This window comes from Kitasatospora sp. NPDC057936 (assembly GCF_042887525.1).
Lineage (GTDB): Bacteria > Actinomycetota > Actinomycetes > Streptomycetales > Streptomycetaceae > Kitasatospora.
Window position 1 is genome coordinate 1 of record NZ_JBHVPD010000027.1, and the last position, 55,180, is coordinate 55,180.

Annotated in this window: 53 protein-coding genes and 2 pseudogenes; 22 read left to right on the plus strand and 33 right to left on the minus strand. The window is 72.7% G+C overall.

The window, feature by feature from the left end; translation table 11 throughout:
- Positions 1-95: pseudogene (locus ACFVU9_RS16755) on the plus strand (ABC transporter ATP-binding protein); the annotation flags it as partial.
- 58 nt (positions 96-153) lie between these two features.
- Positions 154-2,712, plus strand: a complete 2,559-nt coding sequence (locus ACFVU9_RS16760; RefSeq protein ID WP_387593942.1) for an ABC transporter permease — start codon at positions 154-156, stop codon at positions 2,710-2,712.
- Between the two features lie 323 nt (positions 2,713-3,035).
- Here the strand turns inward: ACFVU9_RS16760 and efeU are convergent, their stop codons facing one another.
- The 4 genes from efeU to ACFVU9_RS16780 all read right to left on the minus strand — a co-directional run bounded on the left by efeU (position 3,036) and on the right by ACFVU9_RS16780 (position 7,546).
- Positions 3,036-3,863 carry an iron uptake transporter permease EfeU gene (gene efeU / locus ACFVU9_RS16765; RefSeq protein WP_380447321.1) on the minus strand — a complete coding sequence of 276 codons (828 nt, stop codon included), beginning with the start codon at positions 3,861-3,863 and terminating at the stop codon, positions 3,036-3,038.
- A gap of 34 nt (positions 3,864-3,897) precedes the next feature.
- On the minus strand, positions 3,898-5,181 hold the full coding sequence (efeB, locus tag ACFVU9_RS16770; protein WP_387594038.1) for an iron uptake transporter deferrochelatase/peroxidase subunit: 1,284 nt from the start codon (positions 5,179-5,181) through the stop codon (positions 3,898-3,900).
- 229 nt (positions 5,182-5,410) lie between these two features.
- Complete coding sequence (efeO, locus tag ACFVU9_RS16775) at positions 5,411-6,559, minus strand: iron uptake system protein EfeO (RefSeq protein WP_387593944.1); 1,149 nt, start codon at positions 6,557-6,559, stop codon at positions 5,411-5,413.
- A 177-nt stretch (positions 6,560-6,736) separates the two neighbouring features.
- Entirely contained in the window at positions 6,737-7,546 is an 810-nt protein-coding gene (locus tag ACFVU9_RS16780) for an ABC transporter ATP-binding protein (protein ID WP_387593946.1), read from the minus strand.
- A gap of 271 nt (positions 7,547-7,817) precedes the next feature.
- On the opposite strand from ACFVU9_RS16780, the gene ACFVU9_RS16785 reads away from it, so the two are divergent.
- Positions 7,818-9,419, plus strand: coding sequence for a M4 family metallopeptidase (locus ACFVU9_RS16785; protein WP_387593948.1), 1,602 nt, complete (start codon positions 7,818-7,820; stop codon positions 9,417-9,419).
- Between the two features lie 10 nt (positions 9,420-9,429).
- Here the strand turns inward: ACFVU9_RS16785 and ACFVU9_RS16790 are convergent, their stop codons facing one another.
- The 4 genes from ACFVU9_RS16790 to ACFVU9_RS16805 form a co-directional block, all read right to left on the minus strand.
- Positions 9,430-10,473, minus strand: a complete 1,044-nt coding sequence (locus tag ACFVU9_RS16790) for a hypothetical protein (RefSeq protein ID WP_387593950.1) — start codon at positions 10,471-10,473, stop codon at positions 9,430-9,432.
- A 163-nt stretch (positions 10,474-10,636) separates the two neighbouring features.
- Positions 10,637-11,923 (minus strand): RNA-guided endonuclease InsQ/TnpB family protein, encoded by a 1,287-nt coding sequence (locus ACFVU9_RS16795; RefSeq protein ID WP_387593952.1) that lies wholly within the window; start codon positions 11,921-11,923, stop codon positions 10,637-10,639.
- Between the two features lie 120 nt (positions 11,924-12,043).
- Positions 12,044-13,510 carry a glycerophosphodiester phosphodiesterase gene (locus ACFVU9_RS16800; protein ID WP_387593953.1) on the minus strand — a complete coding sequence of 489 codons (1,467 nt, stop codon included), beginning with the start codon at positions 13,508-13,510 and terminating at the stop codon, positions 12,044-12,046.
- A gap of 306 nt (positions 13,511-13,816) precedes the next feature.
- On the minus strand, positions 13,817-14,809 hold the full coding sequence (locus tag ACFVU9_RS16805; RefSeq protein ID WP_387593954.1) for a DUF5937 family protein: 993 nt from the start codon (positions 14,807-14,809) through the stop codon (positions 13,817-13,819).
- Positions 14,810-14,894: 85 nt separating this feature from the next.
- Here ACFVU9_RS16805 and ACFVU9_RS16810 point away from each other — a divergent pair, with 85 nt between their 5' ends.
- From ACFVU9_RS16810 to ACFVU9_RS16835, 6 genes are all read left to right on the plus strand, one after another.
- The gene (locus ACFVU9_RS16810) at positions 14,895-15,830 is read left to right on the plus strand and encodes an oxidoreductase (RefSeq protein ID WP_380447301.1); all 936 of its coding nucleotides are present in this window, start codon (positions 14,895-14,897) and stop codon (positions 15,828-15,830) included.
- A 720-nt stretch (positions 15,831-16,550) separates the two neighbouring features.
- Positions 16,551-17,168, plus strand: a complete 618-nt coding sequence (locus ACFVU9_RS16815; RefSeq protein ID WP_387593956.1) for a histidine phosphatase family protein — start codon at positions 16,551-16,553, stop codon at positions 17,166-17,168.
- Between the two features lie 60 nt (positions 17,169-17,228).
- A complete protein-coding gene (locus ACFVU9_RS16820) occupies positions 17,229-17,807 on the plus strand; it encodes a TetR/AcrR family transcriptional regulator (RefSeq protein WP_380447297.1) in 579 nt (192 codons plus the stop codon).
- An 88-nt stretch (positions 17,808-17,895) separates the two neighbouring features.
- Entirely contained in the window at positions 17,896-18,978 is a 1,083-nt protein-coding gene (locus ACFVU9_RS16825; RefSeq protein WP_387593958.1) for an SDR family oxidoreductase, read from the plus strand.
- 36 nt (positions 18,979-19,014) lie between these two features.
- Complete coding sequence (locus tag ACFVU9_RS16830) at positions 19,015-19,680, plus strand: HD domain-containing protein (RefSeq protein ID WP_387593960.1); 666 nt, start codon at positions 19,015-19,017, stop codon at positions 19,678-19,680.
- Between the two features lie 120 nt (positions 19,681-19,800).
- Positions 19,801-20,262 (plus strand): hypothetical protein, encoded by a 462-nt coding sequence (locus ACFVU9_RS16835; protein ID WP_380447291.1) that lies wholly within the window; start codon positions 19,801-19,803, stop codon positions 20,260-20,262.
- 110 nt (positions 20,263-20,372) lie between these two features.
- Here the strand turns inward: ACFVU9_RS16835 and ACFVU9_RS16840 are convergent, their stop codons facing one another.
- The 3 genes from ACFVU9_RS16840 to ACFVU9_RS16850 form a co-directional block, all read right to left on the minus strand.
- Positions 20,373-20,972, minus strand: coding sequence for a class I SAM-dependent methyltransferase (locus tag ACFVU9_RS16840; RefSeq protein WP_387593962.1), 600 nt, complete (start codon positions 20,970-20,972; stop codon positions 20,373-20,375).
- Positions 20,969-21,463 carry a hypothetical protein gene (locus ACFVU9_RS16845; RefSeq protein WP_380444117.1) on the minus strand — a complete coding sequence of 165 codons (495 nt, stop codon included), beginning with the start codon at positions 21,461-21,463 and terminating at the stop codon, positions 20,969-20,971. The genes ACFVU9_RS16840 and ACFVU9_RS16845 overlap by 4 nt, the downstream gene beginning before the upstream one ends.
- An 82-nt stretch (positions 21,464-21,545) precedes the next feature.
- Complete coding sequence (locus ACFVU9_RS16850; protein ID WP_380444115.1) at positions 21,546-21,776, minus strand: hypothetical protein; 231 nt, start codon at positions 21,774-21,776, stop codon at positions 21,546-21,548.
- A gap of 151 nt (positions 21,777-21,927) precedes the next feature.
- On the opposite strand from ACFVU9_RS16850, the gene ACFVU9_RS16855 reads away from it, so the two are divergent.
- Complete coding sequence (locus ACFVU9_RS16855) at positions 21,928-22,581, plus strand: hypothetical protein (RefSeq protein ID WP_380502640.1); 654 nt, start codon at positions 21,928-21,930, stop codon at positions 22,579-22,581.
- A 236-nt stretch (positions 22,582-22,817) separates the two neighbouring features.
- Here ACFVU9_RS16855 and ACFVU9_RS16860 read toward each other — a convergent pair whose 3' ends face one another.
- The 3 genes from ACFVU9_RS16860 to ACFVU9_RS16870 all read right to left on the minus strand — a co-directional run bounded on the left by ACFVU9_RS16860 (position 22,818) and on the right by ACFVU9_RS16870 (position 27,652).
- Positions 22,818-24,974, minus strand: a complete 2,157-nt coding sequence (locus tag ACFVU9_RS16860) for an acyltransferase family protein (RefSeq protein WP_380502643.1) — start codon at positions 24,972-24,974, stop codon at positions 22,818-22,820.
- 136 nt (positions 24,975-25,110) lie between these two features.
- Positions 25,111-26,865 (minus strand): glycosyltransferase family 2 protein, encoded by a 1,755-nt coding sequence (locus tag ACFVU9_RS16865; RefSeq protein ID WP_380502645.1) that lies wholly within the window; start codon positions 26,863-26,865, stop codon positions 25,111-25,113.
- A 250-nt stretch (positions 26,866-27,115) separates the two neighbouring features.
- Positions 27,116-27,652: a GNAT family N-acetyltransferase gene (locus ACFVU9_RS16870; RefSeq protein ID WP_380444107.1), complete on the minus strand. Its 537-nt coding sequence runs from the start codon at positions 27,650-27,652 to the stop codon at positions 27,116-27,118.
- A 318-nt stretch (positions 27,653-27,970) separates the two neighbouring features.
- On the opposite strand from ACFVU9_RS16870, the gene ACFVU9_RS16875 reads away from it, so the two are divergent.
- Positions 27,971-28,849: a lysozyme gene (locus tag ACFVU9_RS16875; RefSeq protein ID WP_380502648.1), complete on the plus strand. Its 879-nt coding sequence runs from the start codon at positions 27,971-27,973 to the stop codon at positions 28,847-28,849.
- Positions 28,850-28,899: 50 nt separating this feature from the next.
- Here ACFVU9_RS16875 and ACFVU9_RS16880 read toward each other — a convergent pair whose 3' ends face one another.
- Both ACFVU9_RS16880 and ACFVU9_RS16885 read right to left on the minus strand, forming a co-directional pair.
- Entirely contained in the window at positions 28,900-29,265 is a 366-nt protein-coding gene (locus tag ACFVU9_RS16880; protein ID WP_380444103.1) for a hypothetical protein, read from the minus strand.
- A gap of 118 nt (positions 29,266-29,383) precedes the next feature.
- Positions 29,384-30,013, minus strand: a complete 630-nt coding sequence (locus ACFVU9_RS16885; protein ID WP_380502651.1) for a maleylpyruvate isomerase N-terminal domain-containing protein — start codon at positions 30,011-30,013, stop codon at positions 29,384-29,386.
- Between the two features lie 206 nt (positions 30,014-30,219).
- Here ACFVU9_RS16885 and ACFVU9_RS16890 point away from each other — a divergent pair, with 206 nt between their 5' ends.
- The 4 genes from ACFVU9_RS16890 to ACFVU9_RS16905 all read left to right on the plus strand — a co-directional run bounded on the left by ACFVU9_RS16890 (position 30,220) and on the right by ACFVU9_RS16905 (position 33,227).
- Entirely contained in the window at positions 30,220-30,876 is a 657-nt protein-coding gene (locus ACFVU9_RS16890) for a LysE family transporter (protein WP_387593967.1), read from the plus strand.
- A gap of 100 nt (positions 30,877-30,976) precedes the next feature.
- Positions 30,977-31,753: a TetR/AcrR family transcriptional regulator gene (locus ACFVU9_RS16895; RefSeq protein ID WP_380444097.1), complete on the plus strand. Its 777-nt coding sequence runs from the start codon at positions 30,977-30,979 to the stop codon at positions 31,751-31,753.
- 50 nt (positions 31,754-31,803) lie between these two features.
- Complete coding sequence (locus tag ACFVU9_RS16900; RefSeq protein WP_380502655.1) at positions 31,804-32,133, plus strand: hypothetical protein; 330 nt, start codon at positions 31,804-31,806, stop codon at positions 32,131-32,133.
- A 17-nt stretch (positions 32,134-32,150) separates the two neighbouring features.
- A complete protein-coding gene (locus tag ACFVU9_RS16905; RefSeq protein WP_380502658.1) occupies positions 32,151-33,227 on the plus strand; it encodes a M14 family metallopeptidase in 1,077 nt (358 codons plus the stop codon).
- Positions 33,228-33,327: 100 nt separating this feature from the next.
- Here ACFVU9_RS16905 and ACFVU9_RS16910 read toward each other — a convergent pair whose 3' ends face one another.
- The 4 genes from ACFVU9_RS16910 to ACFVU9_RS16925 all read right to left on the minus strand — a co-directional run bounded on the left by ACFVU9_RS16910 (position 33,328) and on the right by ACFVU9_RS16925 (position 36,810).
- Positions 33,328-34,737, minus strand: coding sequence for a hypothetical protein (locus ACFVU9_RS16910; RefSeq protein WP_380494856.1), 1,410 nt, complete (start codon positions 34,735-34,737; stop codon positions 33,328-33,330).
- A gap of 6 nt (positions 34,738-34,743) precedes the next feature.
- Positions 34,744-35,523, minus strand: a complete 780-nt coding sequence (locus ACFVU9_RS16915) for a hypothetical protein (protein ID WP_387593970.1) — start codon at positions 35,521-35,523, stop codon at positions 34,744-34,746.
- Between the two features lie 24 nt (positions 35,524-35,547).
- A complete protein-coding gene (locus ACFVU9_RS16920) occupies positions 35,548-35,856 on the minus strand; it encodes an ABC transporter permease (protein ID WP_380494860.1) in 309 nt (102 codons plus the stop codon).
- A gap of 324 nt (positions 35,857-36,180) precedes the next feature.
- Positions 36,181-36,810, minus strand: coding sequence for a TetR/AcrR family transcriptional regulator (locus ACFVU9_RS16925; RefSeq protein ID WP_380494862.1), 630 nt, complete (start codon positions 36,808-36,810; stop codon positions 36,181-36,183).
- 206 nt (positions 36,811-37,016) lie between these two features.
- On the opposite strand from ACFVU9_RS16925, the gene ACFVU9_RS16930 reads away from it, so the two are divergent.
- Genes ACFVU9_RS16930 through ACFVU9_RS16940 form a run of 3 tightly spaced genes read left to right on the plus strand, consistent with a single transcriptional unit; the run spans position 37,017 to position 39,552 of the window.
- Positions 37,017-37,775: an SDR family oxidoreductase gene (locus ACFVU9_RS16930; protein ID WP_387593972.1), complete on the plus strand. Its 759-nt coding sequence runs from the start codon at positions 37,017-37,019 to the stop codon at positions 37,773-37,775.
- A complete protein-coding gene (locus tag ACFVU9_RS16935; RefSeq protein WP_380502664.1) occupies positions 37,772-38,584 on the plus strand; it encodes an SDR family NAD(P)-dependent oxidoreductase in 813 nt (270 codons plus the stop codon). Before ACFVU9_RS16930 ends, ACFVU9_RS16935 begins: the two co-directional genes overlap by 4 nt.
- Entirely contained in the window at positions 38,581-39,552 is a 972-nt protein-coding gene (locus ACFVU9_RS16940) for an NADPH:quinone oxidoreductase family protein (RefSeq protein WP_387593975.1), read from the plus strand. Before ACFVU9_RS16935 ends, ACFVU9_RS16940 begins: the two co-directional genes overlap by 4 nt.
- Here ACFVU9_RS16940 and ACFVU9_RS16945 read toward each other — a convergent pair.
- From ACFVU9_RS16945 to ACFVU9_RS16995, 11 genes and pseudogenes are all read right to left on the minus strand, one after another.
- On the minus strand, positions 39,549-39,698 hold the full coding sequence (locus tag ACFVU9_RS16945; protein WP_387593977.1) for a hypothetical protein: 150 nt from the start codon (positions 39,696-39,698) through the stop codon (positions 39,549-39,551). The genes ACFVU9_RS16940 and ACFVU9_RS16945 overlap by 4 nt on opposite strands.
- 21 nt (positions 39,699-39,719) lie before the next feature.
- Entirely contained in the window at positions 39,720-40,040 is a 321-nt protein-coding gene (locus tag ACFVU9_RS16950) for a DUF1905 domain-containing protein (RefSeq protein ID WP_380502669.1), read from the minus strand.
- Between the two features lie 128 nt (positions 40,041-40,168).
- Entirely contained in the window at positions 40,169-41,440 is a 1,272-nt protein-coding gene (locus tag ACFVU9_RS16955; RefSeq protein WP_387593979.1) for an alpha/beta hydrolase family protein, read from the minus strand.
- Between the two features lie 124 nt (positions 41,441-41,564).
- Positions 41,565-42,776 (minus strand): acyl-CoA dehydrogenase family protein, encoded by a 1,212-nt coding sequence (locus ACFVU9_RS16960; protein WP_387593981.1) that lies wholly within the window; start codon positions 42,774-42,776, stop codon positions 41,565-41,567.
- The gene (locus ACFVU9_RS16965) at positions 42,776-43,810 is read right to left on the minus strand and encodes a phosphotransferase family protein (protein ID WP_387593983.1); all 1,035 of its coding nucleotides are present in this window, start codon (positions 43,808-43,810) and stop codon (positions 42,776-42,778) included. The genes ACFVU9_RS16960 and ACFVU9_RS16965 overlap by 1 nt, the downstream gene beginning before the upstream one ends.
- A gap of 183 nt (positions 43,811-43,993) precedes the next feature.
- Positions 43,994-44,098, minus strand: a pseudogene (locus tag ACFVU9_RS16970) (DUF397 domain-containing protein); the annotation flags it as partial.
- Positions 44,099-44,136: 38 nt separating this feature from the next.
- On the minus strand, positions 44,137-44,934 hold the full coding sequence (locus tag ACFVU9_RS16975) for a hypothetical protein (RefSeq protein ID WP_387593985.1): 798 nt from the start codon (positions 44,932-44,934) through the stop codon (positions 44,137-44,139).
- 19 nt (positions 44,935-44,953) lie between these two features.
- On the minus strand, positions 44,954-45,850 hold the full coding sequence (locus ACFVU9_RS16980) for an aldo/keto reductase (RefSeq protein ID WP_387593987.1): 897 nt from the start codon (positions 45,848-45,850) through the stop codon (positions 44,954-44,956).
- Positions 45,847-47,034 (minus strand): cupin domain-containing protein, encoded by a 1,188-nt coding sequence (locus ACFVU9_RS16985; RefSeq protein WP_387593989.1) that lies wholly within the window; start codon positions 47,032-47,034, stop codon positions 45,847-45,849. The genes ACFVU9_RS16980 and ACFVU9_RS16985 overlap by 4 nt, the downstream gene beginning before the upstream one ends.
- 13 nt (positions 47,035-47,047) lie before the next feature.
- Positions 47,048-47,188: a hypothetical protein gene (locus ACFVU9_RS16990; protein WP_380494888.1), complete on the minus strand. Its 141-nt coding sequence runs from the start codon at positions 47,186-47,188 to the stop codon at positions 47,048-47,050.
- Positions 47,189-47,368: 180 nt separating this feature from the next.
- Positions 47,369-47,863, minus strand: a complete 495-nt coding sequence (locus ACFVU9_RS16995) for an ATP-binding protein (protein WP_380494890.1) — start codon at positions 47,861-47,863, stop codon at positions 47,369-47,371.
- A 203-nt stretch (positions 47,864-48,066) separates the two neighbouring features.
- Here ACFVU9_RS16995 and ACFVU9_RS17000 point away from each other — a divergent pair, with 203 nt between their 5' ends.
- From ACFVU9_RS17000 to ACFVU9_RS17010, 3 genes are all read left to right on the plus strand, one after another.
- A complete protein-coding gene (locus ACFVU9_RS17000; protein WP_387593991.1) occupies positions 48,067-49,353 on the plus strand; it encodes a helix-turn-helix transcriptional regulator in 1,287 nt (428 codons plus the stop codon).
- Positions 49,350-50,216: a class I SAM-dependent methyltransferase gene (locus ACFVU9_RS17005; RefSeq protein ID WP_387593992.1), complete on the plus strand. Its 867-nt coding sequence runs from the start codon at positions 49,350-49,352 to the stop codon at positions 50,214-50,216. The genes ACFVU9_RS17000 and ACFVU9_RS17005 overlap by 4 nt, the downstream gene beginning before the upstream one ends.
- Positions 50,217-50,347: 131 nt before the next feature.
- Entirely contained in the window at positions 50,348-51,604 is a 1,257-nt protein-coding gene (locus ACFVU9_RS17010; protein ID WP_387593994.1) for a hypothetical protein, read from the plus strand.
- A gap of 66 nt (positions 51,605-51,670) precedes the next feature.
- Here the strand turns inward: ACFVU9_RS17010 and ACFVU9_RS17015 are convergent, their stop codons facing one another.
- Positions 51,671-52,036 (minus strand): hypothetical protein, encoded by a 366-nt coding sequence (locus ACFVU9_RS17015; RefSeq protein WP_387593996.1) that lies wholly within the window; start codon positions 52,034-52,036, stop codon positions 51,671-51,673.
- A 72-nt stretch (positions 52,037-52,108) separates the two neighbouring features.
- On the opposite strand from ACFVU9_RS17015, the gene sigJ reads away from it, so the two are divergent.
- Positions 52,109-52,990, plus strand: a complete 882-nt coding sequence (gene sigJ, locus ACFVU9_RS17020) for an RNA polymerase sigma factor SigJ (protein WP_387593998.1) — start codon at positions 52,109-52,111, stop codon at positions 52,988-52,990.
- A 3-nt stretch (positions 52,991-52,993) separates the two neighbouring features.
- Here the strand turns inward: sigJ and ACFVU9_RS17025 are convergent, their stop codons facing one another.
- On the minus strand, positions 52,994-55,018 hold the full coding sequence (locus ACFVU9_RS17025; protein WP_387594000.1) for a transglycosylase domain-containing protein: 2,025 nt from the start codon (positions 55,016-55,018) through the stop codon (positions 52,994-52,996).
- Between the last annotated feature and the right edge of the window lie 162 nt (positions 55,019-55,180).

Sequence of the window (55,180 nt, forward strand, 5' to 3'; positions counted from 1 at the left end):
CCGACGGCCGCATCGTCGACGAACTCCACAACCCCACCGCCGACACCGTCCTGGACCGCATGCGCCGCTTCGACGCCAAGGGCCGCACCAGCTGAGGCCGCACGAACACCGCTGCGCCGACGCCCCCTAACCCACCAGGACTGACTCTCCCCCATGTACCGCACCGCACTGCGCAACGTGCTGGCCCACAAGGCCCGCCTGCTGATGACGGTCCTCGCCGTCATGCTGGGCACCGCCTTCGTCGCCGGCACGCTCGTCTTCACCGACACCCTCGGCAACGCCCTCAGGTCGCAGAACGCCAAGAGCTACACCGACATCGCCGTCACCGTCTCCGACCGGGGCGCCGTCGGCCGCGGCTACGACCACGGCGGCAAGTCCGCCACGAACGCGCCGCTCACCGAGGAGACCCGCAAGGCCGTCGCGGCCCTGCCCGGCACCGCCGACGCCCGCGGCATCGTCAGCGGCTTCGCCGGCATCGCCGACAAGAAGGGCGCGCTGGTCGGCGACGGCTTCTCGACCACCGGCACCAACTTCGTGCCCGGCGCCGACGGCACCGACCCGCGCTACCCGCTGGTCGAGGGCCGCGGCCCGAAGAACGCCACCGAGATCGCCCTCGACGCCAAGACCGCCGAGAAGGGCGGCTACCAGGTCGGCGACACCGTCCGGGTGGCCGTCAACGGGCCGGTCATGGAGCTGAAGCTCACCGGCACCCTGCACACCAACGACCCGCGCGTCGTCTCCGGCGGCTCGCTCGCCGCCTTCGACACCGCCACCGCCCAGCAGCTCTACCTGAGCCCGGGCCACTTCGCCGAGCTCGACGTGAAGGCCAAGCCGGGCACGGACGACGACGCGCTGCTCGCCGCCGTCCGGCAGGCCCTGCCGCAGGGCGGCGAATTCGAGGCCAAGACCGGCCGCGCGCTCGCCGACGAGCAGGACAAGATGATCGAAGCCGGCACCAAGGGCATGAGCAAGGCGCTGCTGGTCTTCGCCGGCATCGCGCTGTTCGTCGGCATCTTCATCATCGCCAACACCTTCACCATGCTGATCGCCCAGCGCACCAAGGAGCTCGCGCTGCTCCGCGCGATCGGCGCCGGCCGCCGGCAGGTCACCCGCTCCGTCCTGATCGAGGCGTTCCTGGTCGGCCTGACCGCCTCGGTGGCCGGTCTGGCCGCCGGTGTCGGCATCGCGGCCGGGCTGCGCTCGCTGCTCAACGGCCCGATGGAGGCCAACCTGCCGGACGGCCCGCTGGTGGTCGCACCGGGCACGGTGGTCACTGCGATCCTCGTCGGCGTCCTGGTGACCGTGCTGTCGGCCCTGCTGCCCGCCATCCGCGCCGCGCGGATCGCCCCGATCGCGGCGATGAGCTCGGTCGAGCAGCCGGCCACCCAGAAGAGCCTGCTGCTCCGCAACGTGATCGGCCTGGTCCTCACGGGCATCGGCGCGGCCGCCCTGGCGCTCGGTGCCATCGGCAAGACGGTCGGCCTGGTCGGCCTCGGCGCGGCCGTGCTGATGATCGGCGTGTTCGTCCTCACCCCGCTGCTGGCCCGGCCGCTGATCACCCTGTTCGCCCCGCTGCTGCGCGCCGTGTACGGCACGCCGGGCCGGCTCGCCAGGGAGAACGCGGTCCGCAACCCGCGCCGCACCGCCGCCACCGCCTCGGCGCTGACCATCGGCGTCATGCTGATCACCGCGCTGACGGTGGTCGGCGCCTCGGTGAACAAGGCCGTGGACGACGCCACCGCGAGCGACTCCAAGGCCGACTACACGGTCGCCATGGCGAACTACTCGATGCTCTCCCCCGACGTCGTCCCGCAGATCGCCAAGGCGCCCGGCGTCACCGCGGTGAGCGGCACCCGGACCGTTCCGGTGGAGACCGGCACGGACGACAGCGAGTGGCTGACGGCGGTCGACGCGAACACCCTCGACCAGCTGGTCACGGTCAAGGTCAAGGACGGTTCGGCGGACGCCCTCAAGCAGGGCAAGCTGCTGGTGAGTTCGGGCCGCTCGGAGACCGCCGGCCACAAGGTCGGCGACGTCCTCAGCGTCACCTACCCGGACGGCGCCAAGGGCTCGCTCACCGTCGGCGGCGTCATGGAGGCCAACTCCGTGCTGGCCGGGGTCGTCGCCCCCGAGGCCGTCGTCGGCCCGCACGCCCAGCCGGGCACCGGCCCGGACAAGGTCCTGGTCAAGGGTGCCGATGGCGCGGACGCGAAGCTCAAGCAGGCGCTGCGCGACGCGACCGGCGGCAACCCGCTGATCGAGGTCAAGGGCGAGGCGGACGTGAAGAAGGAGAACCGTCGCATGATCACGGACCTCCTGAGCGTCCTCTACGGCCTGCTCGGCATGGCCGTCGTCATCGCGGTGCTCGGCGTGGTCAACACCATGGCGATGTCGGTCTTCGAGCGCCGCCGGGAGATCGGCATGCTGCGGGCGATCGGCCTCGACCGGCGCGGCGTCGGCCGGATGATCCGGCTGGAGTCGCTGCTGATCGCGCTGTTCGGCGGCGTGGTCGGCGTGGTCCTCGGGATCGTGGTCGCCTGGGCGGGCCTCAAGACGCTCGGCGACACGTTCAAGGGCATGTCGACCGTGGTGCCGCCGCTGCAGATCCTCGGCTTCCTGGTCGCGGCCGCCCTGATCGGCCTGCTGGCCGCCCTCTGGCCGGCCCGCCGGGCCGCCCGGACGGACATCCTGGGCGCGATCAAGAGCGAGTAGAAGCCCCCGGCCACGAGGGGCCCCGCACCATCGGTGCGGGGCCCCTCGTCGTTGCACGGCCCGGTGAACCCACACCCTGGTGCGAGGGTTGCGGCGACCCGGTGGTGAACCCGGCCGACGGGACGAGGAGTCGGACGACGTGCCGGACGTTGACGCCGTCCACGTCGGCGATCGGCGGCCCGGTCTCGTCCGGCGGGGTGAGCCGGAGGCCGGACGGTGATGCGGTCCACCCGTCGGCACGAACGTGGCGCCGGCAGCAGAACCGAACCGGCCCCGCACGGCGGCGGATTGCCGTGCGGGGCCGGTCGAGGAGAACGGGCGGGTCAGGCGGCGACGGGCTTGCGGGTCGCCTTCCCGCCGAACAGGCCGAAAAACACGGCCAGCGTCGGGAGGAGGTAGCCGAGCCAGACCACCAGCTGGAGGACCGTCGGGTCCGGCTGGAAGTTGAACACGCCCTTCAGCAGCGTGCCGTACCAGCTGTCCTTCGGGATCGTGCTGCTGATGTCGAAGGCCAGGCTGTGCAGGCCCGGCAGCCAGCCCGCCTCCTGGAGGTCGTGCACGCCGTACGCGAGCACGCCGGCCGCGACGACGACGAGCATCGCGCCGGTCCAGGTGAAGAACTTCGCCAGGTTGATCCGCAGCGCGCCGCGGTAGAACAGCCAGCCCAGCACGACGGCGGTCAGCAGGCCGAGCGCGGCGCCGGCCAGCGGGTTCCACCCGTCGTCGGTGGCCTGCACGGCCGACCAGATGAACAGCGCCGTCTCCAGGCCCTCGCGGCCGACCGCGAGGAAGGCCGTGACGACGAGCGCCGTGGTGCCCATCGCGATCGCCGCGTCCAGCTTGCCGTGCAGCTCGGTCTTCAGGTGCCGGGCGGTGCGCCGCATCCAGAAGACCATCCAGGTCACCAGGCCGACCGAGACGATCGACAGGCTGCCGCCGAGCGCCTCCTGGGCCTCGAAGGTGAGCTGCGAGGAGCCGAACTGGAGCACCGCGCCGAACGCCATGCTGAGCACGACCGCCGAGCCGACGCCGAGCCACACCGGCGGCAGCTTGTCCCGGCGGTCGGTCTTGACCAGGTAGGCGATCAGGATGCAGACGACCAGGCTGGCTTCGAGGCCTTCGCGCAGGCCGATCAGGTAGTTGCCGAACACGGCTGACTCCTCGGGGTGATAGGGGTATGCGGGATCAGCCGAACAGGGCCTGGCCCCACCACTCCCCCGGCTTGCGGACGCCCGCCGGGCAGGCGAAGTGCGCGGAACCGACGTGCTGGATGTACTCGTTGAGCTTGTCGCTCGCCGCGAGGCGCTGCTGGAGCGGCACGAACGCCTTGCGGCTGTCGCGCTGGTAGGCCAGGAAGAACAGGCCCGCGTCCAGGCGGCCGAGGCCGTCGGTGCCGTCGGTGAAGGAGAAGCCGCGGCGCAGGATCATCAGCCCGCTGTTGGCGTCGGGGTGGGCCAGGGCGACGTGCGAGTCGGCCGGCATCGCCTTGAGGTCCGGGTCGTCGTGCTCCCGGGCCTTGCCGTAGGGGGCGCCCTCGCCCTTCGTGCGGCCGAAGACGTCCTCCTGCTCCTTGAGCGAGGTGCGGTCCCACGTCTCGATGTGCATCCGGATCCGCCGGGCGACCAGGTAGGAGCCGCCGGTCATCCAGTCCGGGCCGTCGCCGGGGGCCGCCCACACGTGGTCGGCCAGCCGGGCGGTGTCGGTGCCCGCGATGTTGTGGGTGCCGTCCTTGAAGCCCAGGAGGTTGCGGGGGGTCTGCTGGTCCGGCGTGGTGGAGGAGGTCTTGCCGAAGCCGAGCTGCGACCAGCGGATGCTCACCGTCCCCATCCCGATCCGGGCGAGGTTGCGGATCGCGTGCACGGCGACCTGCGGGTCGTCGGCGCAGGCCTGGACGCAGAGGTCGCCGCCGCTGCGCAGCGGGTCGAGCTTGTCGCCCTTGAAGTTCGGCAGCTCGATCAGGGCCTCGGGGCGCCTGGTCTTGAGGCCGAAGCGGTCGACGCCGTCCTTCTCGAACAGGCTCGGGCCGAAGCCGATCGTCAGAGTGAGCCGGGAGGCGGGCAGGCCGAGGGCCTCGCCGGTGTCGTCCGGCGGCGCCTCGGGCAGGCCGCTGGCGGCGCCGGTGCCGACCTCGCGGCCGCCGGTCATGGCCGCGGCGGCCTTCGTCCACTCCTTGAGCAGCTTGACCAGCGAATCGCGGGTGGCCTTCTCGGAGACGTCGAACGCGGCGAAGTGCAGCCGGTCCTGGACGGGGGTGGCGATGCCGGCCTGGTGGTCGCCGTAGAAGGGCACCTCGGCGCCCGGGGCCGCGGCGGGCGCCGGTGCGGGGTCGTCCTGCCGGGTGGCGGCGGCGACCGAACCGACGGCGGCGGCGCCGAGCGCGACGCCCGCCCCGGCCCAGCCGATGACGGCGCGGCGGCTGACCGCGCTGCGGGGGTCGGCGTCGGCAGCGGCCGTGTCCGTGCGGTCCATCGGGTTCTCGGCGTCCATCGGCGGGCGGGCCCTTCTCTGTGCTGCTGGGTCCCACGGCTGCCGTCACGACCGGACGGGGCCGCCACGGCGGCCGTGGGGTGTGGTGAATACGGGCTGGGGGTCGGCGACTTGACGACCACCGGATGGTCGGCGGCTCGCCGACCACCGCGTGGCCGGTCGGTCGACGGCCACCGCGCGGCCGGTCACGCGCCGGCCACGGCGCGGTCGGCTACTTGACGACCACGGCGGCGGCCAGCTTCGACAGCGGCTCGCCCAGCGAGTTGACGGCGTCGGAGAAGGTCTTGCGCTCGGCCTCGGCAACCTTGTCGTAGGACGTGAACGTGCCGTCGGCCTGCTTGTACTTGGCGAGCAGGGCCTGGATCGAGGCGAACTCGGAGTCCAGGGTCTTCGCGAGGTCGGGGTTCTTCTCGGCGGCGACCGGCTTCAGCAGCTCGTACGCCTTCTGCGCGCCCTCGACGTTGGCGTTGAAGTCCGCCAGGTCGGTGTGGCTGTAGCGGTCCTCCTCGCCGGTGATCTTGTTGGTGGCGACCTCGTCCAGCAGCTCCTTGGCGCCGTTGGCCATGCTGGTCGCGGTGATCTCCGCCTCGGGGATCTTCTTCTGCCAGTCCAACAGGTCGCCCACGAGCTGGTCGGCGAGCTGCTTCTCGTCGTCGCCGATCTTCCCGTCGGCCCAGAGGGACTTCTCCAGGCGGTGCCAGCCGGTCCACGGCTTGCCGGCCTCGACCTTGTCCTCGCGGGTGTCGGTCTTCGGGTCGACGTCGCCGAAGCTCTCGGCGACCGGCTCGGTGCGCTCCCAGCCGGTGCGCGAGGGGGCGTAGAGGGACTTGGCCTTCTCCACGTCGCCCGCCTTGATCGCGGCGGCGAAGGCCTCGACCGCCGGGATGGTGGCGTCGGCCTGCTCCTGCGCGTACCTGCGGTAGGCGTCGACGGCGGCGGCCAGGCGCGGGTCCGCGGAGGCGGTGGCGGCGCCCTCGCCGGTCACCGTGATCTTCTGCCGGATGCCGTCGCCGACCATGCCGGGCTTGCAGGCGATCTCGTACGAGCCGGCCTTGATCTCGGCGTTGATGGTCGCCTTGGTGCCGGGGCCGATGTTCTCGCGCTCGGTGACGATCTTGTCGCCCTCGGCGTAGACGTAGACCTCGGTGGTCTTCGAGCCCTTGTTGCTGATGTCCAGGACGACGTGGCCGGCCGGGAAGGAGGTCTTCGAGACCTCGCACGCGGAGTCAGTGGCGTTGATCTTCACCGCGTCGGCGCCACCGGCCTTGTCGTCCTTCTTGTCCGCGCAGCCGGCCAGCGTCGCGGTCGCGACGGCGAGAGTGAGCAGCGCGGCTGCGGTCGTACGACGACGGGCGGGCATGACGGCTCCAACGGAAAAGGGCATGGGTGTGCCAGGGCGTGGCGAGGCGCCGACCGGGTCGGCGCCTCGTGATTAGCTAAGGCATACCTTACGTAAGATTTCCTTACCGGCGATACCCACCCCCCTGAGTCCGTCGCCTCCGGCCTCCTGAAGAGCGGCGCTTCGTCAGAGCAGCGCTCAGCTCCCCGGGGTGCGGCGGGCCGCGGCGCGGGCGGTCCAGCGGCCCTCGTGGCGGGTGATCCGGATCGGGTGGCCGAAGGTCGCGCTGATCAGTTCGGTCGTCATCACCTCGTCGACCGGCCCGGCCGCCACGCACTCGCCCTCCCGCAGCAGGAGGGCGTGGGTCGTCGTCTCCGGCAGCTCCTCCAGGTGGTGGGTGACCAGCACGCTGGCGAGGTCGGGGTGCTGGTGGCGCAGCAGGTCGAGGCTGTCGAGCAGGAGCTCGCGGGCGGTCAGGTCGAGCCCGGTGGCCGGCTCGTCGAGCAGGAGAAGGCGGGGGCTCGGCATCAGCGCGCGGGCGATCAGCGCCCGGCCGCGCTCGCCCTGGGAGAGCGTCGTCCACGGGGCCCCGGCCATGGCCGTCATGCCGAGGGTCTCGATCAGGAGCTCCGTCCGCTCGACCGCCCCGGGGGCGGGCTTGCGGTGCCACTCCGGCTCGATGGTGTTGGTGGCCCCGGTGAGCACCACCTCCCGCACGGTCAGCGGCGAGCGCAGCGGGTGGCGCGGATTGACGTGCCCGAGGTGGGCGCGCAGTTCGCGGACGTCGACCCGCCCGAGCCGGCGGCCGAGCACGTCCACCTCGCCCCGGGTCGGGTGGGAGACCGCCCCGAGGAGGGCGAGCAGCGTGGACTTCCCGGCGCCGTTGGGGCCGAGCAGCGCCCAGTGCTCGCCGGGCCGGATGGTCAGGGAGATCCCGCGCAGGAGGTGGCGGCCGTCGCGGACGACGTCCACGTCCCGGGTGCGCAGCAGGGGGGCGGGCGATGTCATGCGTGCACGGTACAACCATCCCGAACAGACCGTCATGAACCGTTCACATGCTGGATCTTCACCCCTGGTCAGACCCGGTCTGGATTGATCTGCACAGGACACAACTTGGCAAAGATATGACCATTCCCCTGGCCATTCATGACCGATCACCGTCAATCTCGGTCACAGCTGTTCGCGGGCCGTACTTCGCCCGAGCTTTACCGCGCGTTTCCCCAACCACGCGCGTCCCCTGCCACGCGCGTTTCCCTGTCACCACCCCACTGGAGTCAGAGTGAGCCCCACCTCCTCGTCGGCGTCCCGTCGTGCCCGCATAGCCGGTGCCACCGCCGTCATCGCCGCCCTCGTCGCCGTCACCGTCCCCGCCGGCACCGCCTCCGCCGCGCCCGCCGGACGGGACGCCGCGGTCGCCCAGGCCCGCGCCAACGTGGCCCGCAACGCCGGGGTGTTCGGGTTCGGCGACGGCCAGGACCTCGTGCTCAAGGACGTCGTCCTGGACGCCGACGGCTCGTCACACGTCCGCTTCGACCGCACCTACCAGGGCCTGCCCGTCGTCGGCGGCGACCTCGTCGTCCACCAGGACGCCCGCGGCCGCCTCAAGGACTCCACCCGCGCCGCCGCCCACGACCCCGCCGTGGCGTCCACCTCCCCGGCCGTGGCCCCGCAGGCCACCGCCGGCAAGGCGATCGCCTCCGCCCCGGGCGTCCACGACGCCGTCGGCACGCCCGAACTGGTCGTCTGGGCCGCCGACGGCACGCCCCGCCTCGCCTGGCGCACCACCGTCGCCGGCACCGGCGAGCACGGCCAGCCCGCCGGCCGGGTCGTCGTCACCGACGCCACCACCGGCGACGAGATCGAGGCCTACGACAAGGAGCACCAGGCCTCCGGCACCGGCCACTCCGAGTACACCGGCGACGTCACCGTCGACACCACCCCGGCCGCCGGCGGCGGCTACACCCTGGCGGACCCCGTGCGCGGCCACGTCACCAAGGACGCCGGCAACGCCTCCGCCGACGCCATCACCGCGGCCTCCGGCACGCCGTTCACCAGCAGCACGAACGTGTGGGGCGACGGCAAGAAGTTCTCCACCGACCGCTCCACCGCGGCCGTCGACGCCCACGCCAACACCGCCTGGACGTACGACTACTACAAGAAGACCTTCGGCCGGAACGGCATCAAGAACGACGGCAAGGGCGCCACCGTCTTCGTCCACGTCGGCACCAACTGGGACAACGCCCAGTGGTCCGACGACTGCTTCTGCATGATGACCGGCGACGGCAACGGCACCAGCGACCCCGAGCAGGTCGACCTCGACACCATGGGCCACGAGATGACCCACGGCGTCACCAGCGCCACCGCCAACCTCCGCTACAGCGGGGAATCCGGCGGCCTCAACGAGTCCACCAGCGACATCTTCGGCACCATGGTCGAGTGGTTCGCCAACAACAAGGTCGACACCCCCGACTACCTGTTCAGCGACCAGTCCACCCCGCCGTGGCTGCGCCGCTTCGACAAGCCCTCGCTGGACGGCAAGTCGGCGGACTGCTGGAGCGCCACCGTCGGCAAGCTCAACGTCCACTACTCCTCCGGCGTCGGCAACCACTGGTTCTACCTGGCCAGTGAGGGCAGCGGCAGCAAGACCATCAACGGCGTCGCGTACAACAGCCCCACCTGCAACGGCTCCAAGGTGACCGGCGTCGGCAACCAGAAGATCGCCAAGATCTGGTACCGCGCGCTGACCGTCTACATGACGTCCACCACCAACTACAAGGGCGCGCGCACCGCCTCGCTCAACGCCGCGAGCGACCTGTACGGGCTCAACAGCGCCGAGTACAAGGCCGTCGCGGCGGCGTGGAGCGCGGTCAAGGTCAACTGACGGCCGCCGCTCAGGCGGTGAACCCGACGTGGACGTGGTCGTGGTGGGTGTCGTCGGTGAAGAACTGGTTGCCGGCCCCCGGGATCGCGATCGGCCCGCCCACGTTGTACGAACCGGCGGCGGCCGCGGCCCGCATGAAGGACTCGATCAGCTGCCGCGGCGTCGCCGGGTCCACCACCGGGTGCCCGTCGATCCGCCAGACGTCGAAGGCCCGGCCCAGCGGATGGTCGCTGGGCCGGGTCGTGCCGAAGACGTCCAGCGGGTGGCCGGTGCGCACGACGCTCACCGACAGCGCGTAGGTGCCGGCCAGGCCCAGCATCGCGTTCATCACGCTGTCGTGGACGCTCCCGCTGCGCAGATCGGCGAGCGCCTCCGGCGGCAGCTCGATCCGCGGCTGCGCCAGCACCTTCGCCAGCGCCGCGGGCGGCGGCTCGGCGGGCGGGCCCGGCACGCCCGGGTGCAGGTCGGTGACGGTCCAGCGCGGCTCGGCACGGCTCAGGCGGACGTCCACCGTGACGCCGCCCTCGGCGGCCGAGCCGTCCGGCTGCCGGGTCCACTGGCGGCAGACGACGAGCACGCTCGCCGAGTCGGCCAGGATCCCGCCGTACTGGGCGTCGATCACCTCCAGGCTCGCCTCCGGCGCGGCGGGGGCGAGCGGCCCGGCCGCGTCCGCGAGGGCCGGTGGCAGCCCGAGCGCCGCCACCCGGGCCCGCGCCGCCTCCGCCCCCTGCCCGCCGGGCGGCCACGCCCCGAGCGCGGCGACCAGCTCGACGGCGCGGCGCTTGACGTCGGGCTGCACCTCGGACGGGCCGGGCTGCCAGAGCGGCGGGTTGGGGAGGGGGGTCTGGCTGGGGCTGGGGCTCGGGCTCGCCGTCGGAGTCGGGCTCGGGCTCGGGCTCGCCGCTGGGGCGGGGCTCGCGGTCGTCGAACTCGGCGCCGCCACCGGTTGCCTGCTCCCGCTCCCGCACCCGGCGGCGCCGAGCAGCAGCGCCGCCGCGCCCGCCCGCAGCACCCCGCGCCGGCCCGCCGTCTGCATGTCGTCCTGGCTGGTCACGCGCCCAGTATGCGGCGGACCGGGCCCGATCCCGTGGAGGGCTCAGCCGAGCCGGCGGATCGGGTCGCCCGCGAGGAAGGCCGCGATGTCCTCGATCGCCTCGCCGTAGTAGCGGCCGTAGTTGGGACGATCCTCGCCCCCGGGAGGAGGCGATTCCCTTCGGCTACCTTTGGGTGGCCGGTAGGGCTTCACGCGTCCGCCTCCGGCGTGGGGCCGGGACTCGCGCCGGTTTGGCGCTGCGCGTGCTGTTGGTGACCGAGCCGCCCGTCCGGCGGGCTCGGGCCTCGATCTCGACCGAGGCGTTGTGGTCGGCGTCGTCCTCCCAGCCGCAATGCACGCAGCGGAACAGTCGGCCGCAGCCGGGGCGACTGGTGGGATCGACCTTCCCACATGCGGGGTTGCCGCAGGTCTGGGAGGTGTGGAACGCCGGAACAGGAATCAGCCGGGAGCCGTACAGCCGGCACTTGTACTCCAGTTGCCGTCTGCGTTCGCCGGGCGCGTTGTCCAAAATCGACCGGTTCAGGCCGGACTTTCGGGCGACGTTCTTCCCGGGGGCGTCCAGAGTGCCCTTGGCGCTCTTGGTCATGTTCTTCACGCGCAGGTCCTCGATACCGACGAAGCCGTGGTTTTGGGCAAGGTCGGTGGTGAGCTTGTGCGTGAAGTCCAGTCGGCGATTGGCCTGCCGGGTCTTGAGCCTGGCGATCTGGGCCATGGTGCGGCGCAGCCGGTTGGAGTACCGGCCTCCATTGTGCCTCTTGGCGTGGGTGAGCTGGCGGGCCTTCTTTCGCTCCAGGCGTGTGAGACGGGCCTGTTCGGCCTTGTTGAGGGTGGGTGGCATGAGGCGGGGCTCGGTCTCGGTGGAGACGAACGCCGAAGCCGCGACCCCGAAGTCCACCCCACATCCTGGCCTGCCGTTCGACGCGTCAGGGATCCGGCCTGTGTGAACGCCGAAGGAGACGTGCCATCCAGTCCCGTCCCGCGACACGGTGGCATTGCGAATCGTGCCGCCCACGGCGCGGGAGAGCCGGAAGCGGACCCATCCGAGCTTCGGGAGCCTGACCTCGGCCCAATGTCGGCTGAGCTTGCGAACCTCGATGTACCGGCCCTTGAACGGAATGCCCATCCGATGCCCGCGCTTCTTCCGCGCGGGGAATCCAGCCGGATGGTCGGGGTTCCAGAAGTTCAGGTAGGCCGCGTCCAGGTTCGCCAGCACCCGCTGACCGCACTCGGACGGCAGATCTGCCATCCAGTCCAGCTCGGAACGGGCGATGGCGAGTTCACGGCACTGTGCGGATCCCATCAGGGTGATCCTGCGCTGCCGCCAAAGGTAGCGGCGCTGTTCCAGGGCCACGTTCCACAGGGCACGGCAGGTGTGCCCCCACCGGGTCAGGACCTCCTCCTGCCCCGCGGTGGGGTACAGCCGGTACCGACGCCCCGTGTCAGCCTTCACGGAGATCACCGTATGCAAAGCGCATTTACGACTGTCAATCAGAAGATCTGAACTGGTAGTAGAAATGCGTTCTGCTACACATTCACGTCGTTCTTGTAACCGATCACGCCTACCTGCTGGTCAACTTCGCCAGGCCGCATTCCAACCGGCCAGCTCCGCCGGGCGGTTGGTGATGATGCCGTCCACCCCGGCCTCCTCCAGCGCCTTCCAGCGGGCCGGCGAGTCGACCGTCCAGACGTTCACGGCGACGCCGGCGGCGTGCAGGTCCTTGACCACTCCGGGGCGCGCGGCGAGGGCGTCGTCCGACGGGTTGTAGGCGGTGAGCCCGAGGTCGCGCGCGGTGGCGACGGGATCGGGGTCGAGCTCGGAGCGCAGCAGGCCGAGGGGCAGCTCGGGCGCGAGCTCGCGGGCGTAGCGCAGGGCGTCCACCTGGAAGCTCTGCACGAAGACCCGGCCGGTCATGCCGTGGTCGCGGACCTCCTTGACGATCCGGGCGACCTCGTCGCGGGTGTGCGGCCCCTTGATCTCCAGGAGCAGGTTGCCGCCGCGGGTGCGCAGGTCCTCCAGCTGGGCGGCGAGCGTCGGCAGCCGGGTGCCCGCGTAGGCCGGGGCGAACCAGGAGCCGGCGTCGAGCGCGTCCAGTTGGGCGGCCGTCAGGTCGCGGACGCGGCCAGTGCCGTTCGTCGTGCGGTCCACGGTGTCGTCGTGCAGGACGTACGGGACGCCGTCCCTGCTCGGCTGGACGTCGTTCTCGATCCACTGGGCGCCGGCCCGGCGGGCGACCTCGTCCGAGACGAGCGTGTTCTCCGGCGCCGCGGACGACCCGCCGCGGTGCGCGAACACCGCCACCGGCGTCCCGGCCGGACGGATCCACGCGTTCGGCGCGAGCGCCGTCACCTTCACCGCCGCGAACGACACCCGCGCGCCGTTCACCAGCAGCGCCTGGCCGCCGTCCGCACTGCGGGCCAGCCGGGTGGTGCGCAGCGCCTCGCGGCCCTCGAAGATCCAGCGGGCGCTGGTGCCGTGCACCTCGACGGCGATCCGCACGTCCCGGCCGGTGGTGGCGGCGGACGGTGCGGCGGCGGTGTCGGTGACGTTCCACGTGTCGCCGGTGGTGCGCCGGGCGAACTCCAGCCCGTTGCCGGCCGTGCTGCCGGAGCGGACGGTGGCGATCGACCACGGCGTCGTACCGGCGGCGGGGACGTCCAGGCCGAGGGCCGTCCAGCGGGTGGCGTCCTGGACGGTCTCGAAGCGGGCGGTGGCCTCCAGCCGGAAGTCGTCCAGGTGGCGGCCGAAGGTGATCCGGCTCTGCCGCGCCCCGTCGGCGGAGCTGCCGACCAGACGGCCGTTCTCGACGCGCCAGTCGCCCTCGACGGGGTTCCACCCGGCGGGGAGGCCGGGGCCGGCGAAGCTCTCGTCGACGACGACGTCGCCGGGGCTGCTCGTGCTTCCCGTGCTGCTCGTCGGCACGGCCGGCGCAGCCGGGGCGGTCAGGGCGACGGTCCCGAGCCCGAGGGCCGCCGCGACCAGCGCGCCGACGAGGCCGGTCCGTCGGCGGCGGGCGGCGGCTTGCCGACGTGGTGTCATGTACAGCACGCTACGCGCGGCCGGCGAATGCGCCCCGAAGAAACGGGGAACCTGCCGTGACGATTGGGCTTTTCGTAGGTTTTTCGCAGGCATTCCACCCGCTCTCCACCCCTGGCGTCGAGCCCCTCGGTTCGCCGGACCGGACGGGTCGGGCACGACTCACCCCCGACGTCGCCCGGGAACCACATCGGGATGCGGCACCCACGACTCGGCGCCGACCTTCGGCCACGCAGCCACCCCGGCCTCGCCCGGGCCTCGCGCCGCCCACCCGGACACCGCTTCGCCACCCACCCGACCACCTCCGCCTCACGTCAGTGGCGCCAGGACCGCCTCCGCCGAGGCCGTGCGGGCGTACAGCACCGAGCGGCCCGCGCGGTGGGCGCTCACCAGGTGGGCGTCGCGGAGGGCCGTCAGGTACTGCGAGACGGCCGCGGGCGACAGGCCCGTACGCCGGGCGAGGTCGGTGGTCGACGCCGGGGCGTCCAGTTCGACGAGCAGGAGCGCGCGGGAACGGCCGAGGACGGCGGCGAGGGCCGCGTTCGGCGCGGCGGGCCGGGCGGCCCACAAGCTGCCGATGCCGCGCGCCGGGTACGCGAGCTGCGGCGGGTCCGGCGGCGCGACCCGCATCAGCGGGCCCGGTCCGGTGAAGGCCGAGGGGATCAGCAGGAGGCCCGCCCCGGACGTCCGGCGGTCCAGCGGCTTCGGGCGGCGCTCCAGCCGGAGCGTGTCCCGCGACCAGCGGACCTCGGCGTGCAGGTCGTTGAGCACCCGCGCCGCACCGTGCTCGGCCACCTGCCGGGCGCGGTGCAGGACGTCCGCGTCCAGCGCGGCGCGGACGCGCGCCCAGTACGGCGCGAGCGCGACCTTCCAGTACGCCTCGAACGCCTCCGTGAGCCGCGCGAGGCCGGCCGGCGGGTCGGCGTACAGGGCGCGCAGCCGGGGGCCGAGGCCGTCGCCGTACTCCCGCAACCGGTCGAGGTCGCGCCGTACCCGCTCGGCCGGCGTGGCCCGGATCGCGGCCAGTTCCTCCGCGAGCGTGGGCGCCGGGCCGGCCGGGGCGGGGTTGACGAAGTCCGGCACGTATCCCGCGGGCGGCACGATCTCGGTGAGCCAGCCGCGCGACGGCCCGACGGCGGCGAGCCGGGGCCGCACCTGCTCGACCCACGGACGGTGCACCGGGTGGGCCCGGCCGGACGCGAGCAGGCGAAGGCTCGGCCCGAGCTCCCACATCGGCGAGACGGCGAAGCGCATGCTCGCCAGATCCCCCACCGTGAACGACAGTTCCGTCTCCACGGCCATGCGCGTCCTCCCGTACCCGTCCATCGGATTCGTACATTCCCGAATCATTGGCGATCAGGCTAGCCCGGATTCGATCATGTCGACCATGACTCCCCACATGACGCCCGACACCTCGCCGACCACCGTGCACGCCTCCGCCGCCGGCACCTGGACCCTCGGCGACCGCGCCGTCCACCGGATCGGCTTCGGCGCCATGCGCCTCCCCCAGACCGGCCCCGCCCTCACCCCGCACGCCGTCCCGCGCGACCGCGACCAGGCCGTCGCCGTCCTGCGCCGCGCCGTCGAACTCGGCGTCAACCACATCGACACCGCCGCCTTCTACTTCTCCCCGCTGCGCTCCGCCAACGAGCTCATCAACCGCGCCCTCGCGCCCTACCCCGACGACCTCGTGATCGCCACCAAGGTCGGCCCCGCCCGCGCCCTCGACGGCACGTGGGCCGAACACGCCCGCACCCCCGAGGCCCTGCGCGCCCAGGTGGAGGAGAACCTCCGCCAGCTCGGCCGCGACCACCTCGACCTGGTGAACCTGCGCGTCCTCGGCACCGACTCCATCGCCGAACGCTTCGGCGCCCTCGCCGAGTTGCGCCGGGCCGGACTCATCCGCCACCTCGGCCTCTCCAACATCCACCCGCACCACCTGGCCGAGGCCCGGGAGATCGCCCCCGTCGTGTGCGTCCAGAACCCGTACGGCATCGGCGCCGCCCCCGCACAGGACGAGGTGCTGCGCCTCTGCACCGAGCAGGGCATCGCCTTCGTCCCGTTCTACGCCATCGCCGGCACCGGCCGCGAGCACGGCACCGGCGCGAGCACCGGCGAGCCGCCGCAGGTGGAGGCCGTGGCGAGGGCCCACGGCGCGAGCACCGCCCAGGTCCGCCTGGCCTGGACCCTCCACCGCGCCCCCAACGTCCTGGCCATCCCCGGCACCGGCGACCTCACCCACCTCACCGAGAACATCGCCGCCGGCACCCTGCACCTGACCCCCGACGACCTCACCCTCCTGAACACCGCCCACCAGGCCTGACACCACCTGAGAAGTCGCCCCACCCGACTTCCCGTGCACACTCTCGGCCCGACAACTCACCCACACGGGAAGTCGAACGAGTCGACTTTCTGCGCACCCCGGCCCCCGGCCCCCGGCGAGCGCCCCGCGTGGAAGGTCGCCCCCGCACCCAACATCAGAAGTCGACCCGCCCGACTTCCTGCGCACCGCCAACAGCTGAACACGCACGGGCGCCTCGCGCAGAAAGTCGACCCGCCCGACTTCCTGCGCACACCTCCGAGCCAACGCCACAGCCGCGCAAGGAATCGGGGGCCACGGTCCCGCACCCGCCACATCCCAGAAGCCGGAAGGACACCGCGCAGGGTCGGCGCGTGCGACTTCCCACGCGCGGAACACCCCACCGTCCAACACCAGAAGTCGGCCCGCTCGACTTCCTACGCACGCGCCTGGCCCAACGCCACATCCGCGCAAGGAGTCGGGTGAGGCGACTTCCTACACGCTCGCAGCAGCCCGGAGTCCGTAAGGACACCGCCGGGGAAGTCGACCCCTCCGACTTCCCCGGCGCACGACCAGCGGATGAACGCCCAGGGGGCGCCTTGCAGAGGAAGTCGGCCTGCCCGACTCCTGCGTGAGGGGATGCGCGCGGCGGCCTGGTGGGTCGCCTCCGCCTCGTGCGGAACCGGGTGGGTGGGGTGGGACGTCGGTTCGGGGGAGTTGATCACTGTGCCCAGGAGGCCCTGCATGGCTGGAAACGCTGCCCGTTACCTCTACCTCGTCCGGCACGGGGAGGCGCTGCCGGACGAGAGCGGGCTCTCGGAGGTCGGGCGGCGTCAGGCTGCGCTGCTCGGGCGGCGGTTGGCGGGGCGGCCGATCTCTGCCGTGCACCACGGACCGCTGGCCCGCGCCGCGCAGACGGCCGGGCTGATCGCCGAGCACCTGCCCGCGGCCACCGCCCGGGCCTGCGACGCGGCGGGCGACTACGTTCCCTACGTCCCCGGGCGGGCGGAGTTGCCCGCCGAGAGTGCCGACCTCTTCCTCCGCTTCGTCGCGCGTTCCGAGCCCCAGGAGTCGGGGCCCGAGCTGGCGCGGCAGGCCGTGGCGGCGTTCACCGGGCCCGTTCCCGGGGACGAGGAGCGGCACGAGCTCGTCGTCACGCACAACTTCCTCATCGCCTGGCTCGTGCGCCATGCCCTCGATGCGCCGCCGTGGCGTTGGCTCGGACTCAACCATGCCCATGCCTCGCTGACCGTCATCCGGTACGCCCCCGGGCGGCCGCCCTCGCCGCTGCTGGTCAACGACCTCGGCCACCTGCCCGAGGATCTTCGCTGGACCGGCTTTCCGGCCGGGTACGGGGTGTGAGCCGCGCGACCCGACGCCCTCCCGTTGGCAAAATATATAGACCGGTCTATTCTCTTCCCCATGGGAGCCAAGGGTGAGGAAACCCGCGCCCGGCTGATCGCCGGCGCGCGGGCGCTGATCGAGGCACAGGGGTACTTCGGCAGCGGCGTCAACCAGATCGTCGCCGAGAGCGGCGCGCCGCGCGGTTCGCTGTACTTCCACTTCCCCGAGGGCAAGGACCAGTTGGTCGCCGCCGCCCTCGTCCAGGCCGGGCGGGAGGTCGAGGACCTGCTCAGGTCGCTCGCCGCCGAGGGCGTCGACGCCGGCGCGCTCACCCGGCGCCTGACCGAGGTCTTCGCCGACCGCCTGGAACGCTCCGGCTATGCCAAGGGCTGCCCGATCGCCACCGTCGCACTGGAGGTCGCGGGCACCAACGAGCCGCTGCGCGCGGTCTGTTCGGCGGTGTACGAGAGCTGGCAGCGGGTCCTCGCCGAGCGGCTGGAGGCCGGTCGGTTCGGACCCGCCGAGGCCTGGACCGCCGCCGGGCAGGCGCTCGCCCTGATGGAGGGCGCGGTGCTGCTCGCGTCGGTCCGGCGCAGCCGGGAACCGCTCGACCACGCCCAGCACGCCGTGCAGTACCTCATCGGCGCCAAGGGCTGATTCCGCGGGCCTCGCCGCTCGTGAGCTCCCGTGCTCCCGCATGCCCAGAAAATATACAGACCGGTCTACAGAGAATGGACGTCCCGCCGTGCCACTCCCCACCACCTTCGTCCTCGGCGCCACCGGCTTCATCGGGCGCTGGCTGGTCCTCGAACTCCTCACCCGCGGCGAACCCGTCGCCGTCGCCGTCCGCGGCGGCACCGGCAGCCCGCGCGACACCGCCCTCCGCTCGTGGCTGCGCGCCCACGGCACCGTCGACACCACCCTCACCACCGTCGCCGCCGACCTCACGGACCCCGGCCTCGGCCTCTCCCCCGAGGACGACGCCCGCCTCGCCGCGATCCGCGACGTCCACAACCTCGCCGCCCGCTACGAGTTCGGCCTCACCCGCGCCGAGGCCCAGCCCGCCAACGTCGACGGTGCCCTGCACGCGCTCCGGTGGTCCGCGACCCGCCCCCACCTGCGCCGCCACGTCCACCTCTCCGGCTACCGCGTCGGTCGCGACCCCCGGCCCCGGTACCCGCTCACGCCCCGCGAGACCGCCGCCCTCTACTCCCGGCTCGGCGCCTACGAAGCCTCGAAGCAACTCGGCGACGCAGCAGTGCGCGTCACGGCCGACCGGCTGGGCATCCCCGTCACGACCGTCAACCCGAGCAGCGCCATCGGGCACTCGGCCACCGGCGAGGCCGGGCAGTACCTCGGGCTCGCCCACCTCGTCCGGCAGCTCCACCGCGGCCGCCTCCCCCTGCTCCCCGGGACGCGACGGACCTTCGTCCCGGTGGTCACGGTCGACCACCTGGCCCGCTTCCTCGCCGCCGTCCCCGCCCACGACCGGGCGCCCGCGCCGGCCCACACCGTCCTCGACCCCGAGACCCCGGCCCTCCCGGACCTCATCGCCCTCCTCGCCGCCCACCTCGGCGTCCGCCCACCGCGCGGCCTCATCCCCGTCCCCGTGGTCCGCGCCCTCCCCCGGGCCCTCACCGGCGCGGACCCCGAGACCCTCACCTTCCTCTCCGAGGACCGCTACGACACCACGTCCGCCGACGAGTTGGCCGCCGCCACCGGCCTCGCCCACCCACCCGTCCGGGCCGCCCTCCGCACCTGGGCCACCCGCCTGGTGACCGACGGCTTCGGAGCCGACCCCGGAGCCGACCCCGGAGCCGCCGAGTAGAGCACCCACAGCCGGACAACCGGGTACGGTCGCCCCGTGAGCGCCGAATACAGCGAACTGGGCCTGCCTCCGACGGATCTCGCGCACGCCGCACTGCGCCGCGCGAAGACCCTGCTCCCGGCGGCGATCTTCAACCACAGCCTGCGCACCTACCTCTACGGACGCCTCCTCGGCGAGCGGCGCGGCCTGCGGCCGGACCGCGACTACGACGACGAACTCCTCTTCCTGGGCAGCGTCCTGCACGACTGCGGGCTCAGCGACGAGGGCGACGGCGACCAGCGGTTCGAGCTGGACGGCGCCGACCTGGCCGTCCGCTTCCTGGCGGAGCAGGGCGTGCCGCCGGACCGGACGGACGTCGTGTGGGACGCGGTCGCGCTGCACCTGGACCGTGAGGTCGCCCTGCGGAAGCGGCCGGAGATCGCGCTGGTCGCGCTCGGGGCGGGCTTCGACCTGGGCGGCGGGCCGGCCGCCCTTCCGGACGGCTACGCGGACCACGTCCACCAGGCGCTGCCCCGGCTGCGCGCGGCGGCGGTCCTCCACGACCGCATCGTCGGCCAGGCGCTGGAGAAGCCGCACAAGGCGCCGCCCTTCACGATGGCCGGCGAGCTCGTGCGCCAGGCGACGGGACGGACCTGGCCGGCATGGGAGCAGCTTGCGCGATCGTCGGGCTGGAACGACTACGACGAAACCGCCCCTGCGTAGGAAGTCTGCGTAGGAAGTCGGACCCGCCGACTTCCTACGCAGAGCCTCGCGAGGTTGTCCCGGCGGCCGTTCTTCACGAAGTGCCAGCGGGCCTGACAGCCGATCGCCAAGCTGTACACCGTGAATGGAGCTACCAGCAGCACAGTCCTCGCCCTGATCGGTGTCCTCCTGGGGACCACCGGGACGCTCGTGGGGCAGCACCTGGCGACACGCGCCGAAGCGCGACGGGACCGACAACACCGCACGGACGCGGAGCGGGCCGAACGCAAGGAGGCGATCCTGGGCTTCCTCGCCGCGGCGCAGCAGGTCGAGTTGGTGCTGGATCGCCGGAGCCTCGGCCTGCCGGCTTCGGAGGACCCCGAGGACCAGAAGCTGCACGACCTGTGGCTGACCAAGAAGGCCGTCGAGCTGGTCTGCTCGCACACGGCGAGTCAGGCCGCACACGAGTACACCACGGCCCTCCACGAACACCTGCGGAACAGCGTGTCGCCCGAACGGCCCGCCAAGCGCGATTGCCGGCACGCATTCGTGGAATCGGCCCGAGCGGAGCTGGGGGGCGGGCCGTCGGGAATTCTCCGCTGACGCCCGCACCGACCGGGAACACGGCGCCCGGAGGCACCGGATGCACTGCGGGTAGGCGTGGTACGGGCGTCAGGGTTTCGGGGCGTCAGAACTCCGGGGGTGTCAAGGCGTCAGCCCGCCGCCTCGAAGGCCAGGATCGTCCACCCCACCCCCGGGCGACCGTGCAGATCGGTGCGGCTGATGCGGTGGATGGGGTGCAGGCCGTTGGCGGCGGCCTGGGCGACCGTCTCCTCCGGCGGGACGTCGAACATCCGACGGCCGGGCGGTACCAGGCCGTGGCGCAGCGACAGGATCATCCGGCCGCCGGGGGCGACCAGGCGGGCCAGTGAGGCCATCGCGGGCGGGCGTTCGGCGGGGGCGAGGTGCATCCAGACGGCCGTCAGGAGGACGAGGCCGAAGCGTTCCGCGCCGAGCGAGGGCAGCTCCGGGAGGGCGTCGGAGATCCATCTGACGCCGGAGTCCCGGTGCAAGTCCTCGCCGATGTACCGGAGTTCGGGTGTCGGTTCGGCGGCGACCACCGAGTGGCCGAGGGCGGCGAGGGCCGCCGCGTCGCGCCCGGTGCCGGCGCCGACGTCGAGGACGGCGGCGGGCGGCGCAGGGAAGAGGTGGAGCATCTCGCGGTGCACCTCGGCGAAGGTGACGCTCTCGTACTGGAGGGCCAGCGCCTGCGCCTCGGCGCCGTAACCCGCCGTGCCGGACGGCCCGTTCACAACGCCCCCCGCATGATCACCGCATCGCCGGCCGCCGCCGCGTCCGCGAAGAAGTCCCGCAGCTCCCGCAGGTCGGCGACGACCTCGGCGGCGAGGGTCTCGGACCACGGGGTCGCGAAGCCGAGCGCGACGACGGTCCGCGCGAGCACCGGGTCCTGCTGGCGGACCAGCTCGCCGAGGGCCGAGCCCCGCAGGAACACCGAGGCGGCGGCGACCTGTTCGGGGCGCAGCACGAGCACGTCGGGCTCCCCCGCCGGGCGCGGTGCGCCGCCGTGGAGGGGCAGGCGGGCCGCCGGGTCGGGGTGCAGGCCGTTCTCGGTGAGGGCGAGCGCCATCAGCCGCGCGGTGCGCCGTACGGCCAGGGCGAGCCCGGCGGCCGTCAGCTCGGCGAAGCCCGCGTCGTACCGGGAGGGGACGAGCGCGCCGAGTTCGGTCGGCGAGCTGGTGTCCACGGCCTGCCCGGGCAGGCGCCGCCAGAAGTGGTCGCTCACCCGAACAGCCTAGCGCCGCCGGATCATGCCGGGCGGGAGGGCACGGGCGCGAGGGCTCCGGACGCGAGGGCTCCGGACGCGGTCAGGCCTCCCCCGCGTGCCAGGCGGGCCACTCCCACGGGCGGTCGGCCCAGTGGACGCGCGCGGGGTCGTGGGGGTCGACGTCGGGGAACAGCTGGTGGATCCGGGGCTCGAACTCCTCGGGGGCCAGCGGCTCCCAGCCGTGGCCCTCGAAGTGGACCAGCCGGTAGCGGCTGTCGGTGCGGAACTCCGCGACATCGACCAGGTGGCCGGACGTGCTGTTGGTCTCCATGCCCCCAATATGTGGCGCGATGGCAATCCGCGCCCGTCCGGAACCCTCTTCCGGGTCATGTCCGGGTTTCGGCGCGCCCGTTGGGCCCGGTGGCTCGTTGAGCACGAAGCACACCACGAACCGGGGGTACCGGACGCAGGAGGACATCGACATGACAGGGCAGCCCAGCGGCGGGCAGTGGCAGTGGCCGCAGCAGGCCTGGCAGCCACCGCCGGTTCCCGCCCCGCCGCCGACCGGGCCCGCCTACACGTCCGTCCCCCCGCCACCGCCCGACGTGCCACCACCGGCGGCGCCCGCCCCGAAGCGCTCGCGGAGGACGTGGGCGGCCGCGGCGCTGGGGACGGTGGCGCTGATGGCGGCCGTCCTGGCGATGTGCGGGCCGGGGGCGGGCGACGAGGTGTCCGTGGTGGCCGTGCCGCAGGCGGCCTCGCCGTCCCCGTCCGTCCCGGCGGCGCCGCACCTGCTGCCGGTCCCGCCGCGCCCGGTGACGCCGGCGCCGTCCCCGCTGCCGGCGCCGACCCCCGCGGGCGGCGAGTCGGCGAACGCGGGCAGCGTCGCACCCATGGCGGAGGAGGAGCCGACGGCGACGGAACACGCCTCGGGCCCGCACCCGAAGTCGAGCCGCGCCCCGCACACGACGCCCCACCCGACCTCCGCCCCGGCGGCGTCCTCCGCCGGACGGGCCGGCCCGCCGGGGAAACCCCCGGCCCTGGGCCCGGGCTCCCTCTGCGACCAGGCCGAACGCATCGGCCGCTGGTCCGCCGACTCGGAACAGGCCCGCCTCTGCCGGAGCATCTACGGCTAGCCGGCCGGTTCGAAGGGGGTCGGTGGTGTGCGGCGGGGAGGCCCGAAGCCACGAGGTGATGCGGGGCTTGGCCCGTCTCGCGGCCGTATTCCCAGGTGGGGACTCGACGGCCCGTCCGGTCGGCCGGTGGTGCACCCGGCGGTCCCGTTCGGCGACGATCGCCCCCGGGCCGGCCCCGCCTGCGCCCTGCCCGGGCGGGGCCGGCTCACCCCTCGACGCACGTCGCGCCCTGGCCGTCAGGCCGGGCCCAGCAGTGCCCTGTCCAGCCGCGGTGCCAGCACACGCGCCAGCGTGTCGGTGATGTGGCCGGTGTCGCGGTACAGGACCACGCCCTCAAGGACCGCCGGGCAGTCGGGGCCGCTGCCCGGGCAGAGGAGCGGGCTGACGTCCACCACGCGGACGCCGTACCGCGCCGCCAGGCCGCCGTCGAGCATCGGGTCGGGCTCGAAGGCGGTCGCCCGGGGGAAGAAGCAGGCGTCGGAGCGGCCGTCGGAGGCGGCGAGGCAGGTGGGGACGTCCTTGCCGGCCATCGGGGTGTCGCCGAGGTAGGCGAGGGGCGCACCGGTGGCGGCGAGGCGGTCGAGGGTGCGGGTCCAGCCTCGGGCGCGTTCGTCCTGGCTGCCGTAGCGGTTGAGGCCGGCCATGAGGATCAGGCGTGGCCTGGGTCCGGCGGCGAGCCGGGTGAGGGTGTTCTCGCGCCAGCGGTCGCACTCGTCGAACGTCCGGCCGAGGACGTCGTTGCGCACCGTGAGGGTGGCCAGCGGGCAGCCGGGTTTGACGAGGACCTCCAGGGCCCAGTGCCGTTGTTCGGCGATGGCGATGCCGGCCGAGATCCACTGTCCGGCGTGCGAGTCGCCGAGCAGGACGACGCGGTCGGGGCTGTTCTCGTCGCCGAACAGGCAGCGCGGGCTGGTGTCGGCGTTGAGCGGGATCTCGCAGCCCTTGCCGGGCGGGAAGTCGGCCCGGGCGCGCGCGAGCGACGGCGTGAGCCCGGTGACGCGCGTGCCGGGGGCGAGGAGGCCGGGCCCGTCGACGGCGCCGGCCGGGGCGACGGCCGGCGTGTCGGCGGTGCCGAGGGCGCGGACGGTGCCGCCGCCGAGGGTGAGGCCGGCGATCAGCGGGATGACGAGCGCGCTGGCGCCGACGGCGAGGCCTCGGCGCGGGGCCGGGCTGCTGCCGTACCGCAGGGGCTGTTCGACGAGCCGCAGGGTGAGCCAGGCGGGCAGGGCGGCGGCTGCGACGAGGGCGAGCTGGACGGGCCAGGACAGCGTGCCGTACCGGGCCTGGGCGATGGTCAGCACCGGCCAGTGCCACAGGTACCACGCGTACGAGAGGCGCCCGGCGGCGCGCAGCGGGCGGGTGCCGAGGAGCCGTCCGGCGTCCGGCGCACCGCCCGGGCCGGCGAGGAGGACGGCGGCGGTGCCGAGGACGGGCAGGAGTGCGGCGGTGCCGGGGAAGGGCGTGGTGTGGTCGTACAGGAGGACCGGCGCGACGACCGCCGCGAGGCCGCCCCACCCGACGATCCGCCGTGCCCACCCACCGCGGCCGAGCACCCCGCCGAGCAGCGCCGCCAGCGCCCCCGCCGTGAACTCCCAGAGCCGGCCGACGGTGGAGAAGTACGCGAGCGGCGCCGACGTCTGCGTCCACTGGATGCACAGCACCAGCGAGGCGGCACCGACGCCCGCCGTCACGAGGAGGGTGGCGGCGGTGCGGCGGCGGCCGTGGAGGTGGCGGGCGAGGCCGAGCAGCAGGACGCCCCACAAGAGGTAGAACTGGTTCTCGACGCCGAGCGACCAGAAGTGCTGGAGCGGGCTCGGGTCGCGCCCGGCGGCGAGGTAGTCGGTCTGCTGCCCGACGAACCGCCAGTTGGCGTACTGCCCGGCGGCGGCGATCAGGTCACGGGCGAGGTCGGTGCCGCGCAGCGGGTCGAGCAGGACGCCGCCCGCGACGGCGGTGGCGACGAGCACGACGGCGGCGGCGGGCAGGATGCGGCGGGCGCGGCGGGCGAGGAAGTCGACGAGGCCGGGCGGACGGCCGGACGAACCGCCGGACGAACTGCCGGTCAGCAGGCCGGTGATGAGGAATCCGGAGATGACGAAGAAGACGTCGACGCCGACGTAGCCGCCGGTGAGGCCGGGCACGGCGGCGTGGTAGGCGAGGACGGACAGGACGGCGACGCCGCGCAGGCCCTCGACGTCGGGACGGAAGGCGGCACGCTTGCGCGGCGCGCCGGCATCGGGAACGGGAACGGCTGCGGGAACGGGAACGGCTGCGGGAACGACGGGCCGCTCGACCCGGACGACGCCGGGGAGCAGGGACGCAGAGTCGGAGGCGGTGTCGGAGTCGGATGAGGTCGGCGGTTCGGCGCTCGCCGGTGGTACGGCCGTCGGCACGGCGGGGCTCCTTGCTGGGCAGGCAGCGGGGATCGGGGGCCGCCTGGCCGATGGGGCGGCCGGGCGGCGGGTCCGCGCCGGTGGGGCGACGCGCAAGGAAGGGAAGAGCTCGTAGGACTCGTAAGGGGGGCGCGGGTCAGAAGACCAGCGGGTCGGCCCAGCCGGACGCCAGCAGGCCGCAGAGCAGCAGCACGGCGGTGACGGCGACGGCCTCGGCCCGGCCGAAGCCCGGGTCGGTGCGGCGCCGCGCGGGCGGGGCGACGTCGGCGACGGCGGCTCCGTTGCCGCCGCGCAGCAGGGGACACAGGGCCCTGATGAGCGGGACGATCGTGTACGCGGTGAGCGCGAGGAGCGCGGTGAGCGCCCAGTACGGCCGCCAGCCGTGTTCGGCGACGGCGCGGCCGAGTCCGGCGGCGCCCGCGAGGACGACGAGCCCGAGCCAGCCGACGCCGATCCGGGCGACGGTCCGGGCGAGCGAGCCGCCGCGCGACACGGCGCCGGTGGGCACCCAGTCGGCGCTGCGGCGGCGCAGCGCGTGCGCGATGGCGACCACGTGGCAGAGCCCGCCGAGGAGTTGGACGCGGGTGACCTCGAAGCGCCAGCGGGTGCGGGACATCGCGGGCAGCAGGACGAGGGCGACCCAGATCGGCGGCAGGAAGGGCAGGACCTGCCAGGGCCGGATGTCGTCCGGGGCGAAGAACAGCATGATCAGGGCGGGCAGCGGAACGGCGAAGACGTTCACCGCGCTCGTCACGTAGCCGAGGATGCCGTTCCAGAAGCAGAGCCGGGCGGAGCGGGGCAGCGGTCCCCGGCGGAAGTCCGGGTCGCGGACGAGGGCCAGGGAGCCGAGGCACCAGCGGTACTGCTGGCTGATGAAGGCGGGCAGGCCGGTGGGCGACATGCCCTTGGCGACCAGGGCCGGCACGTACCGGGTGGTCCACCCGGCGCGGGCGAGCGAGAGGCCGGTGTAGAGGTCCTCGCTGTGGTCGGTCTCGGCGAAGCCGCCGACGCGCATCAGCGCGGCGCGGCGGTAGAGGGCGTTGGTGCCGCAGCAGACGGTGCCGTCCTGCGCGTCCCGGGAGGGCTGGATCCAGCGGTAGAAGATCTCCTGGGTGGCTCCGGCGGCGCGTTCGAGCCAGGACATGTCGGCGTCCGTGTCGAAGCACTGCGGGCTCTGCACGATGCCGACCTCGGGGGTGTCGAGGTAGGGCACCAGGTGGTGCAGGAAGTCGGGGCGCGGGCAGAAGTCGGCGTCGAGGACGGCGATGATCTCGCCGTCGCCCTCGGCGAGGCCGTGGTTGAGGTTGCCGGCCTTCTTGAATCGGCCGCGGTCGGGCCGGGCGCGGTAGCGGAAGCCGTAGGACTCGGCGAGTTCGCGCACCTCGGGGCGGGCGGCGTCGTCGAGGACGAGGACGGTGAGTTCGCCGGGCCAGTGGACGGCGGCGGTGTGCCGGTAGGCGTTGTCGAGGACGGCCAGCGGCTCTCCGGCGGTGGGCAGCAGCAGGTCGACGCCGGGGTGCCGGGCGGGCCGCCAGGCGCGGATCAGCAGGTCGTGCGAGTCGCGCGTGTAGCGGCGGGCGCGCTGGCCGTCGGTGAGCGAGAGCAGCCAGGTGGCCGCGTTGAGGACGGTGAGGAGCAGGAAGGGCCAGAGCAGCGGCCGGCTCAGGGCGAACAGACCGAGGGTGGCGGTGGCTCCGGCGTAGGAGAGCGTCGCGCACAGCGGCACCCAGCGGCGTTGCGGGCCGAAGTACCAGTAGAGCTCGTCGTCGCCGGGCGGGGCGGGCAGTCGGTGGTCATCAGGGCGGTCGGGGTCGTCGGGCCGGCCCGGATCGGGTGTCCGGCGCGGGCCGGTGTCGGGTGCGGGCATGGCGGTGCCATGGAGTACGGGCATGCGGAATTGGCCCCCTGGGAGTGGGACGGAACGTCGGCCGTTCGAGCCCAGGGTCTCACATTGGCCTAGACCAATCATGAACGAGGTATGACATCTCCGCATCGGTGCTGGTCAGCGACTTTGACGGCACATCAGCTCGGGACCGCCCTCCAGGGATCATGGATCCGGACACGAGAAGACGCCCCCGGCCGTGCCTCGTGGGCAACGTCCGGGGGCGTCGGGACCGCGACCGCTCCCGTCGTGGAAAGGGTCAGATCTCCTTCGTCAGCGTCTCGAAGCGCAGGTCCTCGCGGCGCGGGATGCCGAAGCGCTCGTCGCCGTACGGGAACGGCGTGTAGACGCCGGTCCGGCGGTAGCCGCGGCGCTCGTACCAGGCGATGAGGTCGGCGCGCTGCTCGATCACCTTCATCTCCAGCACCGTGACGCCCCACTCCTCCCCCGCGAGCCGCTCCGCCTCGGCCAGCACGGACCGGCCGAGGCCGCCGCCCTGGAGGCCGGGGCGCACCGAGAACATGCCGAAGTAGGCGTGGCCGGCGTGGCGTTCCAGCTGGCAGCAGGCGAGGAGTTCGCCGTCCCGCTCGGCGACCAGGACGACGCCGTCGGGGTCGCCGACCGCCTCGGCGACGGCGTCGGCGTCGGTGCGCTGCCCGTCCAGGAGATCGGCCTCGGTGGTCCAGCCGGTGCGGCTGGAGTCGCCGCGGTAGGCGGACTCGACGAGGGCGACGAGTGCGGGCACGTCGGCGGCGGTCGCCGGACGGAAGACGGGCGGGTGAGCGGTCTCGGTCATGGGGGCGGTCCTTCCGCTTGCTCTGGTCTGTCGCGATCGGCCCAGGTGGGGCGGCCTTGCGGGCATCGTGTCACAGCCGTGGAGACCCCTGAGCGGCAGGCCCGGGGCGAACCGCGGACGACAAACGGGAGGCGCACGGGCAACGGGCGGACGACCGGGGCGCGCGGTGTCACCCCGCCACACGGGGCGGCGGTTCAGGATGTGGCCCCGGCGTCTGGTCTTCCTGGCGGGTGCATGGCTACTCTGCTCCCCGGCCGGGCCAACTCCCCGCCACACCGGCCCCATTGGGCCGCCACGCACCGGACCAGAGGAGTGTTCATGTCCAGCACTTCCCGCTCCGCCCGCACCACCAGATCCACCGCGACCCGCCGCCGCACCACGCTCGCCGCGCTGGCCGCGACCGTCGCGCTCGTCGCGGGCGCCGCCGCCCCGGCGTACGCGGACGCTCCCGCGCCCGCCGCCGCACCCGCCGCCCGCGGCGACCACCCCGAGCTCGACTTCGCCGGCTCCACGGTCGCCGCGCACGAGGGCGGCGACGCCGACCCGGCCGCGATCCGCTCGCTCGCCGTCACCCAGACCGCCGGGATGGACGTCTCCGGCTGGCAGGGCAGCGTCGACTGGGCCACGGCCGCCGCCAACGGCGCCACCTTCGCCTACGTCAAGGCGACCGAGGGCACCACGTACCGGAACCCGTCCTTCGCGCAGCAGTACAACGGCTCCTACGACGCCGGGCTGATCCGCGGCGCCTACCACTTCGCGCTGCCGGACCGCTCCTCCGGCGCCACCCAGGCCGACTTCCTGGTGGACCACGGCGGTGGCTGGTCCGCCGACGGCGTCACGCTGCCGCCCGCGCTCGACATCGAGTACAACCCGTACGGCGCGACCTGCTACGGGCTGAGCCAGGGCGCCATGGTCGCCTGGATCCACTCCTTCAGCGACACCGTCCTCGCCCGCACCGGCCGCTACCCGACGATCTACACCACGACCAACTGGTGGTCCCAGTGCACCGGAAACAACGGTGACTTCGGCGCCACCAACCCGCTCTGGATAGCCCGCTACTCCAGTTCGCCCGGCACCCTGCCGAACGGCTGGGGCTACCAGACCATCTGGCAGTACGCCTCCTCCGGCACCTTCCCCGGCGACCAGGACCTCTTCAACGGCGCCTACGACCGCCTCCAGGCGCTCGCCGCCGGCTGACGCGCGAAGGGAGCCCCCGGCAGATGCCCGGGGGCTCCCCTGCGTCGCGCTCAGCGCGGGTCGACGAGGTCCTGGGCGAAGACCGTCCCGAGCGGCTCGGGGCCCACGTACTGCTGGCAGTTGCACTGGCGCGGCTCGAACTGCACCGGCCGGCGCTCGGCGTCCCACGCGGTGGGCGCCTCGACCTCCTCGTGGCAGCGGCCCTGCTTGTCGTGCTTGGCCAGGTGGTGCGTGCAGCCGCAGACCGGCTCCGGCGGGCGCTTGGCCGCCTCCAGCGCGGCCTGCTGGCGGTCGGCCGCGTCCAGCAGCTCCAGCTTGCGCTCGTGCCGCGTCTTCAGCGCCCGGCGGGCGTTGTTGGCGACGTACCCGCCGCCGTACAGCACTGCCGGCACGATCCACCACGCGATGTCGAACATCGGCCCATCCCCCGTCGTCCCCGAATTCCCCCCTTGCGGGGTTCCGGCGCACATCGTACGCCTGACCTGCGGTGGAGGACCCAACGAGGACCCGACGAGGATCCGACGAGGACTCGGGTCAGCGGATCACGGGGAGCACCGCGGCGTCCGAACGGCCCGACGCCGCCTCGATGAACGCGACCGGGTCGGCCACCTCGGCGAGCAGCGCGCGGACCGCGCGCAGGGCCGCGTCGGCGGGCGGCGGGCCGCCGACGGCCGCGATCAGGTCGAGCAGGTGGACGGTCGCCTCCATGAGCGCCACCTCGGCCAGCGCGCCGATTCGCACGGTGCCGAGGAGCGGGTGGGCGGCGACGGTGTCGGGCGGGAGGTCCGCGCAGCCGGCCAGCGCGGCAGGGCCCTCGACCTCGAAGCGGGCGATCAGCCCGGCCGGGTCCGTCCCGGCGGCGGTCTGCTTCGCGGCGTCGGCGACCTGCCCGGCGGCGGTGTGCGCGAGACCGCCCGGCTGGTTGAAGAAGCGCAGGATGTCGGCAGCGGACTCCACCTTCGCCGGGCCGTCGACGATGGCGGAGCGCAGCTGCGTGAACGATTCGGCGCTGGGGGCGACGTGCGCGAACAGGTCCAGGACCGTCCACTCCGGCAGCCGGGTCCGCCGGGCCCACGTCTCGGCGTCCAGCCCCTTGCCGCGTTCCGCCCAGGAGAGCCAGGCCTCAGCCAACAGCTCGGTCGCGGGGGCGATGTGACGGGTCATTAGGTCTCCTCCGGCAGGGGCGCGGACAACGTGCGTCCACCGTAACCGAACGGCCCGGAAAACCGGTTGCCGGATGGGCACTTGAGACCCCACGATCGGGGCATGACCAGGACCTCCGCCCGCCCGCTGCCGCTTGCCCCCGCCGCCCGCCCGGCCCGGGCCCAGCAGCAGCGCCGCCACCGCCGGAGGCCCGACCGCGCCCACGCGTGAGCGCCGAGCTCGTCCCGGGGCTCCTCGCCGGCTACGGCATCGCCGTCCCGGTCGGGGCCGTCGGGGCCTACCTCGTGGCGCTCACCGCCCGCACCGGGCTGCGCACCGGGGCCTGCGCGGCCCTCGGCGTGGCCACGGCCGACGGGCTGTACGCGCTGCTCGCCGCCGTCGGCGGGGCCGGGCTGGCGCCGCTGCTCACGCCGGTCGCCGGGCCGCTGCGGATCGCCTCGGCGCTGGTACTGCTCGCCCTCGCCGTCCGGACGGCCGTCACCGCGCTCCGCGCCGGGTTCCGGACCGGGCAGGCCGTCGAGGCCGCACCGCCCGGACCGGCCCGGGCCTACCTCACGCTGCTCGGCATCACGCTGATGAACCCGCTCACCGTGCTCTACTTCGCCGCACTCGTCCTCGGCCGGCAGGACACGGCTCCGGGCGCGGCTCCGGGCGCGGCTCCGGGCGCGGCCGGGCGGGCGGTTTTCGTCGCCGCCGCGTTCGCGGCCTCCGCCAGCTGGCAGCTCCTGCTCGCCACCGGCGGGGCCCTGCTGGGCCGGGCGCTCACCGGTCCGCGCGCCCGGCTGCTCACAGCACTCGCCTCCGCGGCGGTGATCGGCGGGCTGGCGGTGCACCTCCTCGCCGGTGCGCCCGGTTCACCCTGAATCGGAGCAGTTCATCCGCTTCGGTAGCACATTTACCTTGTATCCTGGATTCGTATCCCTGGACATCCCTCGCCGTCCCCCACCGCGAAGGAGTGCGGACATGGCCGAGCAGGACAGCCCCGGGCCGGACGACACCGGTCAGGTCGGCCCCGCACCCGACAGCCGCGCACACGAGGGCCCCGAGAAGCGGGGACGCCTGAACCGTCCGCTGGTGCTCCGCACGGCCGTCGCGCTCGTCGACCGCGAGGGCCTCGCGGCGCTCACCATGCGGCGCCTGGCCGGGGAGCTCGGCGTCGAGTCCATGGCCCTCTACCGCTACACCCCCGGCAAGGAGGCGCTGCTCGACGGACTGATCGAGGCCTACTTCGCCGAGGTCAACGAGCGACTGCGCAGCTCCGCGCAGTCCCCGGAGCCCGCCTGGCGCGCCGAACTGCGCCGCATCGCGCGGACGTTCGCCGCCGTCGCGCACGCCCACCCCGAGATCCTGCCGCTCGTCGCCACCCGCCCGCTCGCCGTGCCGATGGCCCGCCGGCCCGCGTCCGTGCTCGACCTCACCGAGCACATCCTCGCCGTCCTCGGGCGGGCCGGCTTCGACGACTCCACCGCGCTCACCGTCTACCGCGCCTTCGTCGCCTGGAGCCTCGGCTGCATGCTCGTCGACAAGCGCCAGGTCGTCGACAACGAGGCCGAGCCGGACCCGGCGCTGCGCCTGGGCCTGCACCGGCTGTCCGCCGCCGACTACCCCCGGCTGCGCGCGCTGGTGCCCCGGTTCGCGGACTTCGACGACGAGGCGGAGCTGCTGGCCGGCCTGGACAGCCTGCTCGACCGGATGCCCCCGTCCCCGCTTGACGGGTTCTACGGCGGCGGCGCATCCTGAGGATACGAGGTACACGTCGGACATATCCCCCGCGCCCGAAAGAGGCCGCCATGATGTCCGCCGTTCCCAACGAACCATTCCCCGACGACATCCTCCGCGTCCGCGTCACCGCCAGGGACGCGGACACCCTGCGCGCGCTCCTGCGCGAGGTCCGCCCCGACAGGGGCGGCAGCCCGAGCATCGCCCCCGACGGGAGCGTCGGCATCGACGCGTACGTCCCGGAGGAACTGATTCCCGCCCTCGAACGCGAGGGCGTCACGGTCGTCCGGATCGCGAACGCCAGCGCCAAGGGCCGGGCTGCCCAGGCCGAGGTCGGCACCGGCAACCGGTTCGCCGAAGGCGCCGTGCCGCGCGGCCTGGCCGCCAAGCTCCCCGGCTGACCAGGGAGGAGAGCGTCATGCCGTACCTGAACATCGTCGAGGTCGAGTCCGCGCTGGAGAACCTCGCCACCGCGTACCCGGGCCTCGCCCAACTCGTCGACCTGCCCGAGACCTCCGTCGAGAACCGGACGATCCACGCGCTGAAGATCGGCGCCCCCGCGCCCTTCCCCAAGGACGCCGTCGTCATGCTCGGCGGCGTGCACGCCCGCGAGTGGGGCAGCTGCGAGATCCTCGTGCACCTCGCCGCCGACCTGCTGGAGGCCCACCAGAACGGCACCGGCCTCGGCTACGGCGGCGCGACGTACAGCGCCGCCCAGGTGACCGGGCTGCTCCAGCGCCTGGACCTCGTCCTCCTCCCGCTCGTCAACCCCGACGGCCGGCTCTACAGCCAGACCGTCCAGCCGATGTGGCGCAAGAACCGCAACCCGGCCTACGGCGGCGGGAACCCGGCCCCCGGCTGCACCGGCGTCGACCTCAACCGCAACTACGACTTCCTCTTCGACTTCACCACCGCCTTCTCGCCGGCCGCCGACGTCACCCACATGTCGACCAACCCGTGCGATCCGATGGTCTACGCGGGCCCGCACGCGTTCTCCGAGCCCGAGACCCGCAACGTCCGCTGGCTGCTCGACCAGTACCCGCGCACCGGCTGGCTGATCGACGTGCACAGCTACTCCGAGGACATGCTCTACAACTGGGGTGACGACGACAACCAGTCCGACAACCCCCGGATGAACTTCCAGAACGCGACGTTCGACCACAGGCGGGGCGTCGCGAACGACCTCGACTACGCCGAGTACATCGACAAGGGCGACGTCGACAACGAGGTGCTGCTCGCCGAGCGGTTCTGCCAGGGCGTCGCGAGCGTCCGCGGGATCGTCTACACGCCGAAGACCGGGTTCAACCTGTACCCGACCAGCGGGACCAGCGACGACTACGCGTTCGCGCGGCACTTCGTCGACCCGCAGAAGGGCAGGGTGCTCGGGTTCACCGTCGAGTGGGGAACGGAGTTCCACCCGAAGTGGGCGGACATGGAGAAGATCATCCTCGACGTGGACGCGGGCCTCGTGGCGTTCTGCCTGGCCACCGCGTGAAACCCCCTGAGTGAAATCCCCTGAGCCATCGTGCCCGACAGCGGAGCGCCCGCCACGACCGGTCGTGGCGGGCGCTCCAAGGCGTCTGCAACTCGTCTGCTCAGGCGGCCCGGTGGAAGAAGAACGGGTCGATCGACACCGCCACGCCGGAGGTGCCGTCGACGTCGAGCAGTTGGTGGGTCGTGAAGTCCGCGTTGCGCTGGTACGTCACGCCCACCGGGAAGTTGGCGTTGTCGGGGGTGTTGTTGCCCGAGAACACGCCGTAGAAGTCGGCGCCGACCGTGAGCAGCCGGATGTAGTCGCCGAGGTACGGCAGGCCGACGGCCACGGGCACGTCGGCGGGGGCCTGGTGGAGCACAGTGGTCTCCGGCGTGCTCTTCCAGCCGTCCGCGGTGGTCTCCAGGACCGTCGTCCACTGGTTGTCGGCGAACTTCTGGTAGGCCAGGCCGACCAGGCCGGCGGAGTTGACGGCCAGCGCCGGGTTCTTGACGTCGGTGATGTCCTGGCGCGCCTGCGCCCAGCTCTGGCCACGGTCGGCCGAGTGCCGGACGTGCAGGGTGTTGTCGGTGCCGCCCGCTCCGCCGACCCGGTCGCACCAGGCGATCCAGACGCTGTCCGCGTCCTTCGGGTCGACCGCGATGGTCAGGTCACCGCCGAGGCGTTCCTGCCCCAGGGTCGAGTTGAAGGCCACGAAGCGGCCGGTCGCCACCCGCTGGCCCGGGCTGCTGTCGGTGGCGTCCTTGAGGTCCTGGAACGGATTGGCCCCGGCGCCGGCGCTGTCGTCGCGGGTCACCACGACGTCGAAGGTGACGTCGGAGACGGCCTGGACGGCGGTCGTGGACGTCCAGCTCTCGAACGCCGCGTAGACCGTGCCGTCGGGGTGCAGGGCCAGCCTGACCGGCGGGCCGTCCTGACCGTCCGGGGTGCGCCGTTCGATGCCGGTGGACGCGAAGCCGGCCGGGGCGCGGGCCGTCCGGGCGTCGGCCGAGACGTCCACGGTGGCGGTCTGGGAGGTCGGGGACGGGTGGTTGAAGTTGTTGTTGCCGACGAGGACGCGGTCGTGGTCTGCGCCGGCGCTCGCGACGGTGTCGGCGATGGTCCACGGCTGGTCCACCTGGTCCCGGCTGACGAGGACCTCCATCGGGGCGGTCGACGTGAGGGACGGCGCGCGCAGGATCTGCAGGAGGGTCTTGTTCTGCCGGAAGGCGGCCACACCGTTCAGGATGCCCGCGTAGAGGGCACCGCCCCGGTCCGCGAACGCCACGGTGATGTCGCCCGTGCCGAAGCCCCGCCCCCCGCCCGGGACGATCGTGTTCAGCGACCAGGTGTTGCCGCCGTCCGTGGATACGTACACCGGCGCGAACCGGCCGCCCATCGGGTCGGAGGTGAAGGCGGTCGCCACCATCTCGGTGGGCTTCTCCGGATTGACCGCGAGGAACGGCTCGGAGTCCTGCTCGGACTCGCCGCTCAACGCCTTGGGGGTCAGGTCGACGACCTTGAAGGTGGGCATGCCGGCTCACATCCCTTCGCGCAGCGCGGCGAGCCGGTGCGCCGGCTGGTAGTCGTCGGCGTCCCGCAGCGCGTACGGCGCCAGCTCCCGCTGGTCGCCCTCGGTCGCGTGCAGGAGCCACAGCCCGCTCTGGCCGGCCGCGGGCTTGGGAACGTGGTTCCAGTGGCGGTCACGGCTGTTGGGGTACAGCACCCGGACGGTGCGGTCGGGGACCGTGCCCCGCTCCACGTGCTCGACGTCCAGGCCGGCCCGCCACCAGTGCGGGTCGTGTTCGGAGCGGGGGCCCGCCCCGTCCAGCCGCTCCAGCCCGGTCACCGTGCCGAGCAGCACGGCATCGGCCTCCCGGGCGTGCACGGCGAGGTCCTGCCGGTGGATCTCGCGCAGCACGGCGGAGAACGGCAGTTCGTCGGCGCTGGTCGCCGCGAGGGCGATGTGCGGGCGGACGGCGTGGGCGGGCAGGCGGCCGACCTCGGTGACGGCGAGGTCGGCGCCGTAGTGCAGGCCTTCGGTGAAGAACGCGGCCGAGTCGCCGACCTCCAGCCGGGGAGCATCGGCCTTCAGCTGCACGGTGACCCGGCTGCCGGCGAGCCGCCGGAACGCGTCGGGCGCGTGCAGGACGTGGTCGACCCGGACGACGGCGGTGTGCTGGTCGGCCTCCACGGTCGACAGCGGGGTACCGCCGGTGCGGGTCACGGTGCCGACGAAGCTCAGCGGGGTGCGCCGGACGAGGTCGGTGATCTCGCCGGGCGGCACCGCGGGGGCCGCGGCCGGTGTGGGATCGGTCATGGCGATCCTCCTTGGATGGCGCGGTCAGTGCGCGGCGCGGGCGGCGGACGGGTGCGTCCGGCGCCACTCGGTCCGCGCGCCGAGGGCGCAGGCGGCGGTGACGGCCGCGGCGAGCGCGACGACGAGCCACTCGGCGGCTCCGCTGCCGGCGTCCGGGTCGACGCCGAGCAGGGTCTCGATCCACTGCGGCCACACCAGGGTGATCAGGAACAGCAGCCCGGAGAGGCTGCCGAGGGCGGTCTCCAGCCAGAAGCGGGGCCGGACCCGGCTCTCGCGACGGGCTGGTTCGCGGGACTGGAAGGACTCGAAGAACTGGAAGGGCTGGAAGGGCATGACTGCACCTCCCCTTCTCCAGACCGGAACGCCCGGGCCGCTCATGGCGCGGTGCACGACCGCGCCGGGACGGCCCGGGGCGGGGTCTGCTCGGGGATCTTGCGGGGTTCTCGCTGGACGTTCTTGCTCGGTTCCGGAGTGTCACGACCGCTTGGGAGTTCGCCGGGCGGGGCGGCGGCGCGGTGTCGGGCCCGCGCGCTCCGGGCGGCGATGTACACCTGCGGCGTACACCTGCGTTGTAGACCTACGAGGCACACGTACTTCGTATACGAGTCTGCTCGCCGCGGGGAGCCCGGTCAAGGCCGGGAACGGCGGGCTCGGCGCTCAGACCTGCGCGCCGAGCATCCGCAGCACCAACTCGCCGTAACGGCGCCCGAGTTCCTCTGGCGTCTCGGTGCTGCGGTCGGTGTACCAGCGGGACACGTCGATGCCGAGCGAGGTGACCGCGCGGGCGGCCGTGCGCACCTCGGAGACGGCGAAGGCGCCCGACGCGACGCCCTCCTCGATCAGTGCGCTCACCTCGCGCTCGATGTCCAGCCGCAGCGCCGCGACGACCGCGTACGCGTCCTCGGGCAGCGCGTGCAGCTCGTAGTTGACCACCCGGCCGACCATCCGGCCCCGCGCGTGCCAGGCGCTGAACTCCTCGACCAGCCGCCGCATCCGCTGCGCCGGCTCCTCCTCGCCCGCCGCCGCCCGCCGGACCAGCGCCAGCGTCGCGGCGTGCCCGGCCTGGCTGATCTCGGCGAGCAGCGCGGCCTTGGACGGGTAGTGGATGTACAGCGCGGCCGGGCTCATCCCCGCGGCGGTCGCGATGTCGCGGGTGGTGGTGGCGTGGAAGCCGCGCTCGGCGAAGGACTCGACGGCGGCCTGGAGCAGCCGGTACGCCGCCTCGGGGCGGGAGTCGGTGCCGCCGGGCGGGGCGGGCCAGAGGTCGGCGATGGGCGTGCTGGTCATGGCGTCATCCTCGCATCATCCTCACCGGGAACTCGTACGCGCATTCGCGCCGGCCGCCCCGGACGTGCCCGGTTCGCCTCGGCCCCGGACGGTCCGGGTGGGCTGTTGACAGGCTCCCCCACCGACACCATGCTGAGCAAGCGCTTAGTCAGCGCTCCTCTCACCGTTGCTCCTCCCGTCGAACCGCGCGAAAGGCAGGACCCTCCGTGGTGCACTCCTTCAAGGGCAAGGTGGCCGTCGTCACCGGATCGAGCCGGGGCATCGGCCTCGGGATCGCGCGCGAGCTGGTCGCCCGCGGGGCCAAGGTCTGCCTGACCGCCCGCAACCCCGAGCCGCTGGCCGAGGCCGTCCGCGACCTGGGCGGCCCGGAGAACGCGATCGCCGTCGCCGGCAAGTCCGACGACCCGGCCCACCAGGAGGAGGCCGTCGCCCGCACCCTGGAGGCCTTCGGGCGGCTCGACCACCTCGTCAACAACACCGGGATCAACCCGGTCTACGGGCCGGTGCTGACCACCGACGAGGACGCCGCCGCCAAGATCCTCGCCGTCAACGTGCTCGCCCCGCTCGCCTGGACCCGCCGGGTGCACGCCGCGTGGATGGGCGAGCACGGCGGGTCGATCGTCAACGTCGCCTCCGTCGCGGGCATCCGCGCCTCGCTCGGCATCGGCATGTACGGCGTCAGCAAGGCCGCGCTGATCCGGCTCACCGCGGAGCTCGGCGCCGAGCTCGGCCCGCAGGGGATCCGGGTCAACGCCGTCGCCCCCGCCGTCGTCAAGACGAAGTTCGCCGAGGCGCTGTACGAGGGCCGCGAGGAGAAGGTCGCCGCCAAGTACCCGCTGGGCCGCCTCGGCGTGCCGGAGGACATCGCCGGCGCCGTCGCCTTCCTGCTCTCCCCCGACGCCGGGTGGATCACCGGCCAGACCGTCGTCCTGGACGGCGGCGTGACGCTGGGCGGTGGCATGTGAGCGCCTTCGACGGACAGGGCTTCGACGGACAGGACTTCACCGGACAGGGCGTCGTGGTCACCGGCGCCGGACGCGGCATCGGCGCCGCGCTCGCGACGGCCTTCGCCGCCGCCGGCGCGCACGTCGTGGTCAACGACCTGGACGCGGACGCCGCCGGCGCCGTCGCCGCCCGGATCGGCGGCACCGCCCTGCCCGGCGACGCGGCCTCCGCCGACGGGCTCGCCGAGCTGATCGGGCGGGCCCGCGAGGCCGTCGGCGAGATCGACGTCTGGTGCGCAAACGCGGGCGTCGCCCCGATCGGCGGCGCCGACGCACCCGCCGCGGCCTGGGCCGGCGCGTGGGAGGTCAACGTCCTCGCCCACGTCCGGGCCGCCGACCTGCTGCTCCCCCGCTGGCTGGAGCGCGGCCGGGGCCGGTTCCTCGCCACCGTCTCCGCCGCCGGGCTGCTCAGCATGCTCGGCTCGGCCCCGTACGCCGTCACCAAGCACGGCGCGCTCGCCTTCGCCGAGTGGCTCTCCGCGACCTACCGCCACCGCGGCATCCACGTCCACGCGCTCTGCCCGCAGGGCGTGCGCACCGACATGCTCGCCGGTACGGGCGCCGTCGGCGAGGCCCTGCTCGCGCCGACCGCCATCGCCCCCGAGGACGTCGCCGAGGCGGCCCTCGCCGGCCTGCGCGAGGACCGCTTCCTGATCCTCCCGCACCCCGAGGTCGCCGAGTACTACCGCGCCCGCGCCACCGACCCGGACCGCTGGCTCGGCTCGATGAACCGGCTCCAGCAGGGACTCGAGAAGGGCGGCGCGCTGTGAGGGCCTGGCAGGTGGGCGAGCTCGGCGAGCCGCTCGGCGTGATGAAGCTGGTCGAGGACGTGCCCCGACCCGTGGCCGGTCCCGGGCAGTTGCTCGTCCGGGTGCGCGCGGCGGCCGTCAACTTCCCGGACGCGCTGATGGTCCGCGGCCAGTACCAGGTGCGCCCGCCGCTGCCGTTCACGCCCGGCGTCGAGCTGTGCGGCGAGGTCGTGGCCGGCGCCCGGCGCGGCGAGCGGCTGATCGGCAACCCCGTGCTGCCGCACGGCGCGTTCGCCGAGTACGCGCTGCTCGACGCCGCCGCCGCGTTCCCCGCCCCCGAGGCGCTGGACGACGCCGAGGCGAGCGCGCTGCACATCGGCTACCAGACCGCCTGGTTCGCCCTGCACCGGCGGGCCCGGCTGCGCGCGGGCGAGACGCTGCTGGTGCACGCGGCGGCGGGCGGGGTCGGCAGCGCGGCGGTCCAGCTCGGCCGCGCCGCTGGGGCCCGGGTGATCGCCGTGGTCGGCGGCCCGGCCAAGGCGGAGGCGGCCCGCGCGCTCGGCGCCGACGTCGTCGTGGACCGGACCGCCGAGGACTTCGTCGCCGTCGTGAAGCAGGCGACGGACGGCCGCGGCGCCGACGTCGTCTTCGACCCGGTCGGCGGCGACGCCTTCACCGGCTCGACGAAGTGCATCGCCTTCGAGGGCCGGATCGTCGTGGTCGGCTTCGCCGCCGGGCAGATCCCGGCTCCCGCGCTCAACCACGCCCTGGTGAAGAACTACGCGATCCTGGGCCTGCACTGGGGCCTGTACAACACGCGCGCCCCGCAGACCGTCCAGGCCGCGCACGAGGAGCTCACCAAGCTGTCCGAGACGGGCGTCGTCCGCCCGCTGGTCGGCGCCCGCCTCCCGCTCGCCTCGGCCGCGGAAGCCGTCCAGCGGGTGGCGGACGGGCTGAGCGTGGGGCGCCTGGTGGTGCTGGGTGATTAGTTCGGGGCGATGACGTCCAGCTCGCGGATTCGCGAAGCCGCCGTTCCGTCCGGCGGTGCGCGAGCCGCGCAGGGCAGGTGGTCGCCGTCGCCGGACAGGCTCGTGCTCACGGCGTGCTCGACGCCCGCTTCCTCGGCCGCCGCCATGAGGCCTCGCCCGGCGGGGGTTCAGTCGGCCGGGCCTCCGAGCGGCGCCCGGTGCTGGAGGAGCACCGTCATCTCCACGGCCACCCGGTCCCCCACCGAGAGGCCGTGCAGCCTGCGCACGGCGTTCTTGATCGGCAGGAGGTAGCCGCCGTCCTTCGGGAAGAGCGACGTGGCGAACGCCTTCCCGCCGATCCGGGCCTCGACCGGGACGACTCCCCAGCCGTACGTGGCCATCGCCGCGACCTCGCGCACGTCGGCGGCCTGCTCCTCGGCCACGGGGACGAAGAAGTACGGGGAAGGCCCGCGCCATTCGATCACGTGGCCGGTGAAGGCGATGTCCATGAGGCCGATCCGATCGTGAGAACGCCCGATGCCCGCCCAGCGTATGACGGTGGGCGAGGTGCCCCCCGGGAACCAGTGGCTCCCGGGGGCACCTCGCCCAGCACCTCACGCGTGACACCGGCCGCGCACTACCGCTCGTAGACCATCTCGGGGAAGCGCGGCGACGGGCCGTCCAGGAGGTGGTCGTCGTGGCCGCGCAGCCAGCGGTCGAAGAACGACGCGACGTAGGAGCGGGTGGCGAGCACCGCGCGGTCCGGGCGGACGTCGCCGACGTCCTCGGTCAGCTGCGCCTGGCTGATCGCGCCCTGGCGGGCGAGCTGGGGCAGCAGGGACTGCGCGTCGGTGTAGGAGCCGTGGCGCGAGCCGGTGAGGGTGACGTCGGCGTGCCAGCCGGTGCTGTGCTGCCACAGGGCGTCCCAGCCGGGCTGCTTGTGATAGCTGCCGGAGTCGGGGTTCTGGGTGCCCATGAGCAGGAAGGGGCGGGTCAGGCCGTCCTCGGCGACGCTGGTCAGGTGAACGCCGGTGCCGTCCGGGCCGGGGAAGTGCAGCTGGCCGTCGAGGTTGACGCCGACCTTGAGGCGCGGGTCGTCGTGCATGGTCTGGAGGGCCGCGGAGCCGCCCCCGGAGTGGCCGACCATGCCGATCCGGTCGAGGTCCAGGGAGGCGGCGAGGCCGGGCGGCAGCTGCTTGTCGTGGCGCAGCCCGGCCAGCTGGTCCAGCACGAAGCGGGTGTCGTCGACCCGGGTCTGCAGCGTCTTGCGCAGGAGGGCCTCCATGTCGAGGCCGGGCTGGGCCATCAGCACGGGGAACACGGAGGTGGCGAGGTCCCCGTCGGGGAAGGCGACCTCGGAGGCGTCGTACGTGTGGTCGACGGTGACGACGACGTAGCCGCGCGAGGCGAGGTCCTCGACCAGGCCGGTGCCCCACGTGCGCGGGTCGCCGAAGCCCGCCGAGTACAGCACGACGGGCCGCTTGCCGCCGGGGAGGGCGGGCGCGTCGGCGCGGGCGTGGGTGCGGATGCCGGCCCAGTCGGTGCGGCCGGGCTCGAAGCCGAGGTCGCTCTGGCCGACGCTCCCGGCGCTGCCGAAGTGGTCGGCGGCGGCGGGGAGCATGTACGGCGCGCGGTCGTTGCCGGTGGCGGGCCGGGTGGTCGGGTACCAGAAGCTGATCATCAGCTTGCGGGCTTGCCCGGGCTTCCAGGGGTCGTCCCGGTGGTCGTCCGTGAGCTGCAGGGACGTCGTGCCGACCGGGTACGGCCCGGTGGGCTGCGGCAGCCAGGCCCTGGCCTGCTGCGCGGTGCCCTGCCCGGTGGCTGCCAGCGCGGCCGGTGCGGCCACCACGCCCAGTGTCGCCGTCGCCGCCAGCAGCACGGCCGCCACGGCCCGTCCTCGCCTGTTCATCGCCGTTCCTCCTCGTTCGGGATCCGTCTCTCGACACGAGGGACGGTACGGGTGAGGAGGGGCCTGGGCCGTCATACCGGGGTGCCAAGTCGGCCCGTAGTACCCCGGTATGACGTCCATACGGTCACAGGTACTTCTTCAGCTCCCGGCGCGCCAGCGAGCGCTTGTGCACCTCGTCCGGCCCGTCGGCCAGGCGCAGCGTGCGGTTGCCGGCCCAGAGCTGGGCGAGCGGGGTGTCCTGGCTGACGCCGGCGGCGCCGTGGGCCTGGACGGCCTTGTCGAGGATCCACTCGACGGTGATCGGGGTGGCGATCTTGATGGCCTGGATCTCGGTGTGCGCGCCGCGGTTGCCGACGGTGTCCATCAGCCACGCGGTCTTGAGCACGAGCAGCCGCAACTGCTCGATGCGGACCCGGGATTCGGCGATCCAGTCCTGCACGACGCCCTGGTCGGCGAGCGGCCGGCCGAAGGCCTCGCGCCCGATGGACCGGCGGCACATGAGCTCCAGCGCGCGCTCGGCGATGCCGATGGCGCGCATGCAGTGGTGGATGCGGCCGGGCCCGAGGCGGGCCTGGGCGATGGCGAAGCCGGCGCCCTCCTCGCCGATCAGGTTCGCGGCGGGGACGCGGACGTCCTCGAACAGCACCTCGGCGTGGCCGCCGTGGTCGGAGTCGTCGTAGCCGAACACCTTCATGCCGCGCTTGACGGTGACGCCGGGGGTGTCGCGCGGCACGAGGATCATGCTCTGCTGGCGGTGCTTGGCGGCGGCCGGGTCCGTCTTGCCCATCACGATGAGGATCCGGCACTGCGGGTTCATCGCGCCGGTGATGTACCACTTGCGGCCGTTGACCACGTACTCGTCGCCGTCGCGCTCGATGCGGGTGGCGATGTTGGTGGCGTCGGAGGAGGCGACCTCGGGCTCGGTCATCGCGAAGGCGGAGCGGATCTCGCCGTCGAGGAGGGGGCGCAGCCAGCGCTCGCGCTGCTCGGGGCTGCCGAACTGGGCGAGGAGCTCCATGTTGCCGGTGTCGGGGGCGGCGCAGTTGAACGCGGGCGGGGCCAACTGGGGGCTGCGGCCGGTGATTTCGGCGAGCGGGGCGTACTGGAGGTTGGTGAGGCCGGCGCCCTCGTCGCCGGGCAGGAAGAGGTTCCACAGGCCCTGCTTGCGGGCCTCGGCCTGGAGGTCCGCGACGATCGGCGGGACGCTCCAGGCGGGGCGGGCGGGGTCGGCGAGCTGCTCTTCGAGAACGGGCTCGGCGGGGTACACGTGCGCGTCCATGAAGGCGAGCAGCTGCTCGCGGAGCTGGTTCGTGCGGGCGTCGTAGGCGAAGTCCATCAGGCTGCTTCCTTCAGGGTGGTCAGGCCGTACCGGGCGAGGATCGGGGCCATCTCGCCGGCCCGCTCGAAGCCGGCGCCGAGGGTGCCGCCCTGCTGGAAGCGGTAGTGGATGCCCTCGGCGACGACGGCGAGCTTGAAGGCGGCGAAGGCGACGTACCATTCGAGGTCTTCGGCCTGACGTCCCGTCAATTCCGCGTAGTGGGCGACCATTTCCTTGCTGGACGGGAAGCCGGGGGCGGTCATGGCGGCAGGGATGATGCCGCCGCCGACGCCGGCGACCTCGGTGTACATCACGAGGAGGCCGATGTCGGTGAGGGGGTCGCCGAGGGTGGACATCTCCCAGTCGAGGACGGCGGCGATCGCGTCGCTGTCGTCGACGAGGACGTTGTCCAGCCGGTAGTCCCCGTGGACGAGCGCGGGGGCGGGCGACTCCGGGCGGCGGGCGGAGAGGAGGTCGTGCAGCCTGTCGAGCTCGGGGAGGTCCCGGCTGCGGGAGGCAGCGAGTTGCTTCGACCAGCGGCGCAGCTGGCGTTCGAGGTAGCCGTCCGGGTGCCCGAAGTCGGCGAGCCCGACGGCGGCCGGGTCGATCCGGTGCAGGGCGGCGAGGGTAGAGACGAGGCGGCGGCCGAGGGCACGGACACGGTCCTCGCCGAGGGCGACGAGGGGGGCGGGGTCACGGTGAGCGACGCCGGGGACGAACTCCATGAGGTACCAGGGCGCGCCGAGGACGTCCGGGGTGGGGTCGTGGTGGAGCGTGCGCGGGACGGGGACGTCGGTGTCGCGGAGGGCGGTCATGACGCGGTACTCGCGGCCCATGTCGTGAGCGGTGGCGAGCACGTGCCCGAGCGGCGGCCGCCGGAGGACCCACTGAGAGTGGCCGTCGGTGAGCACGTAGGTGAGGTTGGAGCGCCCGCCCTCGATGAGCGAGGCAGAGAGAGGGCCCTGGACGAGGCCGGGCAGCTCACGGTCCAGGTGAGCCCGGAGGCGCCCCAGGTCCAGCCCGGGCGGATCGGCGGGGGTCGTCTCGGGCATCGGGCGGCTCCTGGGGGTGGCGTAGGTTCCATCTCGTTGACTAAGCGCTTGCTTAGCATTCATCCCGGCGTTCCCCCTGTCAATGACGCGTGCCCCCGGACCGGCCCGGTCCGGGGGCACGCAGAGATGCACCTTTGTTCAGATGTCGCCGAACTCACCGACGGACGGGGCCATCACGAACGATCACCATGCACAGGAGAGGACGAGGAAATCCGGCCCCTCGGGGTCCTTCGAGTCACGGACGGGCACAAGGCCGGAGCAGGCGGGCGCCGCCTCGACACAATTGCCACCGTTGCCGCTCTAGCAGCTGTAGCACAACGGCACAATCACCCGATGATCGCGAAGAGCCGCCTTCGTAGCTGCTCCTCGAGGTCGAGGTTGTCGCCACGGGTCGTGGTCTGCAGAAGTTCAGTGATGACGACCAGTTCGGCGAACTGCCCAGCCGGCGTGTCGAGGACATGGGCGAGTTGCTGACGGATCCGGGCGGCGATGTCCGGCACCAAAAGACTGTACGAGTGCAAGAGCGCCGCGTCGTACCCGGCAGGCGCAGCGCCCCAGCCCTCCCAATCGAAGACGGTGAGGGCCGGACCTGTGAGGTTGGCCCAGTGCAGGTCACCGTGAGCTGTCGTCCAGGAAGGCACCATCGTGTCGATCGGGATGCCGAGGTACTGGGGCATGGCACGGTCCAGGTATTCCTGTCGGACCGCGACCCGGTCGCTGGGAACGGTGGCGATGGCGTCGAGGGCGGTGCTGAGCCCGTTCCACCAGGCGTCGTCCAGCTCGGGCGCTTCCCGGAGGATCGGCTCGTGGGTGGTGATGGTGGACGCGGTGATCTTGTCGTGGAGCTCCGCCAGGTAACCGTGCTCGCCCTCGGTCCAGGTACGCCGCTCCCACAGGCGCGGCTTGGGTACCGCAGGAGGCATGAGCCGTTCTGCCTCCTGCGGTCCCTCCCAGAGCTTTCCGCCGGCCTTGTCGGCGGGGGCGGACACCAGGCGGAGCCAGCGCTCGCCGGACGCCGTGGCAACCGGGCGGCTGAGGGTACGTCCGCGCCAGCCCCACGCTTCGCGCGAGCCGATCGGCGTTGCGTCGAGCGCCGCTGCTGCCGTGGCGTGCATCTCGCGCATCCGCCTGGCGGTGTCCGGCTCAGGTTCCGAGTACATCAACGACCCTTCGGAGTACGTCCGGAGACAACGGCGGTTGGCCGACGGCTTCGGCGGCCCGCATCCAGTGTTCCGGGTTTCCCGTCGACAGGAGCACGCGCTTCACCCCTGGGGCAGAAGCGACGACGGCGAGGGCGGTCTCGGCAGGGGTCTTGCCAGGGGTGATCAGCTCGGACAGTTCCGGGGTCACCAAGCCAGGGATCTCGCCGCCGTGAAGCGGGGCGGAGGCGAACACCTCCAGTCCCGCATCCAGGGCATCGGCCAACGGGCCGTGTCCGTCGAGAGCCTGGGCGACGGGCGCAAGGTGGACGAGGGAGATCGGGAGCTGGATGGCCCACAGGTGATGATTCGGCCCGCCGGCCTTGGTCGCGAGTTCGACCAGCGTGGGTACGTCGAAGAGCCCGCTGCTGAAGCCGTGCCAGGTTGCCACTCCGTAGGCGCTGATGATCTGTTGGCTGCACGCCTCCTCCAGGGCCAGGAAGGCGTTGTAGAGCCGGCCGGTGATCTCGCCGTCCGGACAGGCGTGCCCTGGGTTGTGCACGAACACCAGGTCAGGTACCCGGCCGAGCATGAGCCTGCTGCGAGCGAGCTGCCAGGTGATGTAGTCCGGGGCGAGACAATGCCCTCGTTCGGCATCCGCTGGGGACAGAGCACCGGCTCGCACACCGATCTGCCTGGCGCCGGCCAGGACGAAGCCCACCTTCGTGGAGACGCACAGGTCCGGGTAGGCAGCCAGCACCACAGCGAGTGACGTCTCCGCCCGGCCCCCTGCGTAGTTGGGCGCTGTGTCCACCCAGTCGGCACCACGGGAGGCGGCCATCAGCGCGGCCTCGGCCACATCGAGGCAGCGGTAGGTGCCGAGGCCCAGCCGGACGGTCATCGTGGGCTTCCGATCGCGGCGGCCTGGCCGTCGACCAGCTCCGTCACGACACCGGCCGCCTGGCCTAGCGTGATGCCTGCGGCCTGAGCGAGATCGGCCAGCCGGTGAGGTTCCCCGTCGGCGAGGAGCGCGAGCATCGGCCCGGCCTTGCCGACGAACGTCCACTCCTCGCCGCCGGCGGTCAGCCGGACGATGCCGTCGGCCACCGCCGTGAGCGCGGGCCGCGTGGCGACCAGGCGAACCTGCAGGTCGCCATCCGGCGGAGCCGCCGTGATGTAGGGCAGTGACGGCGCGAGCCGGGCTCGCTCGGTGGCGTCGCGAGCGGAGGAGAAGCGGGCGAGCAGGCGGTCGTTCTCCAGCTCGGCCGCGATCAGCTTGCCGATCGTGTCGAGGAAGGCACGCTGCTCCTCGGCGGCCCCGAAGCGCGGGATGTCCGCTCGGACGGCCTCGTGGGCGCGCAGCATCTCAGACAGCCATGTGATCAGATCGGCGCCGGTTGTGCTCTGCAGCCCGCACGTGACGTGCAGCGAGTGCTGGCCCTCGGAGGCGGCGACGGCGTGCCACCAGCCCCGAGGCAGATAGAGCACATCGCCGGCGGTGAGGACCAGATCGGCGACGGGCTCCTCGGGCGGCGGTTCCGGCGTTTCTACGTCGCGGTGCATCGGCACCGCGCGGGTGGGGCCGTAGATGCGCCATCGCTTCGCACCGTCGAGCTGGACGACGACCACGTCGTGATCGTCCCAGTGGACGCCGAAGCCCTCGGTACCGGTCCAGGAGGCGTACAGGTTGACCTGCGCGCCGGTCCGCAGCCAGCGCTCCAGCTGGCCGGCCAAAGCACCGATACCGGGGTGGAGGTCATCGACGGCGTCCAGGACCAGCGTGGCCCCTTCGGCGAGACGCTGGTGCAGCTCGGAGGGCTGGAGCTGGTGCCAGACGGTGTTGCGCCGGGTGGTGATCGGCCGGGAGTAGGTGTGCGCGGGCACCTGTTCCCCGTTGGCGGCGAGGCGGAAGCGAGGGGGTTCGAACCGGTGATGGGTCAGGATGGCGTTGAGGTCATCCCAGCTCATCAGCCCGGCGAGCGACGCGGCTTCACCGCGTGCGACCTTGAAGCTGCGGCCGAGCGTCCGGGCGAGGAAGTCATCCCCGCCCAGACGCTCAACCACCGAGAAGTGCTCGGCGGTCATCGTGATTCAGCCGTCAGTCGTTGGTGTCGGTTCGGCCGGTGGAGCCGCCGTCCGACGACTGCTCGCCACGCGAGCGGGCCGCGGCGACCTTCGAACGGGCGACCAGCAGGCCATCGCCCTCCAGCTCGGTGTTGGTCGTCAGGTTCTCGGGCATGAAGCACTCCTTCGGTTTCATGGGGCGGGCCGATTGCCCGGCCCCGTCGTGGGTGCAGCGATGGATCCATTGCCAGGGCAAGCCGTTGGCTAGGAACCTCAGGTGCTTTTGCCGCATGGCTGTTGACCAGCACGGCCACCTGCATCCCCCAAGCCCGCGTCGGGGCGGGAGGAAGTCTTGTCAGGCACTGGTCGGGAGGATGTCCCGTGCCTTCGGGGCCGCAGCCCTCACCAGCGCGGTGAGTCGCTCGTCGCCCGAAACGGCGGAGGTGGTACCGACCTCGAACCAGATCCGTTTGCCGGCGGGGTCCGGCTCGGCGCCCCAGTTCGTCGCGAGCGCTGCCACCAGGAACAGCCCTCGCCCGTCGGTGGCGTCGAGATCAATCCCGCCGACAGCCGGAAGTTCGTGGCCGACGTCCGTCACCTCGACGCGCAGCCGGTCACCGTCCCAGGACACGCACACGACGCACGCGGCGTGAGTGTGGGACACAGCGTTGGTGAGCAGCTCGCTGGACAGCAACTCGACATCGCGGAGCGCGTCCTCCGCGAGCGGCAGGCCCCAACCGCGCACGGCCCGTATCACCCGCCGCCGGGCCGTCGGCACGGCCTCGGCACTGGGCAACACGCGAAAGCCGAACGGGGCGGGGGCAGTGGCCTGCCGGGTGGCGACGGACATGAGCGCGGACCTTTCACCGGGACGAGGTCGGCAGCGGGCCGATTCGCGCCGGGATTCACCCGGCAGGTCTCTACAGAACCGCCTCCAACGCCGATGAACCAGAGCAGAATTGAGGCAGCAACGAGGCATCCGTGCTGCAAACCAGGGCATGACCTGCTCTGTTACTGCGAGACACGAACTGACGTACCTCTGGGGGACATGGGATGGCATCCAAGAGGTCCCGGCTGATCCAGCGCAGGGAGGCGGTCGGCCACACCCAGGAATCCCTGGCCGAAGCCGTCGACGTGGACCGCACGACCGTGGGGCGATGGGAGAGCGGTCGCAGTGCCCCACAGCCCTGGATGCGGCCGAAGCTCGCCCGCGCCCTGAAACTCACGGTCGACCAGTTGGCCGACCTGCTGAAAGCACCGACCACGGCCGTCGAAGATGTTCCCCGTACTGCGCCTGTCCGGCGCACGAACCGCGACATCGATCTCGTTGTGGCCGTGACAGCCGACTCGGCAGAGTCCGCGTGGTTCCTTCGCTTCGCGAGCGCGTCCAACGTGGACGACACGCTGCTCGAACAGATCGACGCGGACATTGCGAGGCTGGCAGGGGACTACGTGAGCAGGCCGGTGTCCGAGCTCTTCCACGACATCGGAACCCTCCGGCGAGGAGTGTTCGACTTACTCCGGGGCCGCCAACACCCCTACCAGGCAAGCCATCTCTACCTGCAGGCCGGACGCCTCTGCGGCCTGGCCACCCATGTCGCCCTCGACCTCGGCCAGTACACAGCTGCGGCCACCCACTCGCGAACGGCCTGGCGCTGCGCGGAGTCAGCCGGCCACAACGGTCTCCGGGCCTGGATCCGATCCGTCCAGTCCCTGATCGCCTACTGGCAGCAGGACCACCGCCAGGCCGCCGAGCTGGCCAGAGCCGGATTGCCGTACGCGGACAGCGGGACGATCGCGGCTCGTCTGCTCAGCCTCGAAGCACGGGCCACCGCCGCCCTCGGCGACACCGAAAGCGCGCTTCGAGCCGTGGAAGCGGCCGAGACGGCTCGGAGCACGGTGGCCGCCGTGGATCTTCCCGGCGTGTTCACGTTTCCCGAGGCCAAGCAGTGGGCCTACGCCGGCACCGCTCTCCTTGCCCTGAACAGCGACCGTCACGTGAACCACGCCATCGCAGCGTCCTCAAGGGCCATCAGTCTGTACGAGTCCGGACCGCGCCAGGAACAGTCCTCCGGCGATCTGCTGGCCGCCCGCCTTGATCTCGCCAACGCCCACCTCGCCCACGGTGACCTCGACGGCGTGCAGGAGAAGCTTTCGGTGGTGCTGGACGCCGCACCGGACCGGCGAACAGCGAGCATCTCCAGCCGCCTTCGGGCCCTGAGCGCTCGTCTTTCCGAGCCTGTCTATGCAGGCTCCCCGATCGTCCTGAGTCTCCGTGAGAATGTCAGAGAAGCCTGCTCTCGACCCGCACTCACGAACCCTCCGGAGCTGCCCCAGTGACGAGCAACACCACACGGCAGGACGCCGCAGTCGCCGATAAATCCATCCTCGCGAACAGCGCCTACGCGGACGGACGCCACCTGGCCGCCCGCCAGTCCATCTACCGGTGGCAGCAGCCACGGTACGACCTGCCCGGGATCGTCGTCGAAGAACTGGCCGGCACAGGCGGGATCGTCCTCGACGTCGGCTGCGGCAACGGCAAGTTCGTCAACCGCCTGCACAAGGACCGGCCGGACCTTCAGGTCGTCGGGATGGACATCTCGGCGGGCATCCTCGCCGACGTCGAGAAGCCGGTCCTGGTGGCCGACGCCCAGGCCCTGCCCGTCGCCGACAACAGCTCCGATGCTGTCCTGGCCCTGCACATGCTGTACCACGTCGGCGACATCGAGGCCACGGTCAAGGAATTGGCCCGCGTCCTCAGGCCCGGCGGCGTGCTCATCGCCTCGACCAACAGCGACACCGACAAGCAAGAGTTGGACCGGCTCTGGGCCCGGGCCGCAGGCGACGTCCTCGGGATTCCCGAGGGGCCGGCACGGGTCTCCCTCAGCTCCCGGTTCTCCCTGGAGAAGGCACCCAGCTACCTCGGAACGACGTTCAAGGACATTCGAGTTCGGAAACTGCCCGGCACCATCGAGCTCACCGACCCCGCACCAGTCGTTGCCCACCTTGCCTCCTATGAGGCGTGGGCCGACCAATGCGGCGTCCCCTTCCACGAGACCGTCGACCGGGCAGCCGCGATCGTCGCCGCCACGATCGCGACCGAGGGGCTGTTCAAAATCACATGTCTCGGCGGATTCCTGGTGTGCCGACTTAGGCAGGTCCCTCCTCCCGCATGTCCGCCGAACAAGTCTTGCCATGAGTGATCGTCAGACATAGTTCAACGTCCGACAGGTGCCTGCCAGTTCAACTCCTTCACCCACACCACTCCAGCCTCGACAGGCACCGGATCGAAGTGTTCTGATGATCGAACTGTCGATCTATTCTCGGAGGTACGGTGCGGGTCTCTCGCGGCACGGCCGGTCTGCTGGCGGTGGGGGTCCTCGCGGCTCTCGCCCTGGCTGCGGGAGGGCCCGACTCCCAGGGCAGACCCACCGCCGCCGGCACGACGCCCGCCGAGAACCCCGCCCCGATCCCGGCCGCCGAGAGCCCGTCCCCATCTCCCTCCCCAACTCCGACCTGGGACGGGCAGGTCAAGGTGCTCGGCGACGGCTCGACCTCCTACACCGGTCCCCAGCCCAAGCAGCCCACCCCCGAGAAGCTCAAACCCGGCGAGAAGCCCCCGCAGTTCGTCGTCTTCTCCTGGGACGGCGCCCTCGAAGGCGACGAGCACCTCTTCTCCCGCTTCCGCGAGCTCGGCGCCGCCAACAACGCCCAGATGACCTACTTCCTCACCGGCATCTACACCCTCCCCAAATCCAAACGCACCCTCTATCAGCCGCCCCAGCACGACCCCGGCTCCGCCTCCATCGACTTCGCCACCGACGCCCACGTCAAGGACACCCTCGAACAGCTACGCCTCGCCTGGCTGGACGGTAACGAGATCGGCACCCACTTCAACGGGCACTTCTGCGGCCCGAACGGCGGCGGCGACTGGACCTCCGACGAGTGGAAGAGCGAGCTCGACCAGGCCGTCTCCTTCGTCGCCAACTGGAAGACCAACACCGGCTACAAAGACCTCCCGCCCCTCCCCTTCGACTACACCAAGGAGTTGGTCGGCGGTCGCGCCCCCTGCCTGGAGGGCCAGCGGAACCTGCTCGTGGCCGAGAAGGCCAGCGGGTTCCGCTACGACGCCAGCTCCAAGGGCGAGTTCCAGGTCTGGCCGATCAAGAAGGAGGGCATCTGGAACTTCCCGCTTCAGTTGCTGCCGTTCCCTGCGAGGTCCTCGCAGGGCCTCTCCATGGACTACAACTTCCTCGCCGGCCAGTCCGGGGACAGCACCAAGGGCGACCCGGCCAAGTACCCGGCCTGGGAGAAGGAGGCCCGGGACAGCTACCTCGCCGGGTTCGAGCGCGTCTACAACGGGAGCCGGGCCCCGCTCTTCATCGGGAACCACTTCGAGACCTGGAACGGCGGCATCTACATGCAGGCCGTCGAGGACGTGATCAAGAGCGTGTGCAAACGCGACGGCGTCCGCTGCGTCTCCTTCCGCCAGGTCGCCGACTGGCTCGACGCCCAGGACCCGAAGGTCCTGGACAGGCTCCGCCAGCTCGACCCCGGACAACCGGCCGACTGGTCCCGCTTCGTGAAGTGACCACCCCCACGGGCGCGCTGCGCGAGAAGTCGGCCTCATCGACTTCTCGCGCACCCAGGCATTCGCTCACCGCCGCGCCAGCGCCAGCACGCTGAGCCCGAACATCGCCACGCCCAACGGCAAGTGGACCGACGGCACGTGCGCGACGCCGAGCACGACCTGGACCGACGCGAGGATCAGGAAGCCCGACGCCTCCCAGACCGGCCGCACCGGGCCACCGCCCGGCTTCCACGCCAGCACCGCCGCCAGCACGTACAGCATCGACGCCCCGTACATCACGCGGGCGCCGACGCTGTGCAGCGTCTCCCCGTAGGACGCGGTCAGCAGCAACCCGGCGGAGGCGGCCTGCAGGAAGATCGTCAGGGTCTGGAGCGCGATCGCGATCCGCACCAACGGGAACGTACGCCGCACGGGAGTCGTCTGCGTCGCCATGTCTCGGTCCTCTCTTCAGTAAGGTCTCACGAACACGACGACACAGGCCCGGGAAAGGTAAGGCCGAAGACCATGGGATCGGCACAGGACGGCATAGCCGGCGAGCGGCGCCAACTGCTCAACATCGCCTACCGCTTGCTCGGCTCCCTCGCCGAGTCCGAGGACGCCGTCCAGGAGGCCTACGCCCGCTGGTACGCGCTGCCGGGCGGCCGGCGCGACGAGATCGTGTCCCCCGGCGCGTGGCTGACGACCGTGACCGGCCGCATCTGCCTGGACGTGCTCGGCTCGGCGCGGGCCCGCCGTGAGCGGTACGTCGGCGCCTGGCTGCCGGAGCCGCTGCCCGACCGTCCCCAGCGCGAGAACGGCCAGGAGAGCCTCGCCGACCAGATCGTCCTCGACGAGTCGGTGGCCATGGCCTTCCTCGTCGTCCTGGAGTCGATGACGCCCGCCGAGCGGGTGGCGTTCGTCCTGCACGACGTCTTCCGCTACCCCTTCGCCGAGATCGCCGGCGTCCTCGGCCGTACCCCCGCGGCCTGCAAGCAACTGGCGGCCTCCGCCCGGCGACGGGTGGGCGCAACGCCCGCCCCCGCGACGGCCACCGGGCAGGCCGACACCATCCGCCGCCTCAAGAAGGCCTGGGAGGACAAGGACGTCGCCGCCCTCGTCTCCGTGCTCGACCCCGCCGCCGTGATGACCGCCGACGGCGGCGGGCTGGTCGGCACCGTCCTGCGCCCGGTCGAGGGCGGCGCGCAGATCGCCCAATACATGCTCGCCATCGCCGACAAGGCGCCGGGAATGGAGCTCCTGGAGCGGTCGGTCAACGGCGTGCCCGGCCTGGTGGCCCGGCGCGACGGCGTCGTCATGACGGTGGCGTCGTTCGACGTCGCCGACGGCCGGGTCACCCGGATCTGGGCGGTCCGCAACCCGGAGAAGCTCGGGCCCTGGGGTCTGTAGGCCCTACCCGGCCGCCTTCATGAACGACGTCCAGATCCGCGCCGGCAGCTCGGAGTCCAGGGTGTCCGGGGCAGCCCCGCCGAGGCCCTCCAGAGAGAGCAGCTTCATGTCCTTCAGGTCCGCCCGGAACACCGTCACCGCCGTCGACACACGCGCGTTGTAGCCGACGAACCACCCCGCCGTACGGTCCACGGTGGTACCGGGCTTCGCCGCCACGTCCGGGCCGGCCTCCGCGGCCGCCTGCGCGCTGCCGCCACGAACCGCGCCCTTCAAGGCCGCGTCGACCTCCCCCGCCGCAGCCACGCTCAGCGCCTGGACGGCCGTCGGCAGCCGCAGCGCGAGCACCTCCCCGTTGCGGGTGATCCGCAGCACCGGGTAGGGGTCGGTGCGGCTGCCCTTCGCCCCGAAGGCGGCGTACGCGTCGGCGGCCCTGATCGCGCTCGGCGTGGAGTTGCCGACGCCGAAGGCCGGCACGAGCTCGCCCATGCTGCCCGGGAGGAGGCCCAGGTCCGTGGCGGTCTGCTGCACCCGGTCCAGGCCGACGTCCATGGCGAGCTGCGCCATCGGCCCGTTGACGGACTGCTCGATCGCGCTCCGCAGGCTCACCGGGCCCCAGCTGCGCCCGCCGTCGTTGGCGGTCTTGGCGGTCTTCCCGTCCCGCCCCCAGTACGGCCCCTCCGGGGTCATGACGTTCACCCCGTGGTCGCCGTTGTAGACGGTGGCCGGCGTCACCGGCGAGCGGCTGCCGCCGCGCTGGCGCTGCACGCCCTGGCCGAGCCCCGCCGCGTACACCAGCGGGGTGAAGGCCGAACCCATCGGCACCGACGAGGCGTTGGCGTTGTCGTACCCCTGCTTCAGGTAGTCCGGGCCGCCGTACAGCGCGACCATCCGCCCGTCCGGGGCCACCGACGCGGCGCCGACCTTCAGCAGCTTGTCGGCCTCGCGGGCGTTCGGGTCGATGCCCTTCGTGGCCTCCTGCACGGCCGCCGCCAGCGCGGTGACCCGCGGCTTCTCGAAGGTGGTGAAGATCTGGTGGCCGCCGAGGTCGAACTGCGCCGGGGTGATGTCGCTGTGGCCCTCGACGTAGGCCCTGGCCATGTCCACCAGGTAGCCGACCTGGCCGCTCAGCCCCGCCGCCTTCGGCTGGGGCCTCGGTTCGGGGAACTCCGTGTAGCCGGCGCGCTCGGCGGCGGACAGCTTTCCGGCCTTCACCATCCGGTCCAGGATCCAGGACCACCGGTCCTCGGCGCGCTCGCGGTTCTCCTCGCCGAGCGCCGGATCGAACTGCCCCGCCCCCTTCAACAGGGCCGCCAGGAAGGCCCCTTCGCTCGGGTTCAGCTGCGAGACGTCCTTGCCGTAGTACGCGGCGGCGGCCCGTTCGATGCCGTAGCTGCCGCGCCCGAACCAGCTGGTGTTCAGGTAGCCGGCCAGGATGTCCCGCTTGCTCATCCGCTGGTCGAGCTTGATCGCGATGACGGCCTCGCGGAGCTTGCGGGACATGGCCTGGCGCTGGTTCAGGTAGCTGTTCTTGACGTACTGCTGGGTGATGGTCGAGCCGCCCTGGGTGTCGCCGCCGGTGGCCATCGAGACGACCGCCCGGCCGATGCCCGAGAGCGAGATCCCCGGATCCGAGTAGAAGGTCTCGTTCTCCGCGGACAGCACCGCCCACTGCACCGGCTCCGGCACCCGGTCGAGCGGCACCTCCTGGCGGTTGGTCTCGCCGATCCTGGCCATCTCGGTGCCGTCCGCCCAGTAGTAGACGTTGTTCTGCTGGGTGGCGAAGGCGTTGAGGTCCTCGGGCACCTCGGTGGTCGCGTAGAGCCAGGCCGCCAGCGCCGTGACCGTCACCGCTCCGGCACCGGTGAGCAGGAGCAGCTGCCGCCAGGACGGCAGCCAGCGGCGGATCCCGCGCCGGCCCCGGCGCGGGTAGTCGGGCCGCCGTAGCGGGTGCCGTCGTCGGCGCCCCGTCTGGTCCTCGTCGCCCCCGCCGTTGCCCCCGCCCTTGCCCCCGACCCTGTGTAAACGCACAGCCCGGTCTCCGATCTGTCGGTGGATGCAGTCCCCGTCAAAGGGGTAGACGCCTGCGGGACCGCGCCAGGACGCCACCAAATCGGTGTGATCATGTTCATACCGCACACGACCGCTCGCGTTGAACCACCGCCGAGCCACCGCCGTACCCGGCGCCGAACC

What these genes read in the sequence shown, in the direction of transcription:
- ACFVU9_RS16760 (WP_387593942.1), top strand. Translation starts at nt 154, where the DNA reads ATGTACCGCACCGCACTGCGCAACGTGCTGGCCCACAAGGCCCGCCTG.
- efeB (WP_387594038.1), bottom strand. Translation starts at nt 5,181, where the DNA reads ATGGACCGCACGGACACGGCCGCTGCCGACGCCGACCCCCGCAGCGCG.
- efeO (WP_387593944.1), bottom strand. Translation starts at nt 6,559, where the DNA reads ATGCCCGCCCGTCGTCGTACGACCGCAGCCGCGCTGCTCACTCTCGCC.
- ACFVU9_RS16780 (WP_387593946.1), bottom strand. Translation starts at nt 7,546, where the DNA reads ATGACATCGCCCGCCCCCCTGCTGCGCACCCGGGACGTGGACGTCGTC.
- ACFVU9_RS16800 (WP_387593953.1), bottom strand. Translation starts at nt 13,510, where the DNA reads ATGACACCACGTCGGCAAGCCGCCGCCCGCCGCCGACGGACCGGCCTC.
- ACFVU9_RS16805 (WP_387593954.1), bottom strand. Translation starts at nt 14,809, where the DNA reads ATGGCCGTGGAGACGGAACTGTCGTTCACGGTGGGGGATCTGGCGAGC.
- ACFVU9_RS16810 (WP_380447301.1), top strand. Translation starts at nt 14,895, where the DNA reads ATGACTCCCCACATGACGCCCGACACCTCGCCGACCACCGTGCACGCC.
- ACFVU9_RS16815 (WP_387593956.1), top strand. Translation starts at nt 16,551, where the DNA reads ATGGCTGGAAACGCTGCCCGTTACCTCTACCTCGTCCGGCACGGGGAG.
- ACFVU9_RS16820 (WP_380447297.1), top strand. Translation starts at nt 17,229, where the DNA reads ATGGGAGCCAAGGGTGAGGAAACCCGCGCCCGGCTGATCGCCGGCGCG.
- ACFVU9_RS16850 (WP_380444115.1), bottom strand. Translation starts at nt 21,776, where the DNA reads ATGGAGACCAACAGCACGTCCGGCCACCTGGTCGATGTCGCGGAGTTC.
- ACFVU9_RS16855 (WP_380502640.1), top strand. Translation starts at nt 21,928, where the DNA reads ATGACAGGGCAGCCCAGCGGCGGGCAGTGGCAGTGGCCGCAGCAGGCC.
- ACFVU9_RS16865 (WP_380502645.1), bottom strand. Translation starts at nt 26,865, where the DNA reads ATGCCCGTACTCCATGGCACCGCCATGCCCGCACCCGACACCGGCCCG.
- ACFVU9_RS16870 (WP_380444107.1), bottom strand. Translation starts at nt 27,652, where the DNA reads ATGACCGAGACCGCTCACCCGCCCGTCTTCCGTCCGGCGACCGCCGCC.
- ACFVU9_RS16875 (WP_380502648.1), top strand. Translation starts at nt 27,971, where the DNA reads ATGTCCAGCACTTCCCGCTCCGCCCGCACCACCAGATCCACCGCGACC.
- ACFVU9_RS16880 (WP_380444103.1), bottom strand. Translation starts at nt 29,265, where the DNA reads ATGTTCGACATCGCGTGGTGGATCGTGCCGGCAGTGCTGTACGGCGGC.
- ACFVU9_RS16885 (WP_380502651.1), bottom strand. Translation starts at nt 30,013, where the DNA reads ATGACCCGTCACATCGCCCCCGCGACCGAGCTGTTGGCTGAGGCCTGG.
- ACFVU9_RS16895 (WP_380444097.1), top strand. Translation starts at nt 30,977, where the DNA reads ATGGCCGAGCAGGACAGCCCCGGGCCGGACGACACCGGTCAGGTCGGC.
- ACFVU9_RS16900 (WP_380502655.1), top strand. Translation starts at nt 31,804, where the DNA reads ATGATGTCCGCCGTTCCCAACGAACCATTCCCCGACGACATCCTCCGC.
- ACFVU9_RS16905 (WP_380502658.1), top strand. Translation starts at nt 32,151, where the DNA reads ATGCCGTACCTGAACATCGTCGAGGTCGAGTCCGCGCTGGAGAACCTC.
- ACFVU9_RS16910 (WP_380494856.1), bottom strand. Translation starts at nt 34,737, where the DNA reads ATGCCCACCTTCAAGGTCGTCGACCTGACCCCCAAGGCGTTGAGCGGC.
- ACFVU9_RS16915 (WP_387593970.1), bottom strand. Translation starts at nt 35,523, where the DNA reads ATGACCGATCCCACACCGGCCGCGGCCCCCGCGGTGCCGCCCGGCGAG.
- ACFVU9_RS16920 (WP_380494860.1), bottom strand. Translation starts at nt 35,856, where the DNA reads ATGCCCTTCCAGCCCTTCCAGTTCTTCGAGTCCTTCCAGTCCCGCGAA.
- ACFVU9_RS16925 (WP_380494862.1), bottom strand. Translation starts at nt 36,810, where the DNA reads ATGACCAGCACGCCCATCGCCGACCTCTGGCCCGCCCCGCCCGGCGGC.
- ACFVU9_RS16945 (WP_387593977.1), bottom strand. Translation starts at nt 39,698, where the DNA reads ATGGCGGCGGCCGAGGAAGCGGGCGTCGAGCACGCCGTGAGCACGAGC.
- ACFVU9_RS16950 (WP_380502669.1), bottom strand. Translation starts at nt 40,040, where the DNA reads ATGGACATCGCCTTCACCGGCCACGTGATCGAATGGCGCGGGCCTTCC.
- ACFVU9_RS16955 (WP_387593979.1), bottom strand. Translation starts at nt 41,440, where the DNA reads ATGAACAGGCGAGGACGGGCCGTGGCGGCCGTGCTGCTGGCGGCGACG.
- ACFVU9_RS16960 (WP_387593981.1), bottom strand. Translation starts at nt 42,776, where the DNA reads ATGGACTTCGCCTACGACGCCCGCACGAACCAGCTCCGCGAGCAGCTG.
- ACFVU9_RS16965 (WP_387593983.1), bottom strand. Translation starts at nt 43,810, where the DNA reads ATGCCCGAGACGACCCCCGCCGATCCGCCCGGGCTGGACCTGGGGCGC.
- ACFVU9_RS16975 (WP_387593985.1), bottom strand. Translation starts at nt 44,934, where the DNA reads ATGCGCGAGATGCACGCCACGGCAGCAGCGGCGCTCGACGCAACGCCG.
- ACFVU9_RS16980 (WP_387593987.1), bottom strand. Translation starts at nt 45,850, where the DNA reads ATGACCGTCCGGCTGGGCCTCGGCACCTACCGCTGCCTCGATGTGGCC.
- ACFVU9_RS16985 (WP_387593989.1), bottom strand. Translation starts at nt 47,034, where the DNA reads ATGACCGCCGAGCACTTCTCGGTGGTTGAGCGTCTGGGCGGGGATGAC.
- ACFVU9_RS16990 (WP_380494888.1), bottom strand. Translation starts at nt 47,188, where the DNA reads ATGCCCGAGAACCTGACGACCAACACCGAGCTGGAGGGCGATGGCCTG.
- ACFVU9_RS16995 (WP_380494890.1), bottom strand. Translation starts at nt 47,863, where the DNA reads ATGTCCGTCGCCACCCGGCAGGCCACTGCCCCCGCCCCGTTCGGCTTT.
- ACFVU9_RS17000 (WP_387593991.1), top strand. Translation starts at nt 48,067, where the DNA reads ATGGCATCCAAGAGGTCCCGGCTGATCCAGCGCAGGGAGGCGGTCGGC.
- ACFVU9_RS17015 (WP_387593996.1), bottom strand. Translation starts at nt 52,036, where the DNA reads ATGGCGACGCAGACGACTCCCGTGCGGCGTACGTTCCCGTTGGTGCGG.
- sigJ (WP_387593998.1), top strand. Translation starts at nt 52,109, where the DNA reads ATGGGATCGGCACAGGACGGCATAGCCGGCGAGCGGCGCCAACTGCTC.